This window comes from Streptomyces griseicoloratus (assembly GCF_014534645.1).
Classification (GTDB): Bacteria; Actinomycetota; Actinomycetes; order Streptomycetales; family Streptomycetaceae; genus Streptomyces; species Streptomyces griseicoloratus.
Window position 1 is genome coordinate 55,688 of record NZ_JACVQF010000222.1, and the last position, 55,679, is coordinate 111,366.

55 protein-coding genes (2 of these 55 running past the window's edge) are annotated in these 55,679 nt (G+C 73.9%); 22 read left to right on the forward strand and 33 right to left on the reverse strand.

Translation table 11 applies throughout. The features are described from left to right. A protein-coding gene (locus H0H10_RS29860) for a xanthine dehydrogenase family protein molybdopterin-binding subunit (RefSeq protein ID WP_188184258.1) crosses the window boundary here: on the forward strand, positions 1–532 show its 3' end. It extends 1,598 nt beyond the left edge of the window; 532 of the gene's 2,130 nt are visible here — the last part of the coding sequence; the start codon falls outside the window, past its left edge; the stop codon is at positions 530–532. A 111-nt stretch (positions 533–643) separates the two neighbouring features. On the opposite strand, the gene H0H10_RS29865 is transcribed toward H0H10_RS29860, so the two are convergent. After that, positions 644–1,777: a hypothetical protein gene (locus H0H10_RS29865; RefSeq protein ID WP_223180631.1), complete on the reverse strand. Its 1,134-nt coding sequence runs from the start codon at positions 1,775–1,777 to the stop codon at positions 644–646. 487 nt (positions 1,778–2,264) lie between these two features. Between H0H10_RS29865 and tgmA the strand changes: the two genes are divergently transcribed. Together tgmA and tgmB are read left to right on the forward strand one after the other, a co-directional pair. After that, positions 2,265–2,456 carry a putative ATP-grasp-modified RiPP gene (gene tgmA / locus H0H10_RS29870; protein ID WP_003978169.1) on the forward strand — a complete coding sequence of 64 codons (192 nt, stop codon included), beginning with the start codon at positions 2,265–2,267 and terminating at the stop codon, positions 2,454–2,456. A gap of 16 nt (positions 2,457–2,472) precedes the next feature. Further along, positions 2,473–3,456 carry an ATP-grasp ribosomal peptide maturase gene (gene tgmB, locus H0H10_RS29875; protein WP_188184259.1) on the forward strand — a complete coding sequence of 328 codons (984 nt, stop codon included), beginning with the start codon at positions 2,473–2,475 and terminating at the stop codon, positions 3,454–3,456. A 10-nt stretch (positions 3,457–3,466) separates the two neighbouring features. On the opposite strand, the gene H0H10_RS29880 is transcribed toward tgmB, so the two are convergent. The 4 genes from H0H10_RS29880 to H0H10_RS29895 form a co-directional block, all read right to left on the reverse strand. Beyond that, on the reverse strand, positions 3,467–3,682 hold the full coding sequence (locus H0H10_RS29880) for a hypothetical protein (protein WP_188184260.1): 216 nt from the start codon (positions 3,680–3,682) through the stop codon (positions 3,467–3,469). A 185-nt stretch (positions 3,683–3,867) separates the two neighbouring features. After that, a complete protein-coding gene (locus H0H10_RS29885; RefSeq protein WP_188184261.1) occupies positions 3,868–4,128 on the reverse strand; it encodes a DUF5133 domain-containing protein in 261 nt (86 codons plus the stop codon). A gap of 184 nt (positions 4,129–4,312) precedes the next feature. After that, positions 4,313–5,161, reverse strand: a complete 849-nt coding sequence (locus tag H0H10_RS29890) for an NAD(P)H-binding protein (RefSeq protein ID WP_188184262.1) — start codon at positions 5,159–5,161, stop codon at positions 4,313–4,315. After that, entirely contained in the window at positions 5,158–5,583 is a 426-nt protein-coding gene (locus tag H0H10_RS29895) for a nuclear transport factor 2 family protein (protein WP_188184263.1), read from the reverse strand. Before H0H10_RS29895 ends, H0H10_RS29890 begins: the two co-directional genes overlap by 4 nt. A gap of 85 nt (positions 5,584–5,668) precedes the next feature. On the opposite strand from H0H10_RS29895, the gene H0H10_RS29900 reads away from it, so the two are divergent. After that, positions 5,669–6,262 carry a TetR/AcrR family transcriptional regulator gene (locus H0H10_RS29900; RefSeq protein WP_188184264.1) on the forward strand — a complete coding sequence of 198 codons (594 nt, stop codon included), beginning with the start codon at positions 5,669–5,671 and terminating at the stop codon, positions 6,260–6,262. 99 nt (positions 6,263–6,361) lie between these two features. Here H0H10_RS29900 and H0H10_RS29905 read toward each other — a convergent pair whose 3' ends face one another. Both H0H10_RS29905 and H0H10_RS29910 read right to left on the reverse strand, forming a co-directional pair. Beyond that, entirely contained in the window at positions 6,362–8,131 is a 1,770-nt protein-coding gene (locus H0H10_RS29905; protein WP_188184265.1) for an ABC transporter ATP-binding protein, read from the reverse strand. Positions 8,132–8,259: 128 nt separating this feature from the next. After that, positions 8,260–8,805 (reverse strand): hypothetical protein, encoded by a 546-nt coding sequence (locus H0H10_RS29910; protein WP_188184266.1) that lies wholly within the window; start codon positions 8,803–8,805, stop codon positions 8,260–8,262. A 305-nt stretch (positions 8,806–9,110) separates the two neighbouring features. On the opposite strand from H0H10_RS29910, the gene H0H10_RS29915 reads away from it, so the two are divergent. Both H0H10_RS29915 and H0H10_RS29920 read left to right on the forward strand, forming a co-directional pair. Next, positions 9,111–9,368 carry a DUF397 domain-containing protein gene (locus H0H10_RS29915; protein ID WP_223180633.1) on the forward strand — a complete coding sequence of 86 codons (258 nt, stop codon included), beginning with the start codon at positions 9,111–9,113 and terminating at the stop codon, positions 9,366–9,368. 137 nt (positions 9,369–9,505) lie between these two features. Further along, the gene (locus tag H0H10_RS29920) at positions 9,506–10,426 is read left to right on the forward strand and encodes a helix-turn-helix domain-containing protein (protein ID WP_188184352.1); all 921 of its coding nucleotides are present in this window, start codon (positions 9,506–9,508) and stop codon (positions 10,424–10,426) included. 63 nt (positions 10,427–10,489) lie between these two features. Here the strand turns inward: H0H10_RS29920 and H0H10_RS29925 are convergent, their stop codons facing one another. From H0H10_RS29925 to bdeA, 9 genes are all read right to left on the reverse strand, one after another. Further along, a complete protein-coding gene (locus H0H10_RS29925; RefSeq protein ID WP_188184268.1) occupies positions 10,490–11,308 on the reverse strand; it encodes an SAM-dependent methyltransferase in 819 nt (272 codons plus the stop codon). A gap of 197 nt (positions 11,309–11,505) precedes the next feature. After that, positions 11,506–12,783 (reverse strand): ABC transporter substrate-binding protein, encoded by a 1,278-nt coding sequence (locus H0H10_RS29930; RefSeq protein WP_188184269.1) that lies wholly within the window; start codon positions 12,781–12,783, stop codon positions 11,506–11,508. Continuing rightward, the gene (locus H0H10_RS29935) at positions 12,780–13,922 is read right to left on the reverse strand and encodes a branched-chain amino acid ABC transporter permease (RefSeq protein WP_188184270.1); all 1,143 of its coding nucleotides are present in this window, start codon (positions 13,920–13,922) and stop codon (positions 12,780–12,782) included. The genes H0H10_RS29930 and H0H10_RS29935 overlap by 4 nt, the downstream gene beginning before the upstream one ends. Further along, a complete protein-coding gene (locus tag H0H10_RS29940) occupies positions 13,915–14,811 on the reverse strand; it encodes a branched-chain amino acid ABC transporter permease (protein ID WP_188184271.1) in 897 nt (298 codons plus the stop codon). Before H0H10_RS29940 ends, H0H10_RS29935 begins: the two co-directional genes overlap by 8 nt. Beyond that, the gene (locus H0H10_RS29945; RefSeq protein WP_188184272.1) at positions 14,808–15,608 is read right to left on the reverse strand and encodes an ABC transporter ATP-binding protein; all 801 of its coding nucleotides are present in this window, start codon (positions 15,606–15,608) and stop codon (positions 14,808–14,810) included. Before H0H10_RS29945 ends, H0H10_RS29940 begins: the two co-directional genes overlap by 4 nt. Then, entirely contained in the window at positions 15,605–16,387 is a 783-nt protein-coding gene (locus tag H0H10_RS29950) for an ABC transporter ATP-binding protein (RefSeq protein WP_188184273.1), read from the reverse strand. Before H0H10_RS29950 ends, H0H10_RS29945 begins: the two co-directional genes overlap by 4 nt. A gap of 635 nt (positions 16,388–17,022) precedes the next feature. Continuing rightward, positions 17,023–18,303: a PucR family transcriptional regulator gene (locus H0H10_RS29955; protein ID WP_188184274.1), complete on the reverse strand. Its 1,281-nt coding sequence runs from the start codon at positions 18,301–18,303 to the stop codon at positions 17,023–17,025. 116 nt (positions 18,304–18,419) lie between these two features. Continuing rightward, the gene (locus H0H10_RS29960) at positions 18,420–21,191 is read right to left on the reverse strand and encodes a helix-turn-helix transcriptional regulator (protein ID WP_188184275.1); all 2,772 of its coding nucleotides are present in this window, start codon (positions 21,189–21,191) and stop codon (positions 18,420–18,422) included. 214 nt (positions 21,192–21,405) lie between these two features. Continuing rightward, positions 21,406–22,329 (reverse strand): bis(hydroxyethyl) terephthalate hydrolase, encoded by a 924-nt coding sequence (gene bdeA / locus H0H10_RS29965; RefSeq protein ID WP_188184276.1) that lies wholly within the window; start codon positions 22,327–22,329, stop codon positions 21,406–21,408. A gap of 476 nt (positions 22,330–22,805) precedes the next feature. Here bdeA and H0H10_RS29970 point away from each other — a divergent pair, with 476 nt between their 5' ends. From H0H10_RS29970 to H0H10_RS29995, 6 genes are all read left to right on the forward strand, one after another. Next, complete coding sequence (locus H0H10_RS29970) at positions 22,806–23,690, forward strand: Gfo/Idh/MocA family protein (protein ID WP_188184277.1); 885 nt, start codon at positions 22,806–22,808, stop codon at positions 23,688–23,690. 158 nt (positions 23,691–23,848) lie between these two features. After that, positions 23,849–25,096, forward strand: a complete 1,248-nt coding sequence (locus H0H10_RS29975; protein ID WP_188184278.1) for a TolB family protein — start codon at positions 23,849–23,851, stop codon at positions 25,094–25,096. Positions 25,097–25,151: 55 nt separating this feature from the next. Then, the gene (locus tag H0H10_RS29980; protein ID WP_188184279.1) at positions 25,152–26,414 is read left to right on the forward strand and encodes a TolB family protein; all 1,263 of its coding nucleotides are present in this window, start codon (positions 25,152–25,154) and stop codon (positions 26,412–26,414) included. Positions 26,415–26,697: 283 nt separating this feature from the next. After that, a complete protein-coding gene (locus H0H10_RS29985) occupies positions 26,698–27,906 on the forward strand; it encodes a beta-1,3-glucanase family protein (RefSeq protein ID WP_188184280.1) in 1,209 nt (402 codons plus the stop codon). A 57-nt stretch (positions 27,907–27,963) separates the two neighbouring features. Beyond that, positions 27,964–29,073 (forward strand): PP2C family protein-serine/threonine phosphatase, encoded by a 1,110-nt coding sequence (locus H0H10_RS29990; RefSeq protein ID WP_188184281.1) that lies wholly within the window; start codon positions 27,964–27,966, stop codon positions 29,071–29,073. Between the two features lie 124 nt (positions 29,074–29,197). After that, positions 29,198–29,419: a hypothetical protein gene (locus tag H0H10_RS29995; RefSeq protein ID WP_188184282.1), complete on the forward strand. Its 222-nt coding sequence runs from the start codon at positions 29,198–29,200 to the stop codon at positions 29,417–29,419. A 50-nt stretch (positions 29,420–29,469) separates the two neighbouring features. Here the strand turns inward: H0H10_RS29995 and H0H10_RS30000 are convergent, their stop codons facing one another. From H0H10_RS30000 to H0H10_RS30020, 5 genes are all read right to left on the reverse strand, one after another. Continuing rightward, positions 29,470–29,958, reverse strand: a complete 489-nt coding sequence (locus tag H0H10_RS30000; protein WP_188184283.1) for a DUF5709 domain-containing protein — start codon at positions 29,956–29,958, stop codon at positions 29,470–29,472. A 202-nt stretch (positions 29,959–30,160) separates the two neighbouring features. After that, positions 30,161–31,015: a proteasome subunit beta gene (prcB, locus tag H0H10_RS30005; protein ID WP_188184284.1), complete on the reverse strand. Its 855-nt coding sequence runs from the start codon at positions 31,013–31,015 to the stop codon at positions 30,161–30,163. 105 nt (positions 31,016–31,120) lie between these two features. Further along, positions 31,121–32,617 (reverse strand): glycosyltransferase family protein, encoded by a 1,497-nt coding sequence (locus H0H10_RS30010; RefSeq protein ID WP_188184285.1) that lies wholly within the window; start codon positions 32,615–32,617, stop codon positions 31,121–31,123. 165 nt (positions 32,618–32,782) lie between these two features. Beyond that, entirely contained in the window at positions 32,783–35,137 is a 2,355-nt protein-coding gene (locus H0H10_RS30015; RefSeq protein ID WP_188184286.1) for a glycoside hydrolase family 65 protein, read from the reverse strand. Beyond that, positions 35,134–35,874: a beta-phosphoglucomutase family hydrolase gene (locus H0H10_RS30020; RefSeq protein WP_188184287.1), complete on the reverse strand. Its 741-nt coding sequence runs from the start codon at positions 35,872–35,874 to the stop codon at positions 35,134–35,136. Before H0H10_RS30020 ends, H0H10_RS30015 begins: the two co-directional genes overlap by 4 nt. 97 nt (positions 35,875–35,971) lie before the next feature. On the opposite strand from H0H10_RS30020, the gene H0H10_RS30025 reads away from it, so the two are divergent. Further along, the gene (locus tag H0H10_RS30025; protein ID WP_188184288.1) at positions 35,972–36,697 is read left to right on the forward strand and encodes a nucleoside/nucleotide kinase family protein; all 726 of its coding nucleotides are present in this window, start codon (positions 35,972–35,974) and stop codon (positions 36,695–36,697) included. A 157-nt stretch (positions 36,698–36,854) separates the two neighbouring features. Here H0H10_RS30025 and H0H10_RS30030 read toward each other — a convergent pair whose 3' ends face one another. Then, on the reverse strand, positions 36,855–37,016 hold the full coding sequence (locus tag H0H10_RS30030; protein ID WP_188184289.1) for a hypothetical protein: 162 nt from the start codon (positions 37,014–37,016) through the stop codon (positions 36,855–36,857). 159 nt (positions 37,017–37,175) lie between these two features. Here H0H10_RS30030 and H0H10_RS30035 point away from each other — a divergent pair, with 159 nt between their 5' ends. From H0H10_RS30035 to H0H10_RS30050, 4 genes are all read left to right on the forward strand, one after another. Next, complete coding sequence (locus H0H10_RS30035) at positions 37,176–38,093, forward strand: MurR/RpiR family transcriptional regulator (RefSeq protein ID WP_188184290.1); 918 nt, start codon at positions 37,176–37,178, stop codon at positions 38,091–38,093. A gap of 363 nt (positions 38,094–38,456) precedes the next feature. Next, positions 38,457–38,840 (forward strand): hypothetical protein, encoded by a 384-nt coding sequence (locus H0H10_RS30040; protein ID WP_188184291.1) that lies wholly within the window; start codon positions 38,457–38,459, stop codon positions 38,838–38,840. Positions 38,841–38,914: 74 nt separating this feature from the next. Next, on the forward strand, positions 38,915–39,481 hold the full coding sequence (locus H0H10_RS30045; protein ID WP_188184292.1) for an antibiotic biosynthesis monooxygenase: 567 nt from the start codon (positions 38,915–38,917) through the stop codon (positions 39,479–39,481). Positions 39,482–39,579: 98 nt separating this feature from the next. Then, the gene (locus H0H10_RS30050; RefSeq protein WP_188184353.1) at positions 39,580–41,946 is read left to right on the forward strand and encodes a SpoIIE family protein phosphatase; all 2,367 of its coding nucleotides are present in this window, start codon (positions 39,580–39,582) and stop codon (positions 41,944–41,946) included. Here H0H10_RS30050 and H0H10_RS30055 read toward each other — a convergent pair. Both H0H10_RS30055 and H0H10_RS30060 read right to left on the reverse strand, forming a co-directional pair. Continuing rightward, positions 41,931–42,419, reverse strand: a complete 489-nt coding sequence (locus H0H10_RS30055; RefSeq protein WP_188184293.1) for a flavin reductase family protein — start codon at positions 42,417–42,419, stop codon at positions 41,931–41,933. The two genes, H0H10_RS30050 and H0H10_RS30055, sit on opposite strands and share 16 nt — an antisense overlap. Before the next feature lie 19 nt (positions 42,420–42,438). Further along, on the reverse strand, positions 42,439–43,275 hold the full coding sequence (locus tag H0H10_RS30060) for an ATP-grasp domain-containing protein (protein WP_188184294.1): 837 nt from the start codon (positions 43,273–43,275) through the stop codon (positions 42,439–42,441). 195 nt (positions 43,276–43,470) lie between these two features. Here H0H10_RS30060 and H0H10_RS30065 point away from each other — a divergent pair, with 195 nt between their 5' ends. Further along, the gene (locus H0H10_RS30065; protein ID WP_188184354.1) at positions 43,471–43,884 is read left to right on the forward strand and encodes a Zn-ribbon domain-containing OB-fold protein; all 414 of its coding nucleotides are present in this window, start codon (positions 43,471–43,473) and stop codon (positions 43,882–43,884) included. Between the two features lie 7 nt (positions 43,885–43,891). On the opposite strand, the gene H0H10_RS30070 is transcribed toward H0H10_RS30065, so the two are convergent. Together H0H10_RS30070 and H0H10_RS30075 are read right to left on the reverse strand one after the other, a co-directional pair. Then, positions 43,892–44,275 (reverse strand): PPOX class F420-dependent oxidoreductase, encoded by a 384-nt coding sequence (locus H0H10_RS30070; RefSeq protein ID WP_188184295.1) that lies wholly within the window; start codon positions 44,273–44,275, stop codon positions 43,892–43,894. Between the two features lie 11 nt (positions 44,276–44,286). Beyond that, positions 44,287–45,498, reverse strand: coding sequence for a MalY/PatB family protein (locus H0H10_RS30075; protein WP_188184296.1), 1,212 nt, complete (start codon positions 45,496–45,498; stop codon positions 44,287–44,289). A 227-nt stretch (positions 45,499–45,725) separates the two neighbouring features. Here H0H10_RS30075 and H0H10_RS30080 point away from each other — a divergent pair, with 227 nt between their 5' ends. Then, positions 45,726–47,096 (forward strand): S1 family peptidase, encoded by a 1,371-nt coding sequence (locus H0H10_RS30080; protein ID WP_188184297.1) that lies wholly within the window; start codon positions 45,726–45,728, stop codon positions 47,094–47,096. Positions 47,097–47,122: 26 nt separating this feature from the next. On the opposite strand, the gene H0H10_RS30085 is transcribed toward H0H10_RS30080, so the two are convergent. From H0H10_RS30085 to H0H10_RS30110, 6 genes are all read right to left on the reverse strand, one after another. Beyond that, complete coding sequence (locus H0H10_RS30085; RefSeq protein WP_188184298.1) at positions 47,123–47,947, reverse strand: EamA family transporter; 825 nt, start codon at positions 47,945–47,947, stop codon at positions 47,123–47,125. A 56-nt stretch (positions 47,948–48,003) separates the two neighbouring features. Next, complete coding sequence (locus tag H0H10_RS30090) at positions 48,004–48,189, reverse strand: hypothetical protein (protein ID WP_188184299.1); 186 nt, start codon at positions 48,187–48,189, stop codon at positions 48,004–48,006. A gap of 98 nt (positions 48,190–48,287) precedes the next feature. Further along, a complete protein-coding gene (locus tag H0H10_RS30095; RefSeq protein ID WP_188184300.1) occupies positions 48,288–48,983 on the reverse strand; it encodes a L,D-transpeptidase family protein in 696 nt (231 codons plus the stop codon). 301 nt (positions 48,984–49,284) lie between these two features. Next, a complete protein-coding gene (locus tag H0H10_RS30100) occupies positions 49,285–50,199 on the reverse strand; it encodes an SDR family oxidoreductase (RefSeq protein WP_188184301.1) in 915 nt (304 codons plus the stop codon). Positions 50,200–50,317: 118 nt separating this feature from the next. After that, a complete protein-coding gene (locus tag H0H10_RS30105) occupies positions 50,318–50,950 on the reverse strand; it encodes an MBL fold metallo-hydrolase (RefSeq protein WP_188184302.1) in 633 nt (210 codons plus the stop codon). After that, complete coding sequence (locus tag H0H10_RS30110; RefSeq protein WP_188184303.1) at positions 50,947–52,035, reverse strand: S-(hydroxymethyl)mycothiol dehydrogenase; 1,089 nt, start codon at positions 52,033–52,035, stop codon at positions 50,947–50,949. The genes H0H10_RS30105 and H0H10_RS30110 overlap by 4 nt, the downstream gene beginning before the upstream one ends. A 193-nt stretch (positions 52,036–52,228) precedes the next feature. On the opposite strand from H0H10_RS30110, the gene H0H10_RS30115 reads away from it, so the two are divergent. Further along, positions 52,229–53,983 carry an ABC transporter ATP-binding protein gene (locus tag H0H10_RS30115; protein WP_188184304.1) on the forward strand — a complete coding sequence of 585 codons (1,755 nt, stop codon included), beginning with the start codon at positions 52,229–52,231 and terminating at the stop codon, positions 53,981–53,983. Positions 53,984–54,097: 114 nt separating this feature from the next. Beyond that, positions 54,098–54,463, forward strand: a complete 366-nt coding sequence (locus tag H0H10_RS30120) for a nuclear transport factor 2 family protein (RefSeq protein WP_188184305.1) — start codon at positions 54,098–54,100, stop codon at positions 54,461–54,463. 25 nt (positions 54,464–54,488) lie between these two features. Here H0H10_RS30120 and H0H10_RS30125 read toward each other — a convergent pair whose 3' ends face one another. Continuing rightward, entirely contained in the window at positions 54,489–55,157 is a 669-nt protein-coding gene (locus H0H10_RS30125) for a TetR/AcrR family transcriptional regulator (protein ID WP_188184306.1), read from the reverse strand. A 164-nt stretch (positions 55,158–55,321) separates the two neighbouring features. Between H0H10_RS30125 and H0H10_RS30130 the strand changes: the two genes are divergently transcribed. Continuing rightward, positions 55,322–55,679, forward strand: partial view of a YncE family protein gene (locus H0H10_RS30130; RefSeq protein WP_188184307.1) — the start only. The gene runs 896 nt beyond the window's last position; only the first 358 of its 1,254 coding nucleotides appear in the window; its start codon is at positions 55,322–55,324; its stop codon lies beyond the right edge, outside the window.

The window sequence follows — 55,679 nt, forward strand, 5'->3', positions numbered from 1 at the left end:
CGTCACGGCGACCGCCGACACCTCGGGCGAGGCCGACGCGGACAGTCCCTGGTCGCGGCATGCCTTCGGGGCGCATTTCGCCGAGGTCGCGGTGGACACGGTCACCGGTGAGGTACGGGTGCGCCGGTTGCTGGGCGTGTTCGCGGCGGGACGCATCCTCAACGCCCGTACGGCGCGCTCCCAGTTCATCGGGGGAATGACGATGGGCCTGGGCATGGCGCTGACCGAGGACAGCACGATGGACCCGGCGTTCGGCGACTTCACCCAGTCCGACCTGGCCTCGTACCACGTGCCCGCGCACGCGGACGTGCCGGCCGTGGAGGCGCACTGGGTCGAGGAGGACGACGCCCATCTCAACCCGATGGGCAGCAAGGGGATCGGCGAGATCGGCATCGTGGGGACGGCGGCGGCCGTCGGCAACGCCGTGCACCATGCCACCGGTGTCCGCTTCCGTGAACTCCCGCTCACTCCGGACCGGGTGCTGACCGGTCTGCTCGGACACGAGCACCCGGCGGGCACGTTGGGTGCCTGACCCGAGCGGGTCGGGTCAGGCCAGACGCCCGGGCCGGCCTCCGGCTCAGCGGCGGGGCCGGGGCGACCCGGACGCGGGGGTCGCCGGCAGCGGCGGTTCGTGGGCGGGCGGTCAGTCCGCGGCGCGGCTCGCCCGGGCGATCGGGCGCGCCGGCCAGGGCCTGTCCGGCGCCTGCCGGGCACTCCGTACGCACAGGGCGGTCAGCGCGACCAGCGAGGCGCACACCGCGACGGGAACGGCGATCCAGGTCGGCGCGAGCGTCAGTTCCACCGCCGGGGAGACGCGCGCGGAGGGCGCGGCACTGCCGTACTGCTTGGCCATGGCCAGGGCCGCCGGTCCGACGACGGCCGCGGCGAGCATCGGTACGGCCGGCCGCACCGTCAGCAGCAGGGCGAGCACCAGGCAGAGCGCCGACAGACCGAGGGCGAGTCCGTAGGCACGGGGGGACGCGCCGTTCTGGTGCAGCGGGAAGTAGGCGACCCCGCACCCGGCGAGGGCGGCGACGGTGAGCCTGGTCGGCCAGACCGGTCCCCTCGCGGGGTGCCGCCCGGCGCGGTCGCGCGCCGGGCGCGGGTCCCTTCGGCGTTCCCGGCGGGCTCGGATCCCCGCACCCGGCACAGCGGTGAACCTCGACCACCGGCGGGCCCGCTGCGGCGCCCGCGCGTCGCCGGTCTCCTCCGGGAGCGGTGGGAGTGCGGCCGCCGGCCGGTCCGGGTGCGCCCGTCCGTTCTCGGCCAGGCGTCCGATCAGCCGCACCAGGTCCTCGACGGGCCGGCCGGTGGCCGCGGCCCGCACGGCCTCCTGGCCGCAGTGCGGTTCCAGCGGCGTCCGGTGCAGCAGTTCCATCAGCCGGGACACCTCCTCCACCGAACGGCATGCGGCGGCGGCGCGGATCGCCTCGTCCGCGCTGTCGGGGCTGCGCGGCGGCCGGGTCAGCAGGCCGGCCAGCCGGGTGACGTCCTCGACGGAGCGGCTCACGCCGACCGCGCGGAGGGCGTCGACGGTGGCCCGCGCGTGCTCGGGGGACCGCTCCAGCGTCGTGATGAGGTCGGCGACGTCCTCCAGCGGCCGGTCGGCCACGGCGGCCCGCACCAGGTCGCCGACGGGGTCGCCGTGGGCCGCCGTCGCCGCGTCCGGAGGGGCGGGCTCCGGAGTCGGGCACTGTTCGTCGAGGATGTCCGGGAGGTCGTCGTCGGGGGCTATGACGTACTCGGACGGACGGGCGGATGACGAGCCGGTGGTCATGATCTCTCCGTGGGATGGGATGCGGCCGCTCCTGCGTCCCCGACCTGCGACACGCGACTTGGTCACCATTTCTAGGCGCGCCCGCCGCGCTGTGCCACTCGGGGTGGGCCACGGGGAGGAGAGAGCCGTCGCACAGCCATATCGGCGGCCCGAGAGGGAATCCAGAGAGTGGGGGCGTGCGCCACGGCACGACGAGAAGGGGCGGGGTGGGTAGGACCGTGGCGCTTCCGGCCGGCCCGGTGCGCAGTCCGTGCACCCGGCGGCGTACCGATCCTCGCTCCGCGCACTGTGCGCGGCCTCTCGGCGAGCTGCGGCGGACCGCGGGCCGCCGCCCGGGCGCGAGCGGGCCCCACGACTACGCTGCGTAAGGAAACCATTCACTCGTTCGATTCGTATAAGTCTCTGGAAGCCGAAGGAAGTCGGCGGACCAGGCGACGGCGCACAGGGACCATCGCTTGATCGGCGCAGCACCGACGAGGGAGAGACGATGCAACCGTTCGCGCTCAACTACGCACGGCCCGCAGTGGAGTTGGAAGCCACCACTCCCTACGTGTACGACAGCGGGCTGCAGTTGAACGTACTCCTCGACGGGCGCGTGGCCGCCTGTGACCACGCCCTGCTGAGGGAACTGGGGACCACGACGTCCACCGCGGGCTCGAAGACCCACTTCGACGACTGAACACGGACCGTCGAGAATGACCGTGCTGATCCTGACCTCTGACGAGGACGTCACGGCCGACATGGTCGTCGTGCACCTGAACGCGGCGGGGGTGCCGGTGGTCCGCCTGGACCCGGCCGACCTGACGGCTTCCGTCTCGCTCTCCGGGGAGTTCGTGCACGGCTCCTTCCGCGGCCATCTGTCGTCCGGGGGCCGCCTGGTGAGCATCGGCGGGCTGCGCTCGGTCTGGGTGCGCAGACCGGGGGATCCGGCCGCTCGGGCGGCCACGCCCTCGGCATGGCTGACCGAGGAGTCGGCCCAGGCGCTCTACGGCATGCTCCGCGGCTGCGGGGCGCGCTGGATGAACCATCCCGACGCGGCCCGCCGGGCCCGTCACAAGCCCTGGCAGCTGCGGCTGGCGCAGCAGTGCGGCCTGCCCGTTCCCGCCACGCTGATCACGACGTTCCCGCGGGCGGCCCGGGAGTTCGCCGAGCGCTACCCGGATCTGGTGGTCAAGCCCGTGTCGGGGGCGCATCCACAGGATCCGCCCCGGGCCGTGCCCACCAGCAGGGTCTCCCCGGAGGCCGACTTCTCGGCCGTCGCCCTCGGCCCGACGCTGCTGCAGCGGCGGGTCGCCAAGCGGGCCGACATCCGCCTCACCGTGGTGGGCGACCGGTTGCTGGCCGCGCGCAGGACCGTCGCCGCGGGGCCGGACGCCGACGAGGTGGACGTCCGTTTCGACCCGTCCGGCGAGCCGTGGCGCCCGGCCGAGGTGCCGCCGCGCGTCGCCGAGACCGTCCGCGCCTACATCCGCGAGGCCGGACTCGCCTACGGCGCCTTCGACTTCGCCGAGGACGGCGACGGGACCTGGTGGTTCCTGGAGTGCAACCAGTCGGGGCAGTTCGGCTTCGTCGAGGTGGACACGGGCCAGCCGATCGCCCGCACCATCGCCGAGTGGCTGGCCCGGCCCGGGCCCGGGGATCAGGCGCCCGCCGACGACGCGCGGAGCACGGCCCGTTGAAGGAGCCCCGTCAGTGGTGGCGCGGGCCGGGCAGCAGGGCGGTGCGCTGCCAGCCGTTGCCCGGGGACGGCGGGCGCTCGGCGCCGGGCCCGTGGCCGGGAGCGTGCAACGGGCGCAGGACGACCTCCAGTTCCCGGTTCACGCGCTCGGCCTCCCGGCGCACCTGCGTGGGGACGTCACCGCATTCGGCGACGAGTCGGTCGTAGATGGGGGAATCCTGGAACACCCGTCAACGTGCCTTTCGTGTCGTCCGCCCCCGCACGGAGGCGCGCCCGAGAAGTCTAGGCGTCCGTCCACCGGGTGGGTGCATCTTCCACCGATGAGGTGACATGACCTCGGGCACGGTCTCGCGGGGGGCGGACGGCCCGGTTCGCCGGCCGCGAGCGCGGGCGGACTCCGCGGAGGGAGGTGTCACACGGCCAGCGGCAGGTCCTTCTCCCCTTCGGCCTCCGCCGCCTCGGCCACGGCGGTCCGTCCCTTGGCGAGCAGCAGGGCGTCCGCCTTGGCCACCGCGTCGTGGATGCTGGTCGTCGCCATCATCACGCACAGGGTGTAGCTCACGTCCGCCAGCTCGCGCGCCGTCGCCGGCCTCTCCCGCTCCGCCTGAGCGATCCGCAGCGACGCGTAGCGCGTCAGCACCTCTCTGACGACCTTCGGGTCCGGTTCGAGCACGTAGCGCCCCTCTCTCGATTTTTCGCTGCGTATGCCCGGACACAGCCGAAACATTCACATCATGCGCGCCCCCGCTTCCGATTGACCGAAATCTTTCGATTCCTGACCGATCATCAATCAAAACGGAGGACGAAGCAGTCGAAAGGGGATGCAACAACGGCACCCGGCGCACCGGCCGGCCGGATCACCCTCCGCGCACCAACTCCCGTTCGACGACCGCGCGGAAGCCGTGCGGCGGCCGGCCGGTGAGGCGCTCGACGACGTCGGTGGTCCGGTCCTCGGCCCCGTCGGCGATGGCGCGGTCCATGCCGGCCAGCATCGCGGCGAAATCGGGCGGCACCTGCGCCGTGAGGCGGTCACGCATCTGCTCGTAGGTCAGGCGGCGGTGGACCACCGGCCGGCCGAGCACGTCGCCGAGGATCGCCGCGACGTCGTCGTAGCCGAGCGCCTCGGGCCCGGTGAGGATCAGGTCCGTGCCGGGGGCGTCGTCGTCGGTCAGCGCACGTACGGCGACGGCCGCGATGTCATCGGCGTCCACGAAGCCGACCCTGCCGCTCCCGGCGGCCGTCATGATGACACCCTCCTCGCGGATGCTGACGGCGTGGGCGTGCGTGCCGGTGAAGTTCTGCATGAACCAGGACGGCCGCAGCACCGCCCACTCGTCGAACAGGCCGGGCAGGGCCGCGTGCACCGCCCCGACCGCCGGGCCGCCCTCCGGGATGGCCGAGGAACTGAGGAGCACCACGCGGCGCACACCGGCGGCACGGGCCCGCCGGAGAAAGGGCAGCATGACCGCGGCCGGGTCGCCGTCGCCCACGGGCGGGACGAGGTGGACGCGGTCGGCCCCCTCCAGGGCGGGGCCGTGCGTGCCGGGGTCGTACCAGTCGAAGCGGACCGGCTCGGCGCCGGGGAGCGGGGTCGCACGCCGGCTCGCGGCCCGCACGCGGTGACCGGCGGCGATCAGCCGGGCGGCGGTACGGCTGCCGGTCGTGCCGGTGGCCCCGGTGACCAGGACGGTTCCGGTGGTGCTCATCGGGCGCTCCCGGCGAAGTCGGCGCCGGCCTGAGCGGCGACGAGGGGGTTCCAGTAGTCGCGGTAGTGGGCGATGCGCCCCTCGCGGACGGTGACCACGGCGATGTAGGTCGCCTCGAAGGGCGCGCCGGTCTCCACCAGGCGGCCGGCACCGCGCATCTCGACCACGATCACCTCCGGGTCGGCGGTCCGGTGGATCCGCACGTCGGGGAAGTCGTGCAGGTCGATGTGGTCCGGGTAGTGGCGCATGTAGGCGGCGACGGCCTCCCTGCCCTCCAGCCGGACCGGCCAGCCCTCGGGGGCGAAGGGGAATTCCATGACGCCGTCCTCGGCCCACAGGGCGACCCAGTCGGGGATGTTCTTGTCCAGCAGCAGACGCAGGCTGTGGCGGTACAGCTCCGCCGGGGGCATGTGTGCGGGCATGGGTGTCCCTCTCCAGTAGAATCCGGACTTCAGGTCCGCTTTAAACAATACGGACCACCGGTCCGCTTTGCAAAGGAGCAGGCACGTGCCCGAGCGCAAGCCCCGCAAGGACGCCGTCCGCAACCGGGCGGCCGTCCTGGAGGCCGCCGACGCCCTCTTCGCCCGCTGCGACCGCCCCGACGACGTCACCATGGCCGACATCGCGGCGGAGGCAGGCGTCGGCAAGGGGACGCTCTTCCGGGCCTTCGGCGACCGCGTCGGCCTGATCCGGGCGCTGTACGAGGCGCGCCTGGAGCCGGTCGAGGAAGCCGTCACGTCGGGCCCGGCGCCGCTGGGCCCCTCCGCCCCGCCGCACCTGCGCGTGCCCGCGCTCCTCGACGCCCTGCTCTGCTTCAAGCTCGACAACCGCCATCTCGCGCTGGCCCTGGAAGGGACCGGCAGCGACAGCCCGTACGGGGCGGCGCACTACGAGCGCTGGCACGCCCTGCTGCGCGGCCTGCTGGAGCAGGTTCCCGGCCACGGCGACGGCGGCTTCGCCGCCCATGCGCTGCTCGCCGCCACCCGGGCCGATCTCGTGGAGCACCTGGCGGGCCGTGAGTCCGTGCCGCGCGACCGCCTGCGGGCGCAGCTGGCGGACTTCACCGCCGGCGTCCTCGGCACCCGGCGGGAACCGGCCTGACCGCTCCCCGGTGCGCCCCGATGAGGGCTTCCGGCTCGGTTCGCGGCGGGCCCCGTCCGGCTGCGGCCGCCGGACGGGGCCCTGCGGCAGAAATCCCCGTCAGGCGACCTGACCGCTGTGCAGGGCCGTGTACGCCCCTCCCCTGCGCAGGAGTTCCTCATGGGTGCCGGTCTCCTCGATCCGGCCGTCCCCCATCACCACGATCCGGTCGGCGCCGCGCACGGTGGACAGCCGGTGCGCCACGACGAACGTGGTGCGTCCCCGCAGCAGCCGGGCGAGCGCCTGCTGGACCAGCGCCTCCGACCGGGTGTCCAGGGCCGACGTGGCCTCGTCCAGGATCAGTACCTTGGGGTCGCGGATCAGGGCGCGGGCGATGGCCAGGCGCTGCCGCTGCCCGCCGGACAGCCGGGCGCCGTGCTCCCCCACGAGGGTGTCGAGGCCCTGGGGCAGCCGGTCGACGAACTCCAGCGCGTTGGCGTCGCGCAGCGCCGCGCGCACCGTCTCCTCGTCGGCGTCGTCCATGCCGTACGCGACGTTCTCCCGGATCGTGCCGTCGAAGAGGATGGACTCCTGCGGCACCACCGAGACGAACCGCCGGTAGGTGCGCAGGTCCAGGGTGTTCATGTCGACGCCGTCGAGCAGCAGCCGGCCCGAGGTGGGGCGCAGGAAGCCGATCACCAGGTTGAGCACGGTGGACTTGCCGGCGCCGGACGCCCCCACCAGCGCGACGGTCTCGCCGGGTTCGACCGCGAGCGTGAAGTCCCGTACGGCCGGCCGTCCGTCGCCGTCGTAGGCGTGGCCGACGTTCTCGAACGTGACGGCCCCGCGCAGCGAGGTCAGCTCGGCCTTGCCCTCGTTGTCCTCCAGTTCGGGCGCCTGGAGCACCTCGCCGACCGAACGGACGGACTCCAGGCCCTTGGTGATGACCGGGGCCAGCCCCGCCAGCGTCGTCGTCGAGTTGGTGAGGGTGGTCAGGAACGCGCTGAGCATGACGACATCGCCCGCGGTGACGCCCCAGACGTCGTAGTACGAGATCAGCGCGGCACCGGCGAGGACCAGCACACCGACCACGTTGAGCACGACCCAGGCCAGCGAGCCGAACCGGCCGTTGACCAGGTCCAGTCGCAGTCCGGAGGTGAGCAGGCGGTGCAGCGTGCCGTCCATGCGGCGCAGCGCCTTGCCCTCCAGGCCGTGGGCGCGGGTGACCGGGATGAGCCGGGTCATCTCCGTGACCCGGGAGGAGAGGGTCTCGACCTCGTGGCGGAAGTGCTCGTTGTGGGTGCGCAGCCGTGCCCTGAGCCGGGCCACGAGAAGGGAGGCGGCGGGCACCACGACGAGGAAGACGGGCAGGAACTCCGGTGTCCGCACGGCGATGATGACCAGCCCGCCGGTGAGGACGGTCAGCGCGCCGAGCCCGGTCTCCGCGGTCTGCTGGACCATCTGCTCCACGGTCTCCACGTCCCGGACGACCTTGGCCTGCAGCACGCCGGCGCTGACGCGCGAGTGGTAGCCGATGGAGAGCTGCTGCATGCGCGTGCACAGCGCGGAGCGCAGAGCGGTGCCCATCCGGCGGACGCTGCCGTACAGGAGGCGGACGTACAGCACGTGCAGCGGGTAGTTGACCACCAGGATGAACATGATGATCCCGGTGCTGGTCCACAGGTCGCCGATCGGGCCGTGCTGGACGACGGTGTCGATGATGGACGCGGTGATCAGGGGCAGCAGCCACACGGGGCTGTGCTTGACGGTGAAGACGACGACCGCCCCGGCGAGGCGGCGGCGGTCGGCGCGGAAGAGATAGAAGAGCGTGCGTATCGGGTGCTCACCGCGGTACCGGTGGTCGAGGGGTCTTTCCAACGACGACGCCATCGGCGTGGTCCTCCTGGTCGCCAAGATCTGGGGCAAGCGCTTTCTTACCCCGTCGGCCAGGAGTGCGCCACACCGTCGCGTACGCCGGGAGGAGACCCGCGCCTTCTCCCCCGCGGAGGGCGCGGGTCTCAGTCCCCGAGGGTGCGGGCGAGTTCGGTGGTGGCCCGGGTGATCTCGGTGTCGCCCTCGGCCAGCAGGCCCCGCAGGGCGCCCCGCCGGGCGCGCACGGCCTGCCGCGCCGCGCGCTCCCAGGCCACGGGGTTCTCCCGGTGGTTGAGCAGCTTGGGATAGACGGCGGCCGTGCTCTCCCACTGCCGGGCGTCGGCGATGTTCTTGAGCAGTTGGATGATCTGCGCCCGGCAGTTCACCTGGGGCCGTTGCGCCAGCTCCCACAGGAAGGGAACCGTCGCGGCGGTCGCCTGCTCGACGACGAAGCCGTACTGACAGATGCGTTTACGCAGATCGCCGAGCGCGGCGGCGGCGGTCTCCGGGTCGCCCCAGGCGACGTTCTCCAGCAGGCGGGGAATGGCCGCCGCGGAGCCGCTGGAGTCCTGGATCTCGTCCCAGGGCACCCGGTCCAGCCCGGCGAGGGGGGCCCTGCCGGCCGGTCCGGACGACGGCGTCTGAAAATCGGTGCGCTCGGTGCTCGGGCGTGGGGTCGGAGCGCTGCGCATGGTGTGGGGCCCTTCCGCGGCAGTCGGGTCAGGTGTGAGGGCTGGTCGGCGTCAGGTGTCCGGGGTGCCGGATGAACCCCTCCCCGCCGCGCGCGGTGCGCAGTGCCCCCGACGCGGGCTCGCCGAGCGGACGGAGGGTTCGGTGCGCAGGTGATGGCACGGCATCTCCCTGATGCGACGTCAGCAGAGGGCGCACAACCGGGGGTTGACGCCACGGCTATTATCCACGCAGACAGCGCTCGCGTGCAATTGCACGAGAAATTGCGCGGAAAAAATCGGCCGGGAGCTCGTGAGGGGCCGGTGAGATGCGGCCCGCTCCCCCGAACGGCAAGGAGACCGCGGTGCCACGGAACGGAGTGCAGGCCAGCTCGCTGGACGCCTGCTGGATGAAGAGCCGGCACAGCAATGCCGAGGGCAACTGCGTCGAGGTCGCCCTCGTGGACGGAGGCATCGCGATGCGCAACTCCCGCGACCCGGACGGCCCGGCGCTCGTCTACACCTCGGCGGAGCTGGCTGCCTTCCTGGCCGGGGCGAAGGAAGGCGAGTTCGACCACTTGCTGTGAGACGCCCGGGAGAGTCGCCGACGGGGCAGCGGCGGCGAAACGGAGCCCAACTAGCCGAATTCCACCGGCGGATGCGCGGGCGACCGACGGGATGAGATAGTGTGCTTCTCAAGTCTGCCGGTCTGCTGGGAGCCAGGATGTCCGCCTCGTCGCATCGCATCTCCCGTCTCGAACCGTATCTCGACCGGCCCGAGCCGGCGCCGACCCTGCTGAAGATGCTCGTCGGCGTCCAGCTGGCGGGCTTCCGCGACGACGCCGGTCTGTCCCAGGAGCAGGCGGCGCGCGAGCTGGGGTTCAGCCCGGCGAAGCTCTCGCGCATCGAGTCGGGCAAGGGCCGCAGGCCGCCGACGGAGAACGACGTCCGCGCACTGCTGGAGCTGTACGGCACCGACGCCTACGAGGCGTCGGTGCTGCTCAAGCTGTTGCGGCGGGCCGGCGAGCCGGGCTGGTGGCAGCGTTACGACAAGCGGCTCATGCCCGAGTGGTTCGACCGGCTGGTGGGCCTCCAGGAGGCCGCCGCGACCATCCGCACCTTCGAGATCCAGTACGTTCCCGGCCTGCTCCAGACGGCGGCCTACACCCGGGCCGTGGTCGAGCGGGGCCTGCCGAACGCGCCCGCCGCCGAGGTGCAGCGCCGGGTCGAGCTGCGCATGCGCCGCGCCGAGCTGCTCCTGCGCACCGACGCGCCGCAGCTTTGGGCGATCATCGACGAGTCGGTGCTGCTGCGGGTGCTGGGCAGCTCCGAGGTCATGCGTGAGCAGCTCACGCACCTCGTCGAGATGGCCGAACGCCCCAATGTGACCCTGCAGATCGTGCCGCTGAACGTGACGAACGCTTCGGCGCCCGCCATCCCGGTCACCTACCTCCGCTTCGGCGGCATCGATCTGCCCGACGTGGTCTACCTGGAGCACATCAAGAGCGCCAACTTCCTGGAGGACCGCGACGAGACCGAGGAGTACCGGTTCGCGCTGGACCGGCTCGCCGACGAGGCGCTGACGCCCCGCGATTCCCTGGAGATGCTGCGGTCGACGATGGCCGGGCGCTACCCCGTGCGGTAGTACGGCCCCACACGGGACCGCACGGGCGGTCTGCGCCGTCGCGCGCGGCCCCGGACCCCGGTGCTAGCGGAGGCGGCCGACGCCGCCGAACTCGATCCACTCCTGCGTGAGCTGGCGCGGAGCCACCTCGTTGTCCGGCCGCCAGGTGGACACCTCCACCAGTCCCGGTTCGAGTATCTCCATGCCCTCGAACCACTCCGCGACGTCCTTCTCCTCGCGGACCCGGCCCCAGTGCCCCTGCGTCGCCTGGTCCATGAACTCCGTGACGGACCGGCGGACCTCCGGGTCGTCGCTGACGAGCTGGCACATCACCGCGTAGCTGCCGGGCACGAGATGCTCGCTCACCCGGCGGACGACGGCCGTCGGGCCGTCGGTGTCGCTGTCCGGTATGCAGTGGAAGACCGAGTTGAACAGCACGGCCACCGGCTGCGAGAAATCGATCAGCCGCCGGGTGTCCGGGTGGGAGAAGATCTCGTCGGTGGAGCGCATGTCGGCGTGTATGACGGCGGTGCGGTCGTTCTGGTCCAGCAGCGCCCGGCCGTGGACGAGGACCATCGGGTCGTTGTCGACGTAGACCACGCGCGACTCGGGGTCGATGCGCTGGGCCACCTGGTGGACGTTGTCCTGCGTCGGCAGACCTGACCCGTGGTCGAGGAACTGGCGGATGCCGTAATCCTCCGCGAGGGTCTTCACCACCCGCTGCAGGAAGCGCCGGTTGTTCAGGGCGAGCCGGCGCGTGCTGGGCACGACCTTGTCGAGTTCCTCGACCGCGGCGCGGTCGGCCGCGTAGTTGTCCTTGCCGCCCAGGTAGTAGTCGTACATACGCGCGGCCGTGGGCACGTTGGCGTCGATCTCCGTGGACAGCTGCTTGTCGCCTTGCATCGTTCCCCCAGCTCCGTACCGCGCCAACTGCACCGGCCTGACAGAGAGTACATCCTAGGGAGCTCGCGTTCGCCGAAACCAGGGCACGAGCGGAATCCGCACAACATGCCCCCGGATCAGGCAGGTTGGGCACGCCTCCGGTGACCGGCGCCCTCCCGGTCCGCGCTCCTGCCGCGGACCGGGAGACGTGCGCCGCGTCAGCCGCGCGAGGCCAGGTACTCGTCGATCCCGGGCGCCCGGTGGGCCTCCTCCACGTTCACCACGCCGCCGACCGCCTTGCGGTCCGGCTTCAGCACGTATGTGGACCGGCTCGCGGGCATGGTGACGTCGGTGAAGTCCTGCGGGGTGCCGAGGCCGGTGTCGGCGTTCTTCTGGGAGCGGTGCGCCTTGACCACGTCCTCCCGGGCGAGGCTGCCGTCCTCGCAGGCCTTCTTCAGGTCGGCGCCCATCAGCTGGGCGGCGTTGTACCCGGACAGGACACCGGAGTCGACGGGTGAGCCGGGGTACTTCTTGCCGTAGGAGGCGACCATCTTCTTCACGCCCGGCAGGTCGGAGCTGACGGCCGGTGCGGCGCTGACCACGTGCACCATGGCCTCCAGGGCCGCCGCGGCCGGCGTCTTCATCAGCTGCGGGGCGTACCCGGGGGCGCTGCTGACGATCGGTACGCGCAGGCCCCGGGAGGCGGCCACGCCCGCGAGGGAGGCGGTCTGGGCGGGGCCCGCGCTGATCAGGACCGCCTTGACGCCGGCCTTGCGCAGCGCCGAGACCTGCGCGGACAGGTCGGTGTCCGTGGCCTTGATCTTCTGGCCGACGACCTTCAGCCCGGCCTTCTGCGCCGCCCACTGCGAGCCCTCCAGCGCGTTGGCGCCGTAGTCGCCCTCGAAGTACACGTGGCCGATGGTGTCTCCCTCGGCGACCTTCTTGGTGCGGGTCAGGAAGTCGACGGCGGCGATCATGTCGAGGTCGTAGGTGGTGCCGAGGACCTGGACGGCGTCCTTGCCGAGCAGGGAGGCCGCCCAGGCCTGCGGGAAGGTCAGGACCTTGTCGCGCTGGATGTCGTCGAGCAGGGCCGCGACCACCGGCGAGCCGATGACCTGGGGCAGCGCCACGACGTCCGGGGAGATGTCGGCGTACGCGGTGACCGCCTTCTGCACGTCGTAGCCGTGGTCCTTGACGACGATCTCGACCTTGCGTCCGCAGATGCCGCCCGCGGCGTTGGTCTCGTCGGCCCACATCTGCTGGGCCTGCACGATGCTCTTGCCGAGCGTGGCGTAGGGGCCGGTCAGGTCGGTCAGCGCGCCCAGCTTGATGGCCTTGTCGGTGACTCCGGGGCCGGCCTTGACGCCGTCGGCGCCGTCGCCTGCGCCGTTGTCGTCCGCCTTGGAGCTGCAGCCGGTGCCCGCGAGCAGCACGGCGGCCAGTGCCGCGGCCAGTGCGGTCCGGGTGGTGCGGGGCCTGGGGTGCGTGACGTTCACGGGGTGTGCTCCTTGGCTCGTGCGGTGGTGGTGGCGGGGGTCCTGGGCGAGGGCCCGGCGTCGGACGGGGCGGTGACGGGTCGCCGGCGGCGCAGACGCGCACGGGTCCGGCGGGCCAGCCCGTGCAGGCCGTCGGGCGCGTACAGCAGGATCACGACGATCGCCGCGCCGTAGAGGTAGCGGGCGGCCTCGGTCGGGCCGATCGAGCCGTCGCCGGAGCCGGGGGTGGCGACCAGCGGCAACTGGTCGGCGTAGCGGGTCATCAGCAGCGGCAGCGCGGTGATGAAGACGGCTCCCGCGGTGGCCCCGGCCACGGAGCCGAGCCCTCCGATGACGATCATGGCGAGGTAGTCGACGGAGAGGGCGAGGGAGAAGTAGTCGGGCACGACGCGGCGGAAGGAGAGCGCCAGCAGGACGCCGGCGAGGCCTGCGTACATCGAGGAGACGACGAACGCCGCCGAGCGGTACCTGGCCACCTGCACGCCCATCACGGACGCGGCGGTCTCGCTGTCGCGCAGCGCGACGAGGGCGCGGCCGGGGCGTCCGCGCAGCAGTCCGCGCGCGGTGAACCAGGTCAGGGCGAACAGGGCGAGGCCCAGGTACCACAGTCGTTCCTCCGCGCCGAACGGCACGCCCAGGACGGTGAGTTCGGGGTCGGTCTCCGTGAAGGAGAAGCCGCCGAGTTCCAGCGGCGGCACCGAGCGTCCGTTGAAACCGCCGGTGACGGAGTCCGCGGTGAGCAGGACGTGGTGGCCGAGGAAGACCAGGGCGAGGGTGGCCACGCCGAGGTAGACGCCCTTGACCCGGCCGGCGACGGGGCTGAACAGTCCGCCCGCCGCGCCGGCGAGCAGCACCGCGAGGACGGCCGCGAGGGCGGGCGGCAGCCCGGGTCCGGGCTCGCCCGCGAGCCACACGTAGCCGTAGGCGCCGACGGCGAGGAAGAAGGCGTGGCCGAGGGAGAGCTGTCCCGCGGTTCCGCTGAGCAGGCCGATCCCGACGGCGCCGATGGCCGCTGCCATGGAGAACAGGCCGATGCGCAGCCAGAAGGCGTCGAGGTAGAAGGGCAGGGCGCACAGGAGGACCGCGAGCAGGAGGGACCCGCCCCGCCTGCGGAGGACGGACGTGAGGACGTCAGACACGGGCCGCTCCCCTCGCCGCGAACAGCCCGGTGGGGCGCACCAGGAGGACCAGGACCATCACGGCGTACGGTGCGACGTCGCCGAAGCCCTCGCCGAGGACGTGCAGGTCGGACTGGTAGCCGGCGACGAGGGCCTCGGTGAGACCGATCAGCATGCTGCCGACCAGCGCGCCGACCGGGGAGGCCATGCCGCCGAGGATCGCGGCCGGGAACGCCTTCAGCGCGATCTGCCCGGTGGTGCGCTCCAGACCGGGTGCCGGGAACGCGACGAGGAAGACCGCGGCCAGCGCGGCGAGGCCGCCCGCCAGGCACCAGGCGATCGCACGTACCCGGGTCAGGCGTACCCCCATGAGGGCGGCGGCCTCGGCGTCCTCGGCGGCGGCCCTGAGGGACAGGCCCCAGGGCGTGAACCGGAAGAGGGCGAACGCCCCCGCGATGGCCACCGCCGACACCACGATGGCGGCGATGCGGCTGTCGGCGACCGTGACGGGACCCAGGTCGGTCACCGAGTCGCCCCAGGGGTCGCCCAGGGTCAGCAGGTCGCCACCGATGCGGCGGGCCAGGTCGGTCACCAGGATGATGTCGATGCCGATGGTGACGATGGTCTGCACGTGCGCGGCGTGGGAGTCGGTGCCGACGCGCTGGAGCACGAGCCGGTCCAGTGCGCCGGCCACGAGCGCCGTCACGACGACCGCCAGGGCCAGGGCTCCGGCGAAGCCGAGGTCGTCGTGGAGGACGGCGACGAGGTAGCCGCCGAGCAGCAGCAGGGAGCCGTGAGCGAAGCTGAGGACCCCGGACGCCTTGAAGATGGTGACGAAGCCGAGGGCGATCAGGGCGTAGACGGAGCCGAGCGCGACGCCGTTGAGGAGGTTGTCGAGGAGGCCGGTCATGCCGCGTCCTCCCCCGTGGTGCCGGTGCCCAGGTAGGCGCGCAGCACCTCGGGGTCGCGGCGGACCTCGTCGGGGGTGCCGTGGGCGATCGCCCTGCCGAAGTCGAGGACGGTGACCTCGTCGGCGAGGCGCATCACCAGTCCCATGTCGTGCTCCACCAGGACGACGGACAGGCCGAGTTCGGCGCGGACGTCGCGGACGACCTCGGCGGTGCGGGCGCGTTCGCCGGCGTTCATGCCGGCCACGGGTTCGTCGAGCAGCAGCACACGGGGCTCCAGGCAGAGGGCGCGGGCGAGTTCGACCCGCTTGCGGTCGCCGTAGGAGAGCAGGGCGACGGGTGTCTCGAAGTGCTCGCCGAGACCGGTGAGTTCGGCGATCTCGCGGGCCCTGGCGAGGTGCTCGCGCTGTTCGCGCGCCGCCCGCGGCAGGCGCAGGGCGCTGGCGGCGAACCCGGCGCGGGACAGGACGTGGCGGCCCAGCATCAGGTTGTCGGCGACCGTTCCCTGGGTGGTGACGATGTTCTGGAAGGTGCGGGCCACCCCGAGGGCGGCGATGCGGTGCGGGGCGAGCCGGGTCAGCTCGGCGTCGCCGAGCCGTACGGAGCCCTGGGCGGGCCGGTACAGGCCGGACAGGACGTTGAAGCAGGTGGACTTGCCCGCGCCGTTGGGTCCGATGACGGCGTGCACGGTGCCCGGGGCAACGGTGAAGGAGACGTCGTCGAGGGCCGTGAGGCCGGCGAAGCGCACGGTCACGTCCCGGACGTCGAGCGCGGGAGGTGCGGCGGTACGGGTGGTCACGCGGCCCCCTGACCGTCGGCGGTCTCGCCCAGGTAGAGGCGGCGCACCGCGTCCGTCCGGGCGAGTTCGCCGGCGGGTCCGGACAGCCCGATCTCGCCGACCTCCAGGACGTGGGCGTGGTCGGCCAGGGACAGTGCCATGCCGGCGTTCTGCTCGACCAGCAGCACCGCGGTGCCCTGGGTGTGGATCTCGCGGATCACCTCGGCGATCCGGTGCACCATCTGCGGGGCGAGGCCGAGCGAGGGTTCGTCGAGCAGCAGGAGCCGGGGTGCGGCCATCAGGGCACGGCCGATGGCCAGCATCTGCTGCTCGCCGCCGGACAGCAGGCCGGCGGCCTGATGGGTGCGTTCGGCGAGCCGCGGGAAGAGGGCGAAGACGCGGTCCCGGGCCTGGCGGACCTGGGCCGGGGCGCGCCGCGAGAGGCCGAGCCCGCCGGCCCGCAGGTTCTCGTCGACGGTGAGCCCGGCGAACACCCGCCTGCCCTCGGGCACCTGGACGACTCCGGCGCGTACCGCGGCGACCGGGTCCCGGCCGTCGAGGACCGTGTCGCCGTAGCGGACGCGGCCGGCCGTGATCGCGCCGCGGTGCAGGCGCAGCGTGCCCGACACGGCCCGCAGCAGGGTCGTCTTGCCGGCGCCGTTGGCGCCGAGGAGGGCGACGACGCCGCCGTGCGGAACGGTCAGGGACACGGAACGGAGGGCGGACAGGGCGCGCCCGTACGTCACGTCGAGGCTCTCGACGTGCAGCGCGGGTTCGCCGTCCGGTGGTGCTGCGGGCATCGCGGCTCCTTGGGACCGTGCCGGAGCGGCACGGTGACGGGGGAAGGGGGGAGCTCACGACAGCACGGGCGGCGGGGGCCGTACAGGGCCACCGGACCGGGTCGCTGCGGCGTCCCAGTCCGGGGCCGGTGAGTCTGTGCGGATGCCCAGGCACGGACGATCCGGCCGGGAACCTCCCGCCCCCGGTCCGGCGGCTCATGCCGCGGACGGCCCCGGAATCCGGCACCCCCTCGCCGACTGCATCAGGGCCCGCGGACCTCGCGACGAAGGTGACGGCTGCCGCCCCGGCTCCCTCCTCCGCCCTGCAGCCCGACGTGCCGGAGCCCGCGCGCCCATGTGGACAGGCCGGCGGCTCACGCCGCGGAGGCCGGGGTCCGCACCCCTCGCCGACTGTCTCAAGGACGGCGGACCTGGCGGCGACGGTGGCGGCTGGCGCCCCGGCTCCCTCGTCCGCCTCGCAGCCGGACGCGCCGGAGCCCGCGCGCCCATGGCGACAAGCCGGCGGATCACGCTGCGGACGCCGGAGTCCGGCACCCCCTCGCCGACTGCCCCAGGGGCGGGGGGCCTCGCGGCCCCGGTGGCGGCTGTCGACGAGCCATCGCCGGTGTGCTGTGGCCCGGGCCGCCGGGCAGGGCCTAGTCGCGCAGCAGTCGGCGGGCGGTCAGGGCCAGGCTGATTTCGACCAGGTCGGCCGGGCGGGCCAGGGAGCGTCCGGTGAGCTGCTCGCAGCGGCGCAGGCGGTTGAGCACGGTGTTGCGGTGGCAGTAGAGGCGTTCGCCGGCCCGCTGTGCCGAGCCGTCGCAGTCGAGCCAGGTGGTCAGGGTGTCCAGCAGGACCTCCCGGTCGGCGGGTTCCAGCCGCAGCAGTGGTCCGAGCACCTTCTGGGCGAGGGCCCCGCCCAGGTCGGGGCTGGAGACGACCAGGGCCGCGGGCAGGTGGTCGGCGAGGCGGACCCGGCCGCCGGCCTCGGGGCAGACGCCGAGGGCGGTGTCGGCGAGCCTGCGCGCCTCGCCCACCGCGGCCAGCCCGGCGACGGGACTGCCGACGCCGATCCGGACGCCCGGGGGCGGAGCCGCGGGCACGGGTTCCGGTTCCGGCGGTACGTCCTCGCCGGCGCCGTCGACCAGGACGATGCCGTAGTCGACGTCCGTGCCGGCGTGCCAGTGGACCCGCGTTCCGTCGGGTACGGCGGCGGCCCGGGCGGCGTCGGGACGGGCGGGGTGCCCGCCGGCCACGGCGACGACGACGTACCGGCCGTGTTCCGGCAGGTCCAGCACCTGGGCGGCCTCGGGCAGGTCGGCGATGCGGCTGGTGCCGTCGAGGAGACCGGCCGCCAGCAGCCGGGCACGGTCGCGGCGGCGCCGCCCGAGCTGCCACTCGGTCTGCCGGTAGGCGTCCGCGGCGAGGGTGCAGTGCTCGTCGACGAAGTCCCACACGTCGGCCGCCACGTGCACCAGCAGGCGGACGTCCTCGGGTGCGGTGCGGGCGGTCTCCTCGATCAGCCCCTGCCACACCAGGGAGCCGCCCAGGCGGAACGCGTGCAGCAGGGCGTCCAGCGGCAGTCCCTGTTCGGCGCGGGCGGCGCCGATCCGCCAGGAGCAGCGGCGGGCCGCGTCCCGGGTACCGCGCGGATCGACCAGCGAGTTCACGCTGTACCGCAGCGAGCGGTGTGCCTCCTGCCAGGTCCCGGAGGGGTCCTTCGCGGCGGCGGCGCGGTAGGCCGGCTCCTGTTCGTGCAGGGCGGCCACCAGCCGGTCGGTGAGGCCGGGGAGGTCGTCGAGCAGGGCACGGGCGGCCCGGTGCAGGACGTACAGGGCGTCGGCGTCGATCAGCGACGCGACGCTCGGTGTGCGCGGGCGTGGTACGGGCGTGAGTCCGCTGCGGATCGCTGCTCGTGACCGTACGGCGTGCTGCATGGCGGCCCTCCCCCTGGCTAGGGCTTTCCGGGGCCGTCCCGCGGCGGGCTGTCCGCGTGCGGGGCCCGTCCCCTGACTCGTCCTACCCGCAGGATGGCATACCGTCCGGTCGGTCCCTAGACTTGTGCACCGGTCTTTTCGGCCTGCTCGACCATGCGGGCCAGCTCCAGGCGGGAGCGCACGCCGAGCGTCGCGAACACCTTCCGCAGGTGGTAGTCGACCGTGCGGGTGCTCACCGCGAGACTCAGCGCGACCTCGCGGTTGGTGGCGCCCTCGGCGACGTGGCGCGCGATGCGCAGCTGCTGCGGCGTGAGGCGGGTCAGCGCCCCGGCACCCGCCCCGCGCGAGGCCGCCCCGAGCGCCCGCAGTTCGCCGCGTGCCTGCTCCGCCCACACGCCGGCGCCGCAGCGCTCGAACCCCGCCAGGGCGGTGCCGAGGCGGTCGCGGGCCTCGCGCGGCCGGCGACGGCGGCGCAGCCACTTGCCGTACAGCAGCTCCGTCCGGGCCCGTTCGAAGTCTCCGCCCGCCTCGTCGTGGCGGGCCAGGGCGCGCCGGTAGAGGTCGTCGGCGCGGTCCGGCGGGGCCAGCAGTGCGTGGCAGCGGGCCAGTTGGGCGGCGGCCTGCGGGTCGGCGCCGAAGGCCGCCCAGCCGGCGAAGTCCGTCAGGAGCGCACGGGCGTCGTCGTGCCGTCCGGCGAGGACCGCGGCCTCCACGAAGCACGGCACGGCGAGCCGCCACACCGCGAAGTGGCCGCGCCGGGGCCCGGGCAGGACCAGCAGACCGAGCCGGTCGGCGGCGTCGAACGGTCGGCCGCGCCCGAGGTCGGCGCGGGCCGCCGCCCACTCCGCCAGGGTGGCCGCCTGGACCAGCCCGTGCCGCCGCGCGGTGGTCAGCGCGGCCGTCACGTGCCGGGCGACGACGTCCGGTTCCTCCTCGATCGACGCCGCGAGGGCCAGTGCCGCGTGGTGATGGGCCGCCGTGTTGCGCTGCCCGGCGCGGAGCGCGGTGCGCAGGCCCTCCTCGGCGTGGGCCCGGGCCTGCGCGTGCCGGCCCGCGCGCAGTTCGGCGTAGGCCAGGTACTCCAGTGCCTGCGGCACCAGTGCCTCCGACCCGATGGACCGGGCCGCGGCCAGCGCCCGCGCTCCGGCCCGGCGGGCGGCGTCCACGTCCCCGAGCAGCAGGGCGGCCGCCGCCGACCGCAGCAGTCCCTCGGGCCGGTCGTCGCTGCCCGCCCGGTCCACCACGTGCCCGAGCGGCACGGCGGCCCGGTCGAGCCGCCCTTCCAGCAGCGCCCGCATGCCGAGGCGGTGATCGCGCACGGGGTCGGGCCGGTCGGACCGGCCCGACGTGTGAGGCGGCGACCCCTCCTGCGCAGGGCGCGGTCCGGCGCCCAGCGTCGCCAGACACGCCGTCAGATCGCCGGCCGACCATGCCGCGTCGGCCGCGGCGAGGGCGGCCGTCGCCGCCTGGCCGGGGGCGTCGGCGGCGAGCAGGGCCGCGGCCAGCAGGAGGGACTGGTGGGCGTCGCCGACGGGGCCGTCCCGCAGTTCCGTCAGCCCGCGCACCAGCTCCGCCCGCCCCCGTACCACGGCCGGTCCGCCGCAGTCGCGGGCGGCGGCGAGCAGCGGACGCGCCCGGTCCGGCCGCCCGGCGAGCAGCGCCTGTTCGGCGGCGGCCGTGTACCGCTCCGCCCGGGCCGGGCCGGGCGACGACAGCTCGGCGGCCCGGGCGTACGCCAGCGCGCGCTGCCGGTGGGAGACGACGGCAGCGGCGTCGGCGGCCTCCGCCCCCAGCCGGTCGGCGAGCGCCGGCACGGGCGCCCCGCCGGGCAGGGACCAGGACCGGTGCAGCAGTGAGGGCAGCCGGTGTCCGCGGGCTTCCAGGACGTCCGCGAGGGCCCGGTGCGCGGCACGGCGCCGGCCGGGGGCCGCGGTGGCGTGGGCGGCGCGGCCGAGCAGCGGGCTGAGGAAGCGGAGCCGGCCCTCCGCGAGGGCCAGGTACTCGGGCGGCTGCTCGGGGTCCGGTGCGGGCGCGGCGGGCCGCAGCTGCCGTACGGCGGTCAGGACGAGGTCCGCGTCGACGTCCGGGACGTCCGACGCCCGTAGCGCCGCCGCCACCGTCAGCAGGAGGTCCCGCGCCCGCGGGTCCGGGCCGTCCAGTGCGGCCCGGCCCGCCACGTCCGCCAGGGTTCCGGCGTCGGCCAGGGGCCGTGGCAGCGGTCGGTGGCCGCGCAGTTCGGCGGGTGACAGGCGCCGGGCCAGGGCGAGCAGCAGGGCCGGGTTCCCCTCCGCCTCGGCCAGCAGCTGTTCGCGTACGGCGGGGGCGGCGGCGCCGTCGGTCACCTCGTCGAGCAGGGCGTCGGCCTGCGGCGGCGTCAGCGGGTCCAGGCGTACGACGGGAAGGTGGGCGAACTCCGGGTCGACGGCGCGGTGTCCGGCGACGGACAGCAGCAGCCCGACCCGGCCCCCGTCGTGCGGGTCGCCGGCGGCGCGGCCGAGGGCGGCCCGGGCCGGGGCGTCCCACCGATGCGCGTCGTCGGCGCACACGAGCAGCGGCGCGTCGCCGGCGCCGGCACCGGCCGCCGCCCGCAGGGCCGCGAGCAGTCGCTCCGGTGTGGTGCCGGTCGCCCTCGGGATCGTCGTCCGCCCGCCGTCCCGGCCGACGGCCGTGAAGCCGTCCGGTCCGTTCCCGAGGCGCAGCACCGCCCCCGCGTCGAAGGACCGGGCGGCCCAGTGAAGGAGGGTGGTCCGGCCGAGACCGGGCTCCCCGGTCACCACGAGCCGGCCGCTGTCGCTCCGCAGCCGCTCCAACAGCGCGCCCACCGCATGCCGTTGCGCGTCCTGGCCGTGGATCCGCACGGCCTCACGTACCGTCGTCTCTCCGGTCATTCCCGGGAGGTTACGCGCGCGTAACCTGAGGTGGAAGCCGCTGGTCCGCACGTCTCTCCGGGCCGTCGGCCGTGCCACCTGCGTTTCTCTCCGCCCCGGGCCGGCGACGGCGTGTGCCGCTGCCCAGTGCGCCGGGCCGGGTGCCGTGCGCCGGCACAGCGCCGGCGGCGGCCGCACGGGTACGCGCGACCGCCGCCGGGTGGTGCCGGATGCGTCAGGAGCCGTGCGGGCAGTTGCCGCGGTACTCCTCGATGGTCAGGCTCGGCCGCGGCAGCGGGCACAGGAACTGCTCGTAGCGGGTGTCGTTGTCGATGAACCGCTTGAGCCAGGAGATGCTGTACTTCGCGATCGTCGTGTTCGACGTGTTGGGCGCGAAGTGCGTGGCGTTGTTCAGCTCCAGGTAGGCGCGGTCCGTGGCGGACGGCAGGCTGGAGTAGAAGGGCTCCGAGTGCGAGGAGACCGGGGCGATCGTGTCGCCGTCGGCTCCGATGATCAGCGTCGGGGTGCTGACCTCGGGCCAGGTCTTGTCCAGGTTCCAGGGCGTCAGGGGGATCGCGGCCTGGAGGGACGGACGGGACTTGGCGGCCTCCAGGGTGCCGCCTCCGCCCATCGAGTGGCCCATGACGCCGAGCCGGCTGCTGTCGATCCGGCCGCGTACGGAGCTGCGCTCGGTGAGGTAGTCCAGGGCCGCGAGCAGTTGCCGGCCGCGGGAGTCGGGCTGGTCGAGCGTGGTGTTGGTGTCGATGGTGAACACCACGAAGCCCTGCGAGGCCAGGCGCGGCCCGAGCCAGGCGATGGAGGACTGCAGGGCGGTGAAGCCGGGCGATATCACGACGGCGCCGAAGGTGCCGTCACTGGTGCTGGTGGGGTAGTAGATGGTGCCGCCGCCGAAGCCCGTGACGGCGAGCGAGGAGACGCTGGTGTCCGACACCGCGTACGGGCCGCGCAGTGCCTCGATGCTGGACTCGGTGGGCGCCGGGCCGCGCTCGTAGGGGTTGTCGGCGGCATGGGCGCCGGGGCTGCTGAGGGTACCGAGCCCGACGACGGCGGCGATGGCCGCCGTCACGCCGGCGAGCCGCCGCCGCATGCCGCCGGACGCCGGGCGGGAGGCGGTGCGGGTGTGGGGGTGCTGGTGCACGACGAGTCGTCCTCTCTGTCGTGGCGAGGGGACCGGCCGGGGTCGCACACGGCCCGGGAACGCGTGGGGTCGCGTCCCGGGACAGCCGCCGGCCGGGCGTCGCCGATGTGCTGGCGGTGCCACTGTCGACGGACGGTGCGGCCGTGGGGATCGGCAGAATCACCGGTCTTCCGGGACGGGCGGGGCGACCGCGCCCACAGGCCGACGACGGTGCCGACGGGACGATCCGGCCCGCTCGTACCGGGGTCTCGGGGCCGGTGCACCGCGTACCGGCGGGGCAGGCCGGCCACCGCACGGCGGGAGGTGGACGCAGGAACTCCGGGTGGCGCGCCTGCGGCCCGGCCCGTCGAAATCCCGTACGGGCGCCGTCACTTCTTCGCGGAACCGGCCCGGTCGCGGCAGGCCCCCGTCGTGTGGCACGCTCGGCGTCGGTGGGCCGGCCGGCACGGGGTCCGGCACCGTGGAGAGGCGGCGGCATGCGCATCGGACTGCTCGGCACCGGCCCCTGGGCGGACATGGCGCACGCCCCTGCCCTGCGCCGGCACGACGGCCTGGAGTTCGTGGGCGTGTGGGGGCGGCGCCCCGCGGCCGCCGAGGAGTTGGCGGACCGTCACGGCACGCGTGCGTACGACGACGTGGACGCCCTGCTGGCCGACGTCGAGGCCGTGGCGGTCGCGCTCCCTCCGGGGGTGCAGGCCGAACTGGCGGTGCGGGCGGCGCGGGCCGGGTGCCATCTGCTGCTCGACAAGCCGCTCGCGGCGACGGTGCCGCAGGGCCGGGCGGTGGTCGAGGCGGTGCGGGAGGCCGGCGTCGCCTCCGTCGTCTTCCTCACCACCCGGTTCCAGTCCGAGACCGAGGCGTGGATCACCGAACAGTCGGCTTCCGACGGCTGGTTCACCGCGCGGGCACAGTGGCTCGGCGCGGTGTTCACCGGCGACAGCCCGTTCGCCGCCTCTCCGTGGCGGCGCGAGAAGGGCGCCCTGTGGGACGTGGGCCCGCACGCCCTGTCCGTACTGCTTCCGGTCCTCGGGGACGCCCGGCGCGTGGCGGCGGCCGCGCAGGGTCCCGGCGACACCGTCCACCTGGTCCTGGACCACGCCGGCGGCGCCTCCAGCGCACTCACACTCAGTCTGACGGCACCGCCCGCCGCGGCGGGGGCCGCGGTGGAGCTGCGGGGCCGGACCGGAGTGACGCTGCTGCCGGAGACGACGGAGGGTCCGGTGCCCGCTCTGCTGCGTGCCGTGGACGCGCTCCTCGCCGCCGCCCGGGACGGGCGCCCGCATCCGTGCGACGCGGCGTTCGGCCTGCGGATCACCGAGGTCCTCGCCGAGGCGGAGGCCCGGTTGCGCGACGGACGGTGACTCCGCCCGGCCGTCGGACGCGGCCCGGCCGCGCGCACGGACCGCTGATCTCCCCGCCGGGTTGTACAGCAAACAACTGATTGCCAGGCAAAGGGAGTTGGGCTTGGATCGGGCGGGTGCCCGGTGGGGGCCGGGCACGGATGAATCAGGGGGGATTCATGCGCGGAAAGCTCAGAGCCATGGTGGTCGCGGTCGCCGCCTCGGCGTGCGCCACGGCGCTGCCGGCGCCCGTGGACGCCCTCGCGTCGCCGCACGACCGGCACGAGAGGGCCGAGGCCCCGTCCGTGCAGCGCATCACCGAGGGTGCGAACGGCGCCTCGGGGGACGCCTCGGTCAGCGCGAACGGCCGGTACGTCGTCTTCGAGTCGTCCGCCGACAACCTGGTGCCGGGCGACACCAACGCCGTGACGGACGTCTTCCTGCACGACCTGCGCACGCACCGCACCGAACGGATCAGCCTGACCCCGGACGGAGCCGAGACACCGGACGGCGGCAGCTCACCCGTGATCAGCGCCACCGGCCGGTACGTCGTCTTCCGCTCGCGCGCTCTCGTGGGGGACGAGGAGCGGTACGGGTACGTCCGCCGTGACCTCAGGACCGGCGACACCGACTGGGTCGGCGGCACCGACGAGCTCTACGAGGGACGCGGCACCCTGACGGGGGCCTCCGTCAGCGCCGACGGGCGGTACGTCTCCTTCACCGCGCGGCAGACCGGAACCGGCCGCCCGGGCCACCGCACCGCCGTGCGGGACCTCGCCACCGGCGAGCTGACGCTCCTGGCGTCCCCCTGGGCGAGCGAGGGCCACCTCGGCGACGACGGCCGCCGGCTCGTCTACTGGGAGAGCGTCCCCGCTCCCGTCCAGAACCCGCCGTCCCGGGTCTTCCTCCAGGACCTGCGGACCGGCGAGTCCCGGCGGCTCGACGTGGCGGCGGACGGCTCCACCACCACCTCCCGCTCGGGTTTCCCGGCGATCAGCGGCAACGGGCGGGTCGCCGCCTTCGCCTCGTGGGCGACCGACCTGGTGCCCGGCGAGGACGCCAACGGCGCGGGACTCGACGTCTTCGTCACCGACCTGCGCACCGGGAAGATCCGGCGCGTCGACGCGCCCGTCCCGCAGGGCCACAGCACCACCCCGTCCCTGAGCGGCGACGGCCGGTACGTCGTCTTCGGCTTCACACCGCCGGGCACCACCTGGGGCACCACCCACCTGTACCGGACGGACCTGCGCACCGGGCGTACCGCTCTCGTCAGCCGGACCCCGGACGGGACGCCCGCCTCCGCCACGACGGGACAGCGGCCGGCCGACGCCCACGGCCGCACCGTCGTCTTCTCCTCCGCCGACGGCACCCTGGCGCCCGGTACTCCCAGCCCGGGCGGCGACGTGTACGTGCGCACGATCCGCTGACCGGTCCCGCGCACCGGGACCGGTCCGACCGCTTCCGAAGGGGGAATTCACAGCCATGCGAAGAAGACTCGGAGCCGCGACCGCGGCGGTCGCTGCCGCGTGCGTCGCGGCGGTACTGATGCCCACCGGGGCCCAGGCGGCACCGCAGGGCGCGCACCAGGGCACGCACGGGAAGAAGAAGCCGAAGGCCCCGCACACCGTCCGGCTCACCCAGGGCGCCGACGCGAAGTCCGAGGCCCCGTCGCTCAGCGCCGACGGCCGCTACGCGATCTTCACCTCGTGGGCCTCCGACCTGGTCCCCGGAGACACCAACGCCGCCCCCGACGTCTTCGTGCGGGATCTGAGGACGGGTCGGATCCAGCGGGTCAGCACCGACGCCGCCGGTGGCCAGTCCCCGCTCGGCGGCACCGCGGGGGCCATCAGCGCGAACGGCCGGTACGTGGTCTTCGTGTCGACGTCGCCCGGCCTGATCCCGGGCGAGGTCCACGGCCCGTCGTCGGTCTACTGGCGCGATCTGCGGACCGGGGAGCTGAGGTTCGCCGGCGACGAGATCGAGGGTGTCGTGCGGTGGGCGCGGGAGGCCTCCGTGAGCGCCGACGGCCGGTACGTCGCGTTCGAGTCGAGCGACACCGTTCCCAAGCCGGGCAGGTCGGTCGCCGTGCGCGACATGCACACCGGTGAGCTGAAGAAGCAGCCGTACACCATGACCCTGGCCTACGGCCCGCGGCTCAGCGACGACGGCAGCGTCATGGTGTACACCAACGGCAACTACTACCCGATCGGCAACTCCCCCACCGACGTCAAGGTCGCGGACCCGCACACCGGGGCCAACCGGTCGCTGCACACCCGGCCCGACGGCACCCGCGGCAACGGCAGGGTGTCGCAGGGCGGCATCAGCGGCGACGGCCGCCACGCCACCTTCACCTCGACGGCCACCGACCTCGGTCCCGAGGACACCAACGGCGCCGGATCCAACGTCTTCGTCCGCGACCTGCGCACCGACGCCCTGCGCATCGTCGAGGCACCCGACCCCGCCCTCTCGACCGCCGACGGGGTGCTGAGCCGCGACGGCCGGTACCTGCTGTTCCGGGCGTTCGAGACCTCTGTGGACCCGGGCACCTGGTACCTGCGCGACCTGCGCAAGGGCCGCACCGAGCTGGCGATCCGCGGCACGGACGGCACACCGGTGCAGGCGAAGACCGGATTCCGGCCGCTCGACGCCCGGGGGCGGACGGTGGCGTTCTCCTCGACGGCCGAGAACGTGGCCCCGGGCCCGCGCAGCCCGGGAGCGGACGCCTACGTGCAGCGTCCGCGCTGACCGAGCGCAGTCCCGGCCGGCGGTGCGCCGCCGGCCGGGACGCCGGCGATCCGCCGGGGGGCGACGGCGGCCACCCGATGCCGGTCCGGCTTAAGCGGGTCTTAAGCACCGGTTAAGCGTTCCCGCCCGTCGGCCCACTGCCCAACTCCGAGCAGAGGCAATGCCTTTGGGGTCGTGCGGACCGGTTGGCCGCCGTCCCGGTCCTGCGTACGATCGGGCACGGTCTGAGAGCGCTCTCAGGCTGTCATGCTCCGAACAAGCACAGCCTCAGGAGGCCCCCCACATGACTCCTCGACACCGGCTCCCCCTCGGCCGTCGCAAGCTGCTCGTCGCCCTCGGCGGAGCCGCCGTGGCCGCCCCCGCCGTCGCCGCCGTGGCCCCGCACGCCCTCGCGGGCACCTCCCCGGACGACGGCGCGTCCCGGGCGCAGGCCGCAGGCGCCCTCCCGCTGACGGTCGTCAACAGCACCGGCTCCTTCGGCAACGCCGACGTCCACGTCTACATCGTGGGCAACCAGGACGGCCGCCAGGTGCGGGTCACCCCCGACGGCACCCTGGCGCCGGTCGCCCTGTCGGACAACGGCCCCGACGGCTACGCCGACTACGCGCTCGGCCTCTCCGGCAGCGGCGAGACCCGGCTCTCCCTGCCGTACATGTCCGGCCGGATCTACGTGGCGCTCGGCCAGAAGCTGAAGTTCAAGGTCGTCACGGACGGGGCCGGCCGGCCCGCGCTGCAGTACCCGGCGGGGTGGGTGACGTCCGACCCCAACTACCGGGTGCTGCACGACTGCGCCGAGTTCACGTACAACGCCTCCGGGATGTTCTGCAACACCACCATGGTCGACATGTTCAGCGTGCCGCTGAGCATCCGGCTGACCGGCGCGCAGGACCAGACGACGGGCACCGTGCGCGCCGGCGGCCGGGCGGCCGCGTTCGCGGCGCTGCGGCAGGTCGAGGAGTTCGCACCGCTGGTCGTGGACGACACCCGCGTGATCGCCCCCGGGCACGGCCTGGACGCCGGACTGTTCCCGAGGGACTACCTGGCCCCGTACATCGACGAGGTGTGGAGCCTCTACACCGGCAGGGACCTCACGGTCACGACCGATGCCGGGACGTTCACGGGCCGGGTGCGCGGCGACCGGCTGACGTTCGACGGGCCCGCCCCGGTGTCGTTCGCCAAGCCGTCCACGCGGGACGTGCTGTTCTGCGACGGCGCCCTCGCCGCGCCCAACGACGGCACGACCGGTCCCGTCGCCGCGGTCCTCGGCGCCGGCTTCAACCGCTCCACGCTGCACTCCTTCGCCGCTCAGCCGACGACCGACGCCGCGTCGTTCTACCGCACCGGCGTCACCAACCACTACGCCAGGGCGATGCACGCGGCCACCGAGGACGGCAGGGCGTACGGTTTCGCCTTCGACGACGTGGCCGGTTTCGCGTCCTACATCCAGGACACCGCTCCCACCGGGATCCGGCTGACGCTCACCGCGTTCTAGCCGGCCCGGCCCCCGGCTCGGCGTGCGTGCGGGGGGACGGCGTAGGAGCGTGGTGGTGTGCGAAAGCTGTCCGCCGTGCCGTCGCGCCGGGGTGAGGACCGGCGGGGCTGGCTGCGGGGGGCACCACCGCCCCGCTGGGTGCGCGTCCTTCCGCCCGCCCTCGTCGTCGCCGTCTGCGCGGCGACGCTCATCAGCCCCGATCCGCTGGACATCGGCTTCCTGCTGGGCGCCATCCCCCCGCTGGCCGTCCTGTCGTACAGCCCGCTGGCGACCGCGCTGCTCGGCGCAGTCGTGGTCGCCCTGCTGAACATCCCGGCCCTGCGTCTCGACCGGCCGGGCGGGACCGACCTGCTGACCGTCGTCTTCGTCGCCGTGCTCAGCGTGTTCGTGTCCTTCGTGCGCAGTCGCCGTGACGCCCAGCTCGATCTCGAGCGCACCGTCGCCGAGGCCGCGCAGCACGCCGTCGTACCCCCGCTGCCCGAGCGGGTCGGGCCGGTGCGCTGCGCGGGGCTGTACCGGGCGGCGCAGCACGGGACGCTCGTCGGAGGCGACTTCTTCGACGTGCGCGCCGGCCCCTTCGGCGTACGGGCCGTGATGGGCGATGTGCAGGGGCACGGGCTGTCGGCGGTGGCGACGGTCGCGTCCCTGCTCGGGGCGTTCCGGGAGGCGGTGCTGGACCAGCCCCGCCTCTCCTCGGTGGCCGGCCGCCTCGACCGCAGGCTGCTGGTGGACTCGGCCCAGGCACGGCACCCGGAGCTGTTCGCCACGGCGGTGCTGCTGGAGTTCACCGCCGACGCCCGGCAGGTGCGGATCGTCGTGTGCGGCAGTCCGCCGCCCGTCCTGCTGCGCGGAGCGACGGCCACGGAACTGTGCGTCACGCCGTGGACGCCGCTCGGGCTCGGTCTGGAGCAGGCGGACGCGATCGAGGTGTGCACGGTCTCCCTGGACCCCGGTGACCGGCTCTTCCTCGCGTCGGACGGCGTGGTCGAGGCCCGCGACGACGGCGGCGCGTTCTACCCGCTGGCCGACCGGCTGGCGGCCCTGGCCGACGAGGACCCCACCGCGCTCGCCGAGCGCGTCTGGGCCGATCTCGTCCGGTTCTGCCCGGACGTGCAGGACGACGTCACGATGCTCGTGCTCACACCCGCTCCCGCGGCCGTCCGGTGAGGCCCGGCGGGACCGGCGCGCACGGCAGGCATCCGTCAGGGACGTTACGGTGATACCGGGGGATTCGGGACCGATGCCAGCACCGGGACCGAAACCGTGATCCGGACCCGAGGAGCTTGAGATCATGTCGACGCCACAGCCCGACGCTTCCCGGCCGTCCGAGGTCCGCGCGGCCGAGGACCGCGCCACCCCGGACAATCTGCTCCACACCCGCAACGGCACCGACGTGTCGCCGGAGGACATCGTCCTGGCCGCCGGCAGGGACCTCACCGACCGCAATCTGGAATGGGCCAGGCGCAAGCTGGCCGACGAGGGACCCGCGGCCCTGGACAAGCTGCTCCCCTGACCCTGGACGGGCACCGGCCGGGACGGGCCCAGCCCGCCGGGCCGGGGCCCTCAGCGCCGCTCCTCCCGGTCCGGCAGAGCCGTGTCGTCCTCCACGACGTGCACGGCGGCCTCCTCGGCGCCGGCGGCTCCCGCGTCGACGCCCACGTCGTCGGCGACGGTCTCCTTGGTCGTGTCGGCGCGCACGCCCTCGTCCGGGGCCACCAGCCTCCCCGAGCGCTCCGTGCCGGCCTCGGGATCGACCGGTTCGCCCGTCCCCCCGGGAAGGTCGCCCACATCGTCCCCGGCGGGCGGGGACACGTCCGGGACCTCCTGGGACAGCCGCTGGTCGAGGGTCTCGCCGTCGTGCTGCTCGCCGGCCGTGGTGCCGTGCTTGGTGACGCCCAGGGGCTTCTCCGGCGGGGAGTAGCCCTCGTCGAGCGTGTCGTCGTAGGTCCGCTCGTCGACGGCGTCCTGGAGGTCGAGGGGCGCGGCGTCCTCCTGCTCCTCGTTGGTTCCGGTGGGCTGGTAGGCGTCGTCGGCCATCGGGTTCGTGCCCATCGCTGCCTCCCTGTCGTGGTGCGTCGCCTCGGTGGTCCCGGTGCCCGGTTCGCGTTTCCCGAATCGCGATCTCTAACCCCGGCGGACGCGCCTGTCCGGCCTCACCGGCCTGCCTCACCCCGGCGTTCCGCCCGGCGCGGCGGGCGACGCGCGGCCGGATGCACCGGCGTTCCGCCCCGCGGGGGGCGACGCCGGGCGGCCGTCACACCTCGGCGGCCGGACCGTCCGGCCGGGTGCGCCGCTGGCGGACCATCTCGTGGCTCAGCTCCTCCGTCTCCGTCTCCGGCAGCCGCTCGAAACCCTCCTCGGTGATGACCGACACGATGGGGTAGATCCGCCGGCCGATGTCCGGGCCGCCGGTCGCCGAGTCGTCGTCCGCCGCGTCGTACAGCGCCTGCAGCGCGGCCAGGGCGGCCTCGCGCCGGGCCATGCCCGTGCGGAACAGCTTCTTCAGCGCGCCGCGGGCGTACGGCGAGCCGGAGCCCTCGGCGTGGAAACCGGACTTCTCGTAGCGGCCGCCGGCGACGTCGAAGGCGAAGATGCGGCCCCGGCCGCCGCCCGGCGCCGTGAGGTCGTAGCCGGCGAGGAGCGGGACGACGGCGAGGCCCTGCATGGCCTGGCCGAGGTTCTGCCGGATCATGCCGGCCAGCCGGTTGGCCTTCGCCCCCAGGGTCATGGGGGCGCCCTCCATCTTCTCGAAGTGCGCCAGTTCGACCTGGTACAGCTTCACCATGTCCAGCGCGATACCGACGGTGCCGGCGAAGGCGACCGCGGTGTGGTCGTCGGTGGGATGCACCTTCTCCAGGTCGCGCTGCGCGATGACGTTGCCCATGGTGGCCCTGCGGTCGCCGGCGATCAGTACGCCGTCGCGGTAGGTGAGGGCGAGCACCGTGGTGCCGTGCGGTGTCCGCTCGGGGTCGGCGCGCACGCCGTCCGGGAGGACTCGTCGGGTGATCAGCAGTTCCGGGCGGTGTGCGGCCAGGAACTCGGTGAAGGAGGACGTGCCCGGAGTGAAGAACTCCGCCCCCAGCCGGCCGTCCGTCTCCCTGCCCGTCATATGGCTCCCCCTCGTGTGTGCGTGCCTCACGCGTACGCCGACACCCGAGTCCTACCTGACGCGGGCGGACGGGAAACGCCCGAGGCCGTCGCGCGGCCCGGTGTGTCAGCCGGTGCCGTCCGGCTCCGGCCGGGGGGCGACGCCGACCCGCAGGTCGCCGATGCGGTGGGCTTCCCAGGAGCGGGCGTAGGCGGGCGGCTCGCCGCCCGGGCCGGTGATGGCGGCCACCGGGATCCGCCCGGCGGTGCGCACGATCTCCGCCACGGTGGTGTTCTCGTTGTTGCCGCCGGTGTTGCCGGAGGAGCAGCCGGTGTAGTAGCCGATCGGGATGGCCTCGTGCCCGGTGAGCAGGCAGGGCGGGCGGACGCCGAGCCGGTGGAGTTCGTCCGCGGTGCGGGCCCAGTCGCGGCGGCTGTCGGTGTTGCGGTCCACGGTGTACACGAGGACGACGAGCTGCACCGCCAGGTGCCCGGCGAGGCCGATCGCGACCAGCGTGGCCGCCACCGGCCGCCACCGGCCGCCCGGCGCTCTGACCAGGTGCCACAGCGCGTCGGCGACCGGGATGGCGAGCAGCGCGTAGGCGGGCTGGAGGAAGCGGGGGGCCGCGTAGCCGATCATGAACAGGTAGGGCAGGGCGGCCGTCGTGGCGCAGGCGAGGGGGATCAGCGTCCGGGCGGTGCGCCGGGCCCGGACCGCGACGACCAGGCCGAGGACGGCGAGCAGCGGCAGGACGAACCACCACAGGGTGATGACCGGGTGCGGCATCTCCCCGGTGCACGGCCGGCACAGGGCGCGTCCGCCCAGGCTGCGCAGCTGGTCGTCGACCGCGATGTGCCAGCCCAGGTCGCCCTGGATGCGGGAGGCCTCGTGCAGCCGTTCCGCGAGCCCGCCGTAGCCGGTGTAGGCCTCGACCACCCACTGCACTCCCCCGGCCGCGAGCCCTCCCACGAGGGCGAGCAGCAGCCGCCAGTGGCGGCGCACCAGCACGAGGACCAGCAGGGGCACGGTCACCCAGACGGCGTCGGTGGGCCGCATCCAGGCCATGAGCGCGGCACCGGCCGCCACGCCCCACAGGGCGGCCCGGCCGGGCCGCTCCTCCCGGGCCCGCACGAAGCAGCCGGCGCAGACCAGGGCGCCGACCGCGACCCAGTAGTTGGGCATGGCCTGCGGACCGTAGAAGAGGGTGACCCACAGGGTGGCGAAGAACGCTCCGGCGGTGGCCAGCACCCTGGCCGGGAACAGTCCCCGCCAGGCGCGCAGGGCCAGGTAGAGGCCGAGGCCGGACAGCAGGGCGAGGTAGACGCGCAGCAGCTCGGTGGAGGACGACCAGGACGCGACGGGTGCGACCAGCAGGGACACACCGCGGGAGCGCGGCGCGCTGAAGAAGGCGGCCGGGGTGTGGGAGGTGACCTGGCTGACGTACACGGTCTCGTCCCAGCCGAGGCCCATGCCGGGGCGTACGAGGAGCAGCTGGGCGAGGACGAAGAGACCGGCCACCGCCGCGAACAGGCGGTCGGCGCGGGGGTGCCGGGGAGTTCCGGACGCCGTCGCCGGTGCGCGTCGTCCCGTCCTCACGGCGATGGCGTCGGCGCCGTCGGCCATCGTCCACCTCTCACTTCCGCTCGTCGGGTGCCCGGTTCTCACCTCCTGCCGCCGCTGGCGGGAGCCTGGGAAATCATGGTCAACGTAACCCGCGTGGCACCTTTGCGCAGGGTGGAATACGGCCGGTCGTCTGATTTCGGCCACGTGTTCCCCGGGGCCGGCTGGTCATCGGGCGTTGGGCCGGCGGTGCAGGGGCTGCTCGGGGGTGGGGCGCCGCTTCGGGGCGGGGATGGCCCGGGTGACGGGGCCGTCCCCGTTCAGGTCCAGCTCGCTGTCGTGGTGACGGATCGTCAGCGGTGAGCCGGTCAGCAGCGTGTACGTCGCCTTGTCGGCAGCGATCTCCACGAGCAGGCACCGGCCGCGGAACTGGAGCCGGAAGGCGAGGCGGCCGAACTTCTCGGGCAGGTGCGGTGCGAACCGGAGGGTGTCGCCGGTGCGGCGGGTGCCGCCGAATCCGGCGACCAGGGCCATCCACGTACCGGCCAGGGAGGCGATGTGCAGCCCGTCGCGGGTGTTGTGCTCCAGGTCGGCGAGGTCCATCAGCGCCGCCTCCGCGGCGTAGTCGTAGGCCAGGCGCAGATGGCCGGTCTGGGCGGCGACGACGGCCTGGCAGCACGCCGACAGGGAGGAGTCCCGGACCGTGAGCGGCTCGTAGTACGCGAAGTTCCGGGCGATCTGGTCCTCGTCGCAGGTGGCGTCGAACCAGTTGCCGCACGTGTACATCGCGAGGACGAGGTCGGACTGCTTGATCACCTGCTTGCGGTAGAGGTCGAAGTAGGGGAAGTGCAGCATCAGGGGGTACTGGTCGGCCCGGGTCCCGGCGAAGTCCCAGCGCTGGTAGCGGGTGAAGCCGGCGTGCTGCTCGTGGACGCCGGCCTCGGGGTTGTAGGGGATGTGCACGGCCTCGGCGGCGTCCCGCCAGGTGGCGCTCTCCTCGTCGTCGACGCCGAGCCGGGACGCCTCGTCCGGGTGGCGTTCGCAGACGTCGGCCGCCGCGAGGAGGTTCGCCCGGGCCATGAGGTTCGTGTACGTGTTGTCGTCGGCGACGGCGCTGTACTCGTCCGGGCCGGTGACGCCGTCGATGTGGAAGACGCCGTGGTGGTCGTGGTGGCCCAGGGAGCGCCACAGCCGGGCCGTCTCCACCAGCAGTTCCAGGCCGGTGTCGCGTTCGAAGTCCGTGTCGCCCGTCGCCGCCACGTACCGCACGACGGCGTGGGCGATGTCGGCGTTGACGTGGAAGGCGGCGGTGCCGGCCGGCCAGTACGCGGAGCCCTCCGAACCGTCGATCGTCCGCCAGGGGAAGGCGGCACCGCGCAGGCCGAGCTGGGCGGCGCGCTCCCGGGCGGCGGGCAGCGTGTCCTGGCGCCAGCGCAGCGCCTCGGCGACGGCCCCGGGCTCGGTGTAGGTCAGCACGGGCAGCACGAACATCTCCGTGTCCCAGAACGCGTGGCCGTCGTAACCGGAGCCGGTCAGCCCCTTGGCCGGGATGGCCCGCTGCTCGGCACGCGCGCCGGCCTGCAGTACGTGGAACAGGCCGAAGCGGACGGCCTGCTGGATCTCCTCGTCGCCGTGCACCTCGACGTCGGCGCGGGCCCAGAAGTCGTCCAGGTAGGCCCGCTGGTCGGCGAGGAGGCCGTCCCAGCCGCTGTGGGCCGCCGCGGCGAGGGCCGCCTCCACCTGGTCGCTCATCGCGGGCCGGGAGCGGGTGCCCGACCAGCCGTGGGCGACCGTCTTGTGGACCCGCAGCCGCTGCCCGGGTTCCAGTACGGAGGTGATGGTCAGCCGGGCCACGTCGTCGCTGCTCTCGCTGCTGGTCGAGGTCTGCCCGGGGCCGTCGACGACGTGGTCGGCGGCCACGGCGACGCGCAGACCGCTGGCGCGGGTGCGGTGCACCAGACGCAGCCGGGGGCCGAGGGCGTGGTGCTCCTCCGGCTCCAGCGGGGACTTCAGTGCCTTGGCCCTGCGCGGGTCGCCCTCCGAGCCGGGCAGGCTCTCGTTGGCGACGAGTTCGGACTGGATGACCACCCGGGTCCGGCTGGTGACGGGCTCGACCTCGTAGGCGACGGCGGCGATGGCCCGCTGGGTGAGGGAGACCAGCCGGGTGGCGCGCACCCGCACGGTCGTGCCGGCCGGGGAGGTCCACTCACAGGTGCGTTCCAGCACCCCGCGGCGCAGGTCCAGGATCCGCTCGTGCTTGCGCAGCCGCCCGTAGCGCAGGTCGAACGGCTCGTCGTCGACGAGCAGCCGCAGCAGTTTGCCGTTGGTGACGTTGATGACCGTCTGGCCCGACTCCGGGTAGCCGTAGCCTGCCTCGGCGTACGGCAACGGGTGCAGTTCGTAGACGCCGTTGAGGTAGGTGCCGGGCAGGCCGTGCGGTTCGCCCTCGTCGAGGTTGCCGCGCCAGCCGACGTGTCCGTTGGACAGGGCGAAGACGGACTCGCTCTGCGCCAGGAGGTCGAGGTTGAGCGCCGTCTCGCGCACGCACCACGGCTCGACGGTGTACGTACGGTTCGTGATCACGCCTGGCCTCCCAGTTCGGCGAGGTCCTTCACCACTCGGTCGGCGCCGTGGGCGTACAGGGCGTCGGTCTGGCCGACGCGGTCGACGCCGACGACGTAGCCGAAGTGCCCCGAGCGGCCGGCGTCCATGCCGGCGAGCGCGTCCTCGAAGACGGCGGCGCGGGACGGCTCGACGCCGAGGTCGCGGGCGGCGGCGAGGAAGGTGTCGGGGCGCGGCTTGCCCGGCAGGTTCCGCTCGCGGGCCACCACCCCGTCGATCCGCACGTCGAACAGGTGCTCCGCGTCGATGGACCGCAGCACGTCCCGGGTGTTGGCGCTGGAGGAGACGATCGCGGTGGCGAGGCCCTCGGCGCGGACGGCGTCGATGTAGCGCAGCGTGCCCTCGTAGGCCTCCACGCCCTCGGTGCGGATCTTCTCCAGCAGCAGTTCGTTCTTCCGGTTGCCGATGCCGTGGACCGTCCGCGCGTCCGGCGGGTCGTCGGGTCCGCCCTCGGGCAGCTCGATGCCGCGGGAGGCCAGGAAGGAGCGCACGCCGTCGGCGCGGGGGCGGCCGTCGACGTACTCGTCGTAGTCGGAGTCGGTGAAGGGACGGAAGTCCCCGCCCCCGCGTTCGCGCAGGAACGCGTCGAAGGTCTCCTTCCAGGCCGCGGCGTGCACCACCGCCGTCCGGGTGACGACCCCGTCGAGGTCGAAGAGGCAGGCCCGGATGCCGTCGGGAAGTCCCAGCTGCGTCGTCATACCCGACACAGTTCCCCGCGGGGAGCCGTCCCATCAGGTGTACGTACGACAGGTGCTCCCCGGAGGGCGCCGCCCGGCGGGTGACACACTCTGCTGTGTGCCGCTGACTTTCGACGACCTCCTTGCCCGGGCCCGTTCCCTCCCGCGGGGCGGGCGGCGCGCGATCCTCGGCGTCGCCGGCAGCCCGGGCGCCGGCAAGTCCACGCTCGCCGAGCACCTGGTGCGGGAACTGAACGCGGAGGGCGGCGTGCCGTGGGTGGCGCACGTGCCCATGGACGGCTTCCACCTGGCCGACGCCGAACTGGACCGGCTCGGGCGCCGGGAGCGCAAGGGCGCACCCGACACGTTCGACGCGGCCGGGTACGCGGCACTGCTGCGGCGCCTGCGCGAGGAGGACGGCGACGACGTGGTGTACGCGCCGGCCTTCGAGCGGGTGCTGGAGCAGCCGGTCGCCGGGGCCGTCCCCGTGCCGCCGGCGGCCCGGCTGGTCGTGACCGAGGGCAACTACCTGCTGCTGGCCGACGGCGCCTGGGCGCGGGTGCGGCCGCACCTGGACGAGGTGTGGTTCTGCGAGGTGGACGAGCGCGAGCGGGTACGCCGGCTGGTGGCGCGCCACGAGGAGTTCGGCAAGTCCCACGAGGAAGCGGTGGCATGGGTGCTGGGCACGGACCAGCGCAACGCCGACCTCGTGGCCGGCACCCGGGACCGCGCCGACCTCGTCGTACCGGCGACGGCGCTGCCGCCCGCGGGTCCGGCGGCGGGAGAGACCCGCGCGTCCTCGGCGGTGCGCGGCGCCCGGGGCCGGCACGGCCTGCCGCTGTGAGCCGCACATCCGGTCCGGCGGGGCGGAGCGGATGCGCGGCTCGCCCGCCGGCCGGATCGCCGCGGGCGGCAGCCGGCCGGACGTGGCCGGCGGTGTCCGTCGCCCGGGGACCCGGCGGGCCGGCGGTGCCCGCGGCGCCGCCGGGCGGACGGGCGGGTCACTCCTCGGCGTAGTCGTCGGGGCGCACCCGGGCCTCCTCCAGGGCCTCGCGCATCGTGCGGCCGGTGGCACCCTGCCGGCGGGACGCGCTCTCCTCACGCTCGTCGGGGATGTCGTCGGTGGCCTCGGTCTTGGGCCGGTTCTCTTCCGGGACGGTCATGACGGGGGCTCCCTCGTCCGTCGTGTCGGGATCTTCCAAGGCGGCGGGTTCCCCTCAGGGGCCACGGCCATCCCTCCGCGGCGGGCGTCGGCGACGGCCCTGGTGAGCGGGGTCGGTGAGCTATGTTGAACCTCCGTGGGAGACAAAGGAGGCGCACCCGTGCCATCGCCGCAGCAGGCACGCGCGCAGGCATCAGCGATCACCTCGGGACGGACCGCGCCGGAGGCGGAGGTCTCCCCGACGGCCCAGCTCCGGACGCTGTTCGACCGGCCCCGCCTCTCCCCGGGGCAGCGGCGCATCGCCCAGTACCTGATCGAGCACCTCACCGAAGCGGCGTTCCTGTCGATCACGGATCTCGCCGACCGCGTCGGCGTGAGCCAGCCGTCGGTGACGCGGTTCGCCTCGGCGGTCGGCTTCAGCGGCTACCCGGCGCTGCGGGAGCGGCTGCAGACGATCGCGCTCGGCACCCGCTCCGGCGCCCCGGCGGAGGAGATGCGGGGCAACGAGCTGCAGGCCGCCGTGGACGCCGAGATCGAGAACCTGGAGAATCTGCGGCGCGACTTCGCCGATCCCGACCGGGTGATCGACATCGGCCGCAAGCTGGCCGCGTCGACCCCGCTGACCGTCCTCGGGCTGCGCATCTCCGTCTCGCTGGCCGAGTACTTCGCCTATGCCGCGCGCCGCGTCCACCCCGATGTGCGCCTGGTGACCCGGGGCGGCAGCGTCGCCTACGACGCCCTGCTGCAGTCCCGTGAGGCGGGGGGCACCTGGGTGCTGGCGTTCTCCATGCCGCGGCACGCCCAGGAGACGCTCACCGCGGTGCGGGTGGCGCGCGGCGCCGGACTCAGGGTGGCGCTGATCACCGACCTGGCGCTGGGTCCGGTGGTGGACGAGGCCGACGTCACCTTCGCCACCGGTACGGGGTCACGGCTGGTCTTCGACTCCTACGCCGCGCCGGGCGTGATGTGCTCCGCACTGCTGCAGGCCATGACGGACGCCGATCCGGAGCGGACGCAGGCCCGGCTGGAGGAGTACGAACAGCTCGCGGACCAGCACCAGTTCTTCCTCCGCGACTGACCGGTCCGGGCCCGGCCCCGGCCCGGCGGCCCGCACCTCCGGCCGCGACCGTGGTGCCGGTGCCCAGGTGGTCGGCGCAGACGGGGCCTTCCGCATCAAAGCAGGCATGAATGTTTTCATACGTCTTGCAAAGCCGACGGCATATATAAATACTGCTCACGGATCGCGACCCGGTCGTACCGGACCGCATCCGCACCCGCGCGAACATCCCGGTCCGCCGACTCCTACCCGCTCCGGCGCGCCGGGACGTTCGGCCGGGCGTCGCCTGCGCGAGCGCCCGCGGCGGTCCCGGTCATCCCCTAGGCCGGGGCCGCTGTCCTCCCACCCGTCGCACCACCCCGACGACGCCGCACACCGGAAGCGATGAACATGCCCCTGACGTCCACGCGCATCAGTCCGGACTGGCCGTGCCAGGTCAAGACCCCCGGCAGCTACGACTGGGAGCGCTCGGCGGCCAAGTGGCTGCGCGAGCTGGTGCCCGCCCGGTACGCGGGCTACCCGGCGTTGATCCGGCACCCGGTGCTGCTCGCCCGTCACGCGCAGATCCAGGTGCAGCAGGAGATCCGGGTGGCCAGGACCGCCCTGCAGACGGCGCGGGCCGACCTGCCCCGGCTCGGTCTGCCCGAGTCGGTCATCGAGCACACCATCAAGCTGTACGCGGCGGAGGTCCTGCAGCTGCAGCACATCGCGCGCAGCGTGCGCGCGGTCACCGAGGCCCTGGTGGAGCGCGGTACCGCCGGACGGTGACCGGCGGGGCCCGGCTGCCCCCGAGCCCGGCCGTCCCCGGCATGACCGGTCCGCCGCGTGGCACACGGAGGTGGATGAGCACCAGCGAAGCACCCCACGGCGAGCCGGTGACCACGGTCCTCACCTGGGAGGTGCGCCCCGGCCGGGAACGGCAGTTCGAGGAGTGGACGCACGGGATCACCCGGTGCGCCAGGCGGTTCCCGGGCAACGAGGGCGTCTCCTGGCTGCGTCCCGGACAGGGGCACCGCTACCACGTCCTGCTGCGCTGGTCCGATCCGCACCGGCTCGCCGCCTGGCTGGAGTCCCCGGAGCGCGCCTCGTGGCACGCGCGGATCGCGGGCGTGGCCACGGAGATCGGCAGCGAACGGCAGTCGACGACCGGGATGGAGACCTGGTTCAGCCTTCCCGGGATCACCGTGCAGGCCCCGCCCCGGTGGAAGATGGTGCTCACCACCTTCCTCGGCGCCTATCCCTTCACGTTCCTCATCCAGTGGCTCGTGCTGCCGCGGACGGCCGACTGGCCGCTGCCGCTGCGGGCCGCCGTGCTCCCGCTGGTGCTGCTGCCGATTCTGACGTACCTGGTCATGCCGCGTCTGAGCCGGCTGCTGAGGCTGTGGCTTTACCGGCCGCCCGAGGGCTGAGCACCGGCTCCGCCGGGGCCCCGGGAATCGAGTGACGAAAAGCCGGTCAACGCATGCGGTCCATGTGCGATGCTCGTCGCGTGACGAGCGAACACGCCATGCCGGCGGGTTCCGGCGCGGCCACGCCGGCCGAGGTCGTCGCCCGGCAGCGTGCCGAGATGGACCGGCTGCACGACCTGGCCGCGGCGAACGCCGTCGTGGAGCGGGCCAAGGGCGCGGTCATGGCGCTGACCGGGGGCACGGCCGAGGCCGCGCACGAGACGCTGACGCAGCGGGCGAAGGCGGCGCGGCACACGCTGCTGGAGGAGTGCTGGATCACGCTCGGCACGCTGATCCCGCCGCTGCCCGGCGCCCCGGATCCGGCGGTGACCGCGTCCGACGACACCGCCGGCCGGCCCTCCGCGCCGGAGGCCGCATCGCCCGCTCTCGCCCGCCTCGCCCGCGACCTGCTCGGCGTCGGCTCCCCCCGGGAACTCGCCCGGTGCCTGCTGGAGCGGCTGGGGCCGGACGTCGGCGCCGACGCGGTCCTGCTCCACGCCCTGCCCGTCTCGGGCCCTCCCGTACTGGCCGGGCACGCCGGCCTCGACGACGCGTCGGCCACCGAGTGGGACCGGATACCGACGCCGGGCGGGACGTCGGTGCTGAACGCGCTGCGGAACGGGGAACCGCGCTGGCAGGAGCACGGGGAGCGGGCCGGCGGGCGCCCGCCGGCCGGCGATCCGCCCGGGACGTGGCGCTCCCGGGCCTGGCTGCCCCTGCCGCCGGAAAGGCCGGCCGAGATGTGCCTCGGGGTCCTGCGCCGCCGCGGCGGATCCTTCACGCCCGGCGACCGCGCGTACCTGCGGGCCGTCGCCCGGCTGTGCGCCGGGCGCCTGCGCGCCTTCGACCCCCCGCCGCGGCCCGACGCGAGCGGTGCCGCCGACGCCGTACGGCAGGTGTTCGACGCGCTGCCGCTGCCGGCGTTGCTGCTCACCCCGGTACGAGCGGCCTCCGGGAAGGTGCGGGACTTCCGGATCGACGCCGTGACGCCGCGGGCCGGCGACGTCGTCGGCACCGCCGCCGGCCTGGTCGGCCGGCGGCTCCTGGAGTGCCTGCCGGCGGCGGCCGGCGAACCGCTGTGGCAGGGCTGCCTGCGCACACTGGCCACCGGGGAGCCGTACGAGGCCGAGTCGTCCCGCTGCCCCGGGGCGGAGGCCGGCCCGGAGCCGTCCATGTACTCGGTGCGGGTGACGGCGCTGGACGGTGCGCTGCTGCTGGCCTGGATCCGGCACGACCCGTCCGACCGGCAGCGGCAGCGGCTGGCGGATCTGCAGCGACTGGGCAACCTCGGCTGGGCCGACTGGAACCTGGTCACCCACGAGGCCGACTGGTCCGCCCAGGTCTACGCCATACTCGGCCGGGACCCCGCCCGTGGCCCGCTCCCGCTCACCGGCCTTGACCGGCTCGCGCTGCCCGACGACGCGCCCGCGCTGGCCCGCGCCCTGCGCGCCCTGGTGGGCGAGGGCAGGCCGTGCGACGTCCCGTTCCGCACCCGGACCCCGGCCGGTGTCCGGCATCTGCGGATCGTCGCCGAGGCCGCGACGGACGCCGACGGCCGGCCCGTCGAGGTGCACGGCTTCGTGCAGGACCTGACCGCGCGGCGCAGGGTGGAACTGGCGCTGGTCGAGAGCGAACAGGCGATACTGACGCAGCACGACGTCCTGCTGGCCGAGCAGACGCTGGCCGCCCGGCTGCAGCACGCGCTCCTGCCGCTGCCCCAGCGGCCCGTGCGGCCGGCCGGACTGCGCGTCGAGGTCGCCTATCTGCCCGCGCAGTCGGGACTCCAGGTCGGCGGCGACTGGTTCAGCGCCATAGAACTGCCGGACGGCGACGCCCTCTTCGTGGTCGGCGACGTCGCCGGTCACGGCGTGGACGCCGTCGCCACCATGGCCCAGCTCCGCTTCACCGCCAAGGGCATGGTCATCACGGGTTCGTCGCTGACCGGCGCCCTGGCCCGGCTCAACACGCTGCTGCTGCACTCCCGGGACTCCCACGGCACCGCGACCATGGTCCTGGCCCGCTTCGATCCCGCCCGGCGCCGTCTGCTGTGGGCGCAGGCCGGGCATCCCCCGCCGTTGCTGCTGCGCGACGGCGAGGCGCGCTTCCTGGACCGGCCGGGCGGCATGCTGCTCGGGGCGAGCACCACCCCGGTCTACGAGGAGGCGGAGTGCCTTCTGGAGCCGGGAGACCGCCTCATCCTGTACACGGACGGGCTGGTCGAGAGGCCCCCGGAGAACATCGACCGCGGTCTGGCGCGGCTCGCGGCGTCCGCCGCCCACCGCTCGGGCGAACCGGCCTCCCTGGAACGGCTCCTGGCCGCGATGCTGGACGGGGAACGGCGGGACGACGTCTGCGTCCTCGACATCCAGGTGCCGGACGACGGGGCCCGGGGCGGGTCCGGGGACGCGGGTCAGTCCACCGGGTGACCGGGCCGGATGGTGCGGGCATCGCTGAGCCTCAGCAGCGGCCGGCCGGGCGTGTCCCGCCCGCCCCACTCGACGGGCTCCAGGACGAAGCCGGTGTGGTCGCCCCCTCCCGCGCGCCGCACCACCCGGCCGACGAACCACGACTCGGCGTCCTCCAGTACGACGGCCCCGCCGTACCCCTGCCGCCGGCGCACGCTCCGGAACTTGTCGACCCGGTCGCCGGTCTGCCCGCCGAACAGCTCCGCCAGAGCGCGCTGTTCACGGGCGAGCAGATGGACGGCCAGGACGTCCGCGGACCGCGCCACCCGGTACGTCCGGTTGACCTCGGACAGCCATACGACGAACCGCACGGGTTCGATGGAGCACTGGGAGGCGAACCCGACGAGGCAGCCCGCCCGCTCCCCGCCCGCCGCGGCCGTCACCACGCACATGTCCGGGTCGAGCCGGCCGAGGAACGCCTCCATGTCCGCCATGCTAGGCAGACGGGGCGGATCAGGCAGCCAGGAGGCGCCGCAGGGCGCTTCGCAACGCGGTGACGAAGGCGTCCCTGCCCGGCTCGTCGAGGGCGTCCAGCGACAGGTACGGGTTGAGGTCCTCCAGCTCGACGAGCAGCAGCTCGCCGCCGGGCGCGCGGCAGGCGTCGACACGCTGGACGCCGTGGTCGATGCCGTTCCACTCGATGAACCGACGGGCGAACTCCAGATCCTCGGCGGTGGCCTCGTAGGGCTCCAGCTGCCAGCGCCGGTCGGGGTGCGGCGCGTACAGGGCGTACTGGAAGTCGTGGTCGACGAAGTAGAACGAGACCTCGTAGGCGAAGTCGACGCGGGGCTGGACGAGGACGTCCCCGGCCTCGGCGCTCACCGCCTCGCGCACGCGGTCCGCGGACACGATCCGCAGCCCTATGGAGTCGGCGCCCAGTTTCGGCTTGACGACGTACTGGTCGGCCGCCGGCAGGCGGTGCAGGTCCTCCGGGCGGTCGACGGTGGGGATGACCGGGTGGCCGGCCGCGGTCAGGTCCAGCAGGTACTGCTTGCCCGCCATGTCGGCCCTGCCGGTGAGCTGGTTGTAGACGCGGGCGCCACACTCGGCCGCGCGCTCGCGGAAGGCGTCGTAGGCGTCCCGGTGGCCCAGGACGGGGCCGCTGTTGCGGACGACCACGGCGTCGAAGGCGTCCAGCAGCGCGGCCGCGTCCCGGGGGTGACACAGCGCCAGGTCGAAGTCCTCACGCAGGCGCGAGGTCAGGAAGATGTCCTCGTCGCAGTAGCGCCGCCCGCGCGCCTGGTAGGCGAGGTCGGTGACGTACAGGATGCGGGGGCGGGCGGACGGCATGGGGACTCCTCTGGGCTGGTCGCACGTGATCGTATGCGAGCCGCGCCCCGCCGAGGGCACTCGGTGCGGCCCCCCGGAAGTGATGGTACTGAGTGCCTTTACGGGCGGCACTCAGTGCCATACGCTGTGGTCGTGCACGGTGGCACGGCGCACCGCGCACGCGCGATTCCGGCCGAGCGCAGGGAGTTGACCAGCGTGTACCAGCATTCAGGAAGCGTGGCCCGGCAGACGGCCGGCTCCGCGACGGGTCTGCTCGACCCCGGGACCCCGGACACCGAGGCCATCCTCTACCAGCGCTGCACCTGGTGCGGCACCGCCATGTACCACCGGCTGCTGTGTCCGGTGTGCCGGGGCAGCGACCTGCGGACGGAACGGAGCGAGGGCACGGGGACGGTGCGCCACTCCACGGTCGTGCACCGCAACACGCCGGCCGCGCGCAACGTGTCCCTGATCGAGATGGCCGAGGGTTTCGTCCTGCGCGGGAGGGTGATGGGGCCGCCCATCGGCATCCACAGCGGCGACCGGGTGCGGCTGTCCACCGCCAAGGACCCGGTGCGGGGCGAGCCGGTCTTCCAGCTGGTCGACGAGACGTACCGGGCCTGGACCTGACAGCCCGTCAGCCCGCCTGGATGCTGATGCCCACGGTGCCGGCCGGCCCCCGGCGCAGCCGGCTGCCGAGCAGGGTGAGCCGGCCGACGACGCCGTACTTGCGGGCGATCAGCCGGCGGTAGCGGGCGGTGGTGGCCGGGTCGGCGATCGTGGCGGTGGCGGGGATCTGCTCGCCGGTCGGGTTGCCGCGCATGTCGCACGGGCCGACCAGGACGTCGGGGCGGTTGCGGATGCGCTTGACCTTCCCGCTGGCGGCGGCCGTCCAGACGCCCAGCGTGTCCCCGTCCCGCACGACCCACACGGGCGTGGCGACCGGCGTGCCGTTCCTGCGGTAGCTGGTGACCAGCAGGTACTTGCCCGCGCCGAGCCGGGTCAGGGATGCCTCGTCCATGGCCGGCCAGTCTACGGCCGCTGTTCCCGCGGACCGTCGTGGGTGCCGTTCCGCGTCGCCGCCATCCGCCGTACCCCCTCCTCGATCACCTCCGGCGAGGCCGCCAGGTTGAGCCGTACGTGCCCGGCCCCACCGGTGCCGAAGGGGATTCCGGAGCTGAGGGCCACCCGGCCGCGGCTGAGGAACGCCTTGGCCGGGTCGTCGCCGAAGCCCAGTGCACGGCAGTCGAGCCAGGCGAGGTAGGTCGCCTGCCCGGGGTGGTGGACGACGCCGGGCAGATGCTCGGCCAGCAGGCCGGTCAGCAGCCGCCGGTTGTCGTCCAGCCCGGCGAGCAGGGCGTCCAGCCAGGCGGTGCCGTCGCGCAGGGCGGCCGTGTGCGCGATGACGCCGAGGTGGCTCGCCCCGTGCCCGACCTCCTCGGGCATCCTGGCCAGGTCGGCCGCGGCAGCGGGCCCGGCGAGCGCGAGCGCCGCCTTGAGCCCGGCGAGGTTCCAGCCCTTGGACGCGGACATCAGCGCCAGACCGCGCTCGGCGCCGGGGACGCTCAGATACGGCACGAACCGCACACCGCCGGCCACGACCGGCGCGTGGATCTCGTCGGCGACGACCCGGACGCCGTACCGCTCGGCGAGGGCCGCGACGGCGGCCAGCTCCTCGGCGGTGTGCACGGTGCCGGTCGGGTTGTGCGGGCTGCACAGCAGGTGGGCGGCCCGCCCCCCGCCGGCGACGGACCGCCGGAAGGCGTCCTCCAGCACGTCCAGGTCGATGCGCAGGTCCGCGCCGAGGGGTGCCTCCACCACTCGCCGGTCCATGTGGGTCACGAACTGGTAGAACGGCGGGTACACCGGCGGATTGACGATCACGGGGTCCCCGGGCCCGGTGACCAGCTTGATCATCTCTACGACGCCGAGCATGACGTCGGGCACGACCGCGGTGCGTTCCACGGCGAGGCCGTCCCAGCCCCACCGTTTGCCCGCGAAGGCGGCCAGAGCCTCGGCGTAGGCGGTGCCGGACGGGTAGCCGGTGTCGCCGAGCTCCAGTGCTTCGGTGACGGCGCGCACCACGGGTTCGGCGAGCGGCACGTCCATCTCGGCCACCCACAGCGGCAGCACGTCCTCGGGGTAGGTGCGCCACTTCATGCTCGTGCGGTGGCGCAGACGGTCGAGGGTGAGCGCACGCAGGGGGTTGGGTTCACCGGGAGGTTCATGCGGGATCCTCGTCATGGCCACAAGATAGGGGGCCGCGCACGCTCGTGTGCACCTCGCCGAGAAGGCGTAGGACCGGACCTTCTCACCCGGGCCGCCGGCGGCGGAGCCCGGCCGCCGCTGCCCGCTCGGGATCGCCGGCCGGGTGAACACGGCCGCCGCGGGTCCCGTATGGAGGGTGGGTGCCCGGCGTCCGGCGGGCCCCGCGGCGGCGACGCCGCGTGTTCGGGTCCGGGAGCGCACGCATGAGGCACGCACGACGACACATCGTCCGGCGAGTGGCACGGCTGGCGGCCGTCGGCGGACTCCTCCTCGGGGGGACGATGGTCACCCGGGCCGTGGCGAGCGAACCCCCCGACGCGTCCGCCGCCGCCCGCACACTGGCGCGTCCGGCGTCCGGCACCGGCGCCGCCCTGGTGTCACGGCTCGGCGACGCCCGTACGGCGGGCCACTGGGTCGGCTCCGACGGCCGGCCGGTCGTCGCGGTCACGGACGAGGACGCGGCCGGCGAGGTGCGGCGCGCGGGCGCCGGGGCGAGGGTCGTACGGCACAGCATGCGGGAGCTGAAGTCGGCGGTGTCGGCGCTGCGTTCGGCTCCCCGGGTGCCGGGGACGGCATGGGCCCTCGACTACCGGTCGAACGAGGTGGTGGTACGGGGCGACAGCACCGTCTCGGGCTCCGACTGGTCCCGGCTGACCGGGGTCGCGCGGGACATCGGAGGCTTCGTCCGCATGGAGCGCGTGGAGGGTGCGTTCACGACGCGGCTGAACGGCGCCCGGCCGATCCTGTCGACGGCGGGACGCTGCTCGGCGGGCTTCAACGTGACCGACGGGAGCAGCGACTTCATCCTCACGGCCGGTCACTGCGGCCCCACGGGGTCGGTCTGGTTCGGCGACGGACAGGGCGGCCGGGAGGTCGGGAGCACGGTCGCCGGGAGCTTTCCCGGCGACGACTTCTCCCTGGTGCAGTACGCGGGCGGCGAGGCGGGGGACGGCGCCGACGTGGTGGCGGTCGGCGGCGGCAAGGGGGTGCGGATCACGGGAGCGGGCCAACCGTCCGTCGGGCAGCGGGTGTTCCGCAGCGGCAGCACGACCGGGCTGCGCGACGGACAGGTGACGGCGCTCGACGCGACGGTGAACTATCCGGAGGGCACGGTCACCGGACTGATCGAGACGGATGTGTGCGCGGAACCCGGGGACAGCGGGGGGCCGATGTTCTCGCAGGGCGTGGCGCTCGGTGTGACCTCGGGCGGCAGCGGCGACTGCGCCGGGGGCGGCACGACGTTCTTCCAGCCGGTGACGGAGGCGCTGGCGTCGCTCGGTGTCCGGCTGATCGTCTCGCCGGAGGCCGGGGACGCCGGGCCGGGACCCGCGCCCTCGCAGCCGGCGGCCGGCGGTGGCGGTGCCGCCGCGGGTGCCGCGTCGCCGGGGGCGTCGGCGCCGGTGACGGGCGGCAACGGCTCGACGCTGCTGTCGCGTCTCGCGGACCGCCGCAACGTCGGGCCCGGTCTGCTGGTCGTCGCGGGCAGCCTGATCGTGCTGGTGGCCACCCGCTGGATCCGCGTGGAACGGGACCGCAGCGTCTACCGCCGGTACTACTCGGCGACCTGGGGCTGAGCGCCGGGGCCGCCGCGTGGGTCCGCTCAGCCCAGCGTCAGCAGCACGGTGGCCGCCGCCGCGCCGATCAGACCCGCCGCCTGCCGCCGGGTGACGCGCTCGTGCAGGAGCGCCAGGCCCAGGATCACGGGAAGCGCGGGATAGAGGGAGGCGAGCACCACGGCGACCGACAGCATCTGCCGCTGGGCGGCGAGCAGGTACAGGATCAGTCCGAGGGCGGCACCGGCGCCGATCACGAGGGCCTCGGCGCACCGGCGCGGCGGCAGCCGCAGCCGCCGGGTGTGCCGTACGGCACCGGGGAGCAGCAGGAGCACGGCGGCCACCCGGCCGGCGGCCACGGGCCACAGCCCGCTGCCGGGGCCGGCCTGCCCGAGGCCGAGGTACTGGACGGCTACGCCGGCGCTGGCGAGGAGCCCGTCCGCCACGGCCGGACGGGGGCCGGTGCCGCCGCCGGAGACCAGCCAGAGGGAGGGCATGGTGACGAGGATTCCCAGCCAGGCGACGGCGTGCGGCCGGTCTCCGAGGACCAGGACGCCGCACAGCACGGACAGCGCGACCCCTGTGACGGCGCTCACCGGCACCACCACGCTCATCGCACCGCGGCTCAGCCCCCGGTTGAGGAAGTGCATGGCGATGCCGCTGCCCGCGCCGGACAGGGCGCCCCACAGCAGGTCGGCCGGGCGCACGGCGTCGGCGGTCACGAGGAGGGCGGCACCGAGGGCGAGCGCGAGCCCGCCGAGCTGGCCGAGGAAGGTGACGGCGGCGAAGTGGACGCGCCGGGACAGCAGGCCGCCGGCGAAATCGACGACGCCGTAGCAGGCGGCGGAGGCCAGTGCGAGAAGGGCACCCATCCGATGGGGGTGCCCCGGGCCGGGACTCCGATGCGCCGAGGCGGCTCAGCCGCCGGTCAGGCCGCCTTCGCCGACTGTGGGGCCGCGGCGGCCCACTCCAGGACGAGCCGCTGGTACTCCTCGCGCTGCTCGACGCTCAGTGTCCCGCCCGACCGGAGCCACAGGGCCCGGATCTCCGCGTTGACCTCGTCAGCCGATCGCTCGGAACAGGGTTCAACAGTGGTGGACATGCTGTGAAGCATACGGCGCCGGGCGTGAAGACGATGTGAGTAATCGCCAGCCAATCGGACATATCAGACCGTGTTACTGATCACGTCCGACGGCCCGCCCGCCGGAGCCGTCAGGTGCCCGGCTTGCGGCCGTACACGTAGACGTCGTCGCCCTTCTTCAGCAGCGACCAGTACTTCTTGGCGTCGGTCTTGGTCATGTTGACGCAGCCGTGCGAGCCCGGCGGGTTCCACATGCTGACGCCGGCGGAGTGGAACGCCTGGCCGCCGTCGAAGAACTGGCTGTAGGGCATCGGCACGTCGTAGATGGTCGAGACGTGGTCGATGTTGCGCCAGTAGATCTTCTTCAGCCCGGTGCGGGTCTCATGACCGTTGCGGCCGGTGCGGACCGGCACCGGGCCGTAGACGAGCTTCTTGCCGTCCTGGATCCAGCTCAGCTGGAGGGTGAGGTTCACGCAGGCGATGCGGCCCTTGTTCACCGGGCACTTGCCGTCCTTGCCGGGGTTCTTCCCGACCGCCCGCTGCTTGAGCATCAGGTCCATCACCCCCCAGGTGACGGGCCCGGCGTAGCCGATGTTCGGTGTGATGCCGTGCTTGGTCTGGAAGGCCCGGATCGCCTTGCAGTCGGCGGCGGACTGCCTGCCGTCGACCGGGCGGCCGAGGAACTTCTCCACCTTCTTCTGGTACGGCCCGGTCTGTGTGGTGCAGCTCGCCGCCTGCGCGGGAGCGGCACCGAGTACGAACGTGAGCGGTGTCACCAGCGCGGTGATCCCGAGTGCGACGGCTCCCCGTCGGCGTGTGTCCCCCATGAGCCCGTCGGCCTTTCGCGTCGAAGGGGTGGAAATGTCCGGAAGGTTGGCACGCGGTGCGTTCCCTGCCTGCTAGACCGATGGGGGACGGAATCGGTTGCCCGCGACCCCGGGCCGCGACCGAACAGTGACATTTCACACCGTGCGCCCGCTCCGTCAGGGGGCGCCTCCGGCTTCGTGGACCGCCCCTCCCGGGCGGAGGTCCGCACCGTGCCCGGCGCCACCAGGTTGACGCGGACCCCAAAGAGGCGAGGCCCGCCTTGGCGGCGCCCCGAGGACGGGCGTGTCCGGCTCGTCGCCGTTACCGGTAACCCGTCACGTCCGCCGGTTTGCCCGGGTCCTGGACCTCGACGATGTAGCGCCAGGCGTCCGGGCGGCTGCCGTCGAGGTCGGTGAAGCCGTACTCCCGGGCGAGGGAGCCGCTGGACAGGGAGCGGCCGTTGAAGCGGGCCACGTCGGGGTCGGCGGCGAGCGCGCGGACGGCACGGCCGACGTAGCGCGGTGTCTCGGAGATGGCGAAATGGGGGACGCGGTCCAGGGCGTCGCGCCAGGTGTCCTCCGTCACGCCGAAGTGGTCGAGCATGATCTCCGAGCGCAGCCAGCCCGGGGTGAGGGCGACGGCGGTCGCGCCGCGCGGCCCGAGTTCGTGGCCGAGTGCGAAGGCCATGCGCAGGACCGACGTCTTGGCGAGGTCGTAGAAGAAGGAGTTCCGGTAGTGGTCGCGGTTGTAGTCGTCGGTGCCGTCGGTGACCTCGACCACCAGTCCGCCGGGCCGGCGCAGCAGCAGGGGCAGGGCGTGGTGACTGGTGACGGCGTGCGTCTCGACGGCGAGCCGGAGGAGCCTCAGCCCCTTGTCGAGGTCGTGCTCCCAGACCGGCCTGTCCCACTCGAAGAGGTTCTCGCCGCCCCAGATGTCGTTGACCAGGACGTCGAGGCGGTCCTGCTCGCGGGCGATGCGGTCGACGAGCGCGCGGACCTGCGCGGGGTCGAGGTGGTCGGCGGGTACGGCGATGCCGTGGCCGCCGGCCTCGGTGACCAGGTCGGCGGTGTCCTCGATGGTCTCGGGGCGGTCGTACTCCGAGCGCCGGGCGCGGGTGGTGCGGCCGGTGACGTAGACGGTGGCGCCGGCCGCGCCGAGTTCGACGGCGATGCCCCGTCCGGCTCCCCGGGTCGCCCCGGCGACCAGTGCGACCTTGCCCGCAAGTGGTTGTGACATGTCCGGCCTCCCATTTCCTCGTTGCCACCGTCGAGGGTGCCCGGGAAGCCGGACATCTTCTGTCGCCTTTTCCCGGCGTCTTCGAGCCCGGCGCCGAAGGCGTCGTGCGCGTCGCCGGTCAGTGGCCGCGTTGGATCCATTCCTCCAGGTGCGGGGCCTCGGCCCCGATGGTGGTCGCATCGCCGTGGCCGGTGAGGACCTTCGTCTCGGGCGGGAGGACGAGGAGCCGGTCGCGGATCGAGTCGATGATCGTCGGGAAGTGGGAGTAGGAGCGGCCGGTGGCCCCGGGCCCGCCCTGGAAGAGGGTGTCGCCGGTGAAGACGGTGCCGAGGCCGGGGTCGTACAGGCAGACGGCGCCGGGCGCGTGCCCGGGTGTGTGCAGGACCGTCAGGTCGGCGCCGGCGGCCTCGATCACCTGGCCGTCGGTCAGCCAGGCGTCGGGGTCCCGGTCGGGGTGGGTCTGGTGCCACAGCGGCAGGTCGTCGCGGTGCAGCCAGATGACCGCGCCGGTGCGCTCGGCGAGGGCGGGGGCGGCGTTCACGTGGTCGTTGTGCGCGTGGGTGCACACGATGCCCTTCAGCCGCCGGTCCCCGACGGCCGCGACGATGGCGTCGGCGTCGTGGGCGGCGTCGATGACGATCACCTCGTGGTCGTCGCCGACCAGCCAGACGTTGTTGTCGACGTCCCAGGTGCCGCCGTCCAGGCTGAACGTGCCGGAGGTGACGACGCGTTCGATGCGGGCGGTGGTCACAGGACCACCACCGAGCGCAGGACGTCGCCGGCGTGCATCCGCTCGAACGCCTTCTCGACCTCGTCGAGCTGGATCGTCTCGGTGACGAACTTCGCCAGGTCCAGGCGGCCCTGGAGGTGGAGGTCGATGAGCATCGGGAAGTCGCGCGAGGGCAGGCAGTCGCCGTACCAGGAGGACTTCAGCGCGCCGCCGCGTCCGAAGACGTCCAGCAGCGGCAGCTCCAGCTTCATCTCCGGGGTGGGGACGCCGACCAGGACGACCGTGCCCGCCAGGTCGCGGGCGTAGAACGCCTGCCGGTAGGTCTCGGGACGGCCGACCGCCTCGATGACGACGTCGGCGCCGAAGCCGCCGGTCAGTTCGCGGATCGCCTCGACCGGGTCGGTCTCGCGGGAGTTGACGGTGTGAGTGGCGCCCATGGTGCGGGCTGTCTCGAGCTTGCGGTCGTCGATGTCCACGGCGATGATCTTCGCCGCGCCGGCCAGGTGGGACCCGGCGATCGCCGCGTCGCCGACGCCGCCGCAGCCGATGACGGCGACGGTGTCGCCCCGTCCGACGTTGCCCGTGTTGATCGCGGCGCCGATGCCGGCCATCACGCCGCAGCCCAGCAGTCCGGCCACCTGCGGGGAGACCGCCGGGTCGACCTTGGTGCACTGTCCGGCGGCGACGAGGGTCTTCTCGGCGAAGGCGCCGATGCCCAGGGCCGGGGAGAGCTCCTGGCCGGTCGAGGCGAGGGTCATCTTCTGCTCGGCGTTGTGGGTGTCGAAGCAGTACCAGGGCCGCCCGCGCAGACACGCCCGGCACTTGCCGCACACCGCGCGCCAGTTGAGGATCACGAAGTCACCGGGGGCGACGTCGGTGACGCCCTCGCCGACCGACTCCACCACACCCGCGGCCTCGTGGCCGAGCAGGAAGGGGAAGTCGTCGCTGATGCCGCCCTGCTTGTAGTGCAGGTCGGTGTGGCACACGCCGCAGGCCTGGACGCGCACCACGGCCTCGCCCGGCCCCGGATCGGGCACGACGATCGTCTCGATCCGCACGGGCTCGTCCTTGCCCGGTGCGATCACGCCGCGTACTTCCTGCGCCATGGTCCAGACCCCTTCTTCGGCCGTTCTGCCTTCCCCCGAACCCTACGCGCAACTGATCGGTAAGGGGCGCGTGACGGGGCGGTCCGGCGGCGTGGCGGTCGCGCGCGGCCGCAAGAGGACGGGCTTCGCCGTACGGCGCCGACGTAGCCTGGGCCCTGCGCCCGTCTGCCCGTCCGCCTGCCGAAGGAGCCTCGTGAGCATCGCCGAGACCCAGACCGGTCCGCCCGCCTGGCGTCTGCTGCTGACCTACGTCCGCCCGCACCGGCGGGCGCTGTTCGCGGGCGCCGTGCTCTCGCTGGTCACCGGCGCCACGGGCCTCCTGCTGCCGCTGGTGGCCCGGGAGTTGATCGACGACCTGGCGCACGACCGGGCCATCGCGGGCGCGCTGCTCGCGATGTCGGGGCTGGTGGTCGCCAACGCCGCGCTGGGGGCGGTGGGTTCGTACGTGCTGGCGCGCACCGCCGAGTCGGTGGTGCTCGGCGCGCGGCGCTCCCTGTCGTCGTATCTGCTGCGGCTGCGCATCGCGGCCGTGGACCGCACCGAACCGGGCGATCTGATGGCCCGTATCACCTCCGACACGACCCTGCTGCGCGAGGTCACCACCGACTCCCTGGTCGGCTTCGGCACGGGAGGGCTGACACTGCTGGCGACGGTCGTGATGATGGGCCTGGTGGATCCGGTGCTGCTCGGGGTCACGCTCGCGGTGATCCTCGGCGCGGGGACGGTGCTGGGCCTGATCGTGCCGCGCATCAGCCGGGCGAGCCGGCAGGCGCAGGACGCGGTCGGTGTGATGGGCGCCGCGCTGGAGCGGACGCTCGGCGCGCTGCGCACGGTGAAGGCGTCGGGTGCCGAGCCGCGCGAGGAGCGCACGCTGCACGAGGCCGCCGAGGAGTCGTGGCGGCAGAGCATACGCGCCGCCAAGTGGTCGGCCGCCGCGGGCAACACGGCGGGGCTGGCCATGCAGATCGCGTTCATCACCGTGCTCGCGGTGGGCGGGGCACGGGTCGCGACGGACGCGATCGACATCGGCACCCTGGTCGCGTTCCTGCTGTACGTCTTCTACCTGATGTCGCCGATACAGGAGGTCGTCGGCGCGATCACCCGGTACCAGACCGGTTCGGCGGCGCTCGCCCGCATCCAGGAGGCGCTGCGGCTGCCCGCCGAGCCGCCGGCCCGGCCCGCCGAGCTGCCGGCCCCCGGCGTCCGGCCCGCCGCCCTCGCCTTCCGGGACGTCCGTTTCCGCTACGCCGACGACCTGCCGTACGTCCACCACGGGGTGACGTTCGACGTGCCGGCCCAGGGGATGACGGCGTTCGTCGGTCCGTCGGGCGCGGGCAAGACCACGGTCTTCTCCCTCATCGAACGGTTCTACGAGCCGGAGTCGGGGGACATCACGCTGGACGGCCGGAGCCTGGTGGACTGGGAACTGGCCGAACTGCGGGCCGCGATCGGGTACGTCGAGCAGGACGCCCCCGTGCTGTCCGGCTCGCTGCGCGACAACCTGCTGCTGGGCAATGCCGAGGCGGACGAGGACACGCTGGCCGGGGTGCTGAAGACGTCACGGCTGGACGGCCTGGTCGCCCGGCTGCCGCACGGCCTCGACACCCTCGTGGGGCATCGGGGCACCAAGCTGTCGGGCGGCGAACGCCAGCGGGTCGCCATCGCGCGGGCCCTGCTGCGCCGGCCCCGGCTGCTGCTGCTCGACGAGGCCACCTCGCAGCTCGACGCGGTGAACGAGGCCGCGCTGCGCGACACCGTCGCGGACGTGGCCCGGACGACGACGGTGCTGGTCGTCGCCCACCGGCTGTCCACGGTGACGACGGCCGACCGGATCGTCGTCATGGACGCCGGACGCGTCCGCGCGGTCGGCACGCACCGGGAACTCGTGACCTCCGACCCGCTGTACGCCGAACTGGCGGCGACCCAGTTCCTGGCCACGGGCGGCTGAGCGGGCGTTCCGGCGCCCACGCTTGCCGGACGCGCCGGGGCGGAGGAGCCTCGGAAGGAGAGGCCCCCAGCGGCCCGTGTCCCCGTCGGGCCGCGGCCTTCGAAGGAGGTCGTCATGGGCACCACCGCAGGCCCCGGCTTCGACACCGAAACGCTGCGCCGGGGCATCGAGGGAGAGACGGCGCAGACCCTCCTGTCGCTCTACGCGGACGACGCGGAGATCCGCATCGTGGACCGCTACGCCCAGCCCAGCAACCCCAAGGTCCTGCACGGCCGCGACGAGATCGCCGAGATGCTCGACGACGTCTACAGCCGCGACATGACGCACAAGCTGGAGCGCTGTGTCGTGCAGGGCGACACCGCCGCGTTCACCGAGTCGTGCGCGTACCCCGACGGGATCCGCGTGCTCGCCGAGTCGATGATGTCGCTCAGGAACGGCAAGATCGTCGAGCAGACCACGATCCAGGCCTGGGACGAGTGAACGGACACGGAGGAGGCACGGGCACTCAGCGCGCCGGGGCGCCCGCACTCCAGCCCGGGGGACGGAGGATGCCCACGAGCTGTCGGACCAGTTCGTCGACGACCTCGTCCAGCGTCGCGTCCACCCACCCGGCGCTGAAGTCGTGGAGCAGGCCGTTGACGCTGCCGATGAACGCGGTGGCGGCCAGGCGGTAGTCACGGGGCGCCGCCTCCCCGCGGGCGACGGCCGTCCGGGCCTCGGCGCAGATGAGGTCGATCCAGCAGGCGCGGCGGGCCAGTCGCTGTTCCTCCAGGCGGGGGCTGACGCCGACGATCTCCACGAAGGCGATGCGGATGCGGCGCGGATCGCCGGTGACGTCGGCGGCGTAGGCGCGGAAGATCGCGGCGGCTCGTTCGGTGAGCGGCAGGTCCCGCGCGCCCGCCGCGGCGGCCAGGACGGCCTCCTCGGCCCAGGCGTTGACCTGGAGGTGGAGGGCGGAGAGCACGTCCTCCAGGGTGCGGAACTCCTCGTAGAACTGGCGGGTGGACAGGCCGGCGGCCTCGCTGAGGGCGGCGACGGTGGTGGCGCGGTAGCCGGGGGAGCCGCCGAACAGCCCGAGCGCGGCGTCCAGGAAGCGGGTCCGCCGCTCGGCCTGTCGCTGCGCGGCGGACTTGCCGCCGTAGCGGCCGGTCGGCGCCCTGAGCCTGCCCGCCATCCGCTCCCCCTTCCACGCCCGGACGACCCGCCGCACGGCTGATTTTGTCGTGTACGCGGTCTTGTGGAGAAGGGCGACCCTTCCTTACTTTGCAGTAAGTTCACTCTGAAAGCGGCTGTGTTCAGATTTCCCGCCCTTCCCCCACTCCCGTCAGGAGAGCAGTCATGCCTGTCCGCAGATCCAGGCACCTTTGCTCCGTGGCCGCCGCCCTCGCCCTCACCGTCGCGGCCCCCGCGACCGCCGCCACCGCGTCCGAGGACTCCTCCGCCGCGCTGCGCGAGGTGATGTTCGTCGGCAACAACTGGGACGGCACCGCCGACGTCATCGAGTCCACCGGCGACTTCGCGAGGATCGGCCGGATCGACGTGATCCCCGACAAGGCGCAGCGGCTCGCCGAGATCAACGCCGACCCGATCAGGTGGATCTACTTCCAGGCCATCCGCAACAGCGTCGGCGAGGGCCACGACCAGTTCGTCGACGACATGTACTCCACGCCGGACGGCGGCTCGGTGGTCGTCTCCC

Coding starts and splice junctions, on each gene's coding strand:
- H0H10_RS29865 (WP_223180631.1), bottom strand. CDS start 1,777: ATGACCACCGGCTCGTCATCCGCCCGTCCGTCCGAGTACGTCATAGCC.
- tgmA (WP_003978169.1), top strand. CDS start 2,265: ATGCAACCGTTCGCGCTCAACTACGCACGGCCCGCAGTGGAGTTGGAA.
- tgmB (WP_188184259.1), top strand. CDS start 2,473: ATGACCGTGCTGATCCTGACCTCTGACGAGGACGTCACGGCCGACATG.
- H0H10_RS29890 (WP_188184262.1), bottom strand. CDS start 5,161: ATGAGCACCACCGGAACCGTCCTGGTCACCGGGGCCACCGGCACGACC.
- H0H10_RS29895 (WP_188184263.1), bottom strand. CDS start 5,583: ATGCCCGCACACATGCCCCCGGCGGAGCTGTACCGCCACAGCCTGCGT.
- H0H10_RS29905 (WP_188184265.1), bottom strand. CDS start 8,131: ATGGCGTCGTCGTTGGAAAGACCCCTCGACCACCGGTACCGCGGTGAG.
- H0H10_RS29910 (WP_188184266.1), bottom strand. CDS start 8,805: ATGCGCAGCGCTCCGACCCCACGCCCGAGCACCGAGCGCACCGATTTT.
- H0H10_RS29915 (WP_223180633.1), top strand. CDS start 9,111: ATGCGGCCCGCTCCCCCGAACGGCAAGGAGACCGCGGTGCCACGGAAC.
- H0H10_RS29920 (WP_188184352.1), top strand. CDS start 9,506: ATGTCCGCCTCGTCGCATCGCATCTCCCGTCTCGAACCGTATCTCGAC.
- H0H10_RS29925 (WP_188184268.1), bottom strand. CDS start 11,308: ATGCAAGGCGACAAGCAGCTGTCCACGGAGATCGACGCCAACGTGCCC.
- H0H10_RS29940 (WP_188184271.1), bottom strand. CDS start 14,811: ATGACCGGCCTCCTCGACAACCTCCTCAACGGCGTCGCGCTCGGCTCC.
- H0H10_RS29950 (WP_188184273.1), bottom strand. CDS start 16,387: ATGCCCGCAGCACCACCGGACGGCGAACCCGCGCTGCACGTCGAGAGC.
- H0H10_RS29955 (WP_188184274.1), bottom strand. CDS start 18,303: ATGCAGCACGCCGTACGGTCACGAGCAGCGATCCGCAGCGGACTCACG.
- H0H10_RS29960 (WP_188184275.1), bottom strand. CDS start 21,191: ATGACCGGAGAGACGACGGTACGTGAGGCCGTGCGGATCCACGGCCAG.
- H0H10_RS29970 (WP_188184277.1), top strand. CDS start 22,806: ATGCGCATCGGACTGCTCGGCACCGGCCCCTGGGCGGACATGGCGCAC.
- H0H10_RS29975 (WP_188184278.1), top strand. CDS start 23,849: ATGCGCGGAAAGCTCAGAGCCATGGTGGTCGCGGTCGCCGCCTCGGCG.
- H0H10_RS29980 (WP_188184279.1), top strand. CDS start 25,152: ATGCGAAGAAGACTCGGAGCCGCGACCGCGGCGGTCGCTGCCGCGTGC.
- H0H10_RS29985 (WP_188184280.1), top strand. CDS start 26,698: ATGACTCCTCGACACCGGCTCCCCCTCGGCCGTCGCAAGCTGCTCGTC.
- H0H10_RS29995 (WP_188184282.1), top strand. CDS start 29,198: ATGTCGACGCCACAGCCCGACGCTTCCCGGCCGTCCGAGGTCCGCGCG.
- H0H10_RS30000 (WP_188184283.1), bottom strand. CDS start 29,958: ATGGGCACGAACCCGATGGCCGACGACGCCTACCAGCCCACCGGAACC.
- prcB (WP_188184284.1), bottom strand. CDS start 31,015: ATGACGGGCAGGGAGACGGACGGCCGGCTGGGGGCGGAGTTCTTCACT.
- H0H10_RS30010 (WP_188184285.1), bottom strand. CDS start 32,617: ATGGCCGACGGCGCCGACGCCATCGCCGTGAGGACGGGACGACGCGCA.
- H0H10_RS30020 (WP_188184287.1), bottom strand. CDS start 35,874: ATGACGACGCAGCTGGGACTTCCCGACGGCATCCGGGCCTGCCTCTTC.
- H0H10_RS30030 (WP_188184289.1), bottom strand. CDS start 37,016: ATGACCGTCCCGGAAGAGAACCGGCCCAAGACCGAGGCCACCGACGAC.
- H0H10_RS30040 (WP_188184291.1), top strand. CDS start 38,457: ATGAACATGCCCCTGACGTCCACGCGCATCAGTCCGGACTGGCCGTGC.
- H0H10_RS30045 (WP_188184292.1), top strand. CDS start 38,915: ATGAGCACCAGCGAAGCACCCCACGGCGAGCCGGTGACCACGGTCCTC.
- H0H10_RS30050 (WP_188184353.1), top strand. CDS start 39,580: ATGCCGGCGGGTTCCGGCGCGGCCACGCCGGCCGAGGTCGTCGCCCGG.
- H0H10_RS30055 (WP_188184293.1), bottom strand. CDS start 42,419: ATGGCGGACATGGAGGCGTTCCTCGGCCGGCTCGACCCGGACATGTGC.
- H0H10_RS30060 (WP_188184294.1), bottom strand. CDS start 43,275: ATGCCGTCCGCCCGCCCCCGCATCCTGTACGTCACCGACCTCGCCTAC.
- H0H10_RS30070 (WP_188184295.1), bottom strand. CDS start 44,275: ATGGACGAGGCATCCCTGACCCGGCTCGGCGCGGGCAAGTACCTGCTG.
- H0H10_RS30075 (WP_188184296.1), bottom strand. CDS start 45,498: ATGACGAGGATCCCGCATGAACCTCCCGGTGAACCCAACCCCCTGCGT.
- H0H10_RS30080 (WP_188184297.1), top strand. CDS start 45,726: ATGAGGCACGCACGACGACACATCGTCCGGCGAGTGGCACGGCTGGCG.
- H0H10_RS30085 (WP_188184298.1), bottom strand. CDS start 47,947: ATGGGTGCCCTTCTCGCACTGGCCTCCGCCGCCTGCTACGGCGTCGTC.
- H0H10_RS30090 (WP_188184299.1), bottom strand. CDS start 48,189: ATGCTTCACAGCATGTCCACCACTGTTGAACCCTGTTCCGAGCGATCG.
- H0H10_RS30095 (WP_188184300.1), bottom strand. CDS start 48,983: ATGGGGGACACACGCCGACGGGGAGCCGTCGCACTCGGGATCACCGCG.
- H0H10_RS30100 (WP_188184301.1), bottom strand. CDS start 50,199: ATGTCACAACCACTTGCGGGCAAGGTCGCACTGGTCGCCGGGGCGACC.
- H0H10_RS30110 (WP_188184303.1), bottom strand. CDS start 52,035: ATGGCGCAGGAAGTACGCGGCGTGATCGCACCGGGCAAGGACGAGCCC.
- H0H10_RS30120 (WP_188184305.1), top strand. CDS start 54,098: ATGGGCACCACCGCAGGCCCCGGCTTCGACACCGAAACGCTGCGCCGG.
- H0H10_RS30125 (WP_188184306.1), bottom strand. CDS start 55,157: ATGGCGGGCAGGCTCAGGGCGCCGACCGGCCGCTACGGCGGCAAGTCC.